Here is a 56,229-nt window from a genome sequence, read left to right as displayed (position 1 = left end):
GGCCTACCTGGCCGTCTGCCTGGAAGAGGGCCATGCGCCCGGCCTGCCGCCGGTCGGCCTGGAACTGGCCCCCGCCTTCGCGCAGCGCTGGGGCCTGACCGAAATGCCGCGCTCGGCCTGATGGCCGACGCCCACCCGGTCGCCGTCGTCGTCGGGACCGCCGCGGCCCTGCTCTCCATCGCCAGCTTCGCCCCGCAGATCGTCAAGATCCTGCACGACAAGGACGCCTCGTCGGTGTCGCTGCGGACCTATGTGGTGACCGTGGCCGGCTTTTCCTGCTGGCTGGCCTACGGCCTGATGATCAGGGCCTGGCCGGTCGCGCTGTCGAACCTGGCCTGCCTTGCGATGTCGGCCGCCGTGCTGGCGCTCAAATGGCGCTACGGGCGCGGACGATCCGGGGCCGACGCCAAAGGGTGAACCTAGTCAAAGGGTGACAGGGGGGGCGGGGTCCGCTATCGAGGCGCGCCTATTTTCGCGCACCAGGACCACCGCCTTTGACCAACGTCGCCGAGGAAGCTGGCTGGGCCACCGCCAAGACCCTGGCCGAGGCCCTGCCCTACATCCAAATCTACGATCGCGAGACGGTCGTGATCAAGTACGGCGGCCACGCCATGGGCCAGGAAGAGGTGGCCAAGCTGTTCGCCGCCGACGCCGTGCTGCTGAAGCTTCTGGGCGTGCATCCCGTGGTGGTCCACGGCGGCGGTCCGCAGATCAGCCGCATGCTCGACAAGGCCGGCGTCAAGTCGACCTTCATCGACGGCCTGCGCGTCACCGACGAAGCCACGATGGAAGTGGCCGAGATGGTCCTGTCGGGGGCCATCAACAAGGAAATCGCCAACTGGATCACGCTGGCCGGGGCTGAAGCCGACGTGCGCGGCGTGGGCCTGTCGGGCAAGGACGCCCGCCTGATCACCGCCGAGAAGGTGACCCGGACCAAGAAGGATCCGGACAGCAACATCGAGCAGGTCGTCGACCTGGGCTTCGTGGGCGAGCCGACCAAGGTCGACCCGCACCTGATCCAGGCGCTGCTGACCTCGGAAACCGACTACATCCCGGTGATCGCCCCGATCGGCGTCTCCGAGCAGGGCGAGACCTTCAACATCAACGCCGACACGGTGGCCGGCGCCCTGGCGGGCGCACTGAAGGCCAAGCGGATGCTGATGCTGACCGACATCAAGGGCGTGCTCGACGCCGACGGCGAGCTGATCCGCGAGATGACCATCGACCAGGCCCGGCAGCTGATCGCCGACGGCGTGGCCACCGGCGGCATGATCCCCAAGCTCGAGAACGCCATCCACGCCGTGGAGAGCGGCGTCGAAGCCGTGGTCATCCTCGACGGCCGCCGCCCGCACGCCATGCTGGTGGAACTGTTCAGCGAGCACGGCGCGGGCACGCTGATCTCGAAATGACCTCAGAGAACCTCCCCCTTTGGGGGAGGAGGCCCGCAGGGCCGGAGGGGGGCCGTTCTCAGCTTCCGCCGCGCCAAGGTCCCTCCCCCCTCCGTCGGCTTCGCCGCCACCTCCCCCAGAGGGGGAGGATCTGATGGTCGCCGACCTCACCCACGTCGACACCTGGCTGTTCGACCTCGACAACACCCTGTACCCGGCCGAGACCGAGTTCATGGGGCTGATCGAGGGCCGGATGACCGACTTCGTCGAGCGCTTCACGGGCCTGCCCCGGGAAGAGGCCCGGGCGCTGCAGAAGAAGTACTATCTGGAGCACGGCACCACCCTGGCCGGGCTGATGACCTATCACGGCATGGACCCCGCCCAGTTCCTGGAGGAGGTGCACGACGTGTCGATGGAGAACCTGGTCCCCGACCAGGCGCTGCACGACGCGATCGCGGCCCTGCCCGGCCGGCGGCTGGTGTTCACCAACGGCTCGCTGGGCCATGCCGAGCGGGTGCTGGGGCACCTGGGGCTGCGCGACCTGTTCGGCGACGTCTTCGCCATCGAGACCGCCGACTACATTCCCAAGCCGTCGCTGGCGACCTTCGACAAGATCACCAAGCTTCACGCCATCGATCCGCCGACCACGGCCTTCTTCGAGGACAGCGAGAAGAACCTCGTCCCGGCCGCGCGGCTGGGCATGACCACCATCCTGGTCGGCGCCCACGCGGCCGCCTCGACCTCCGAACACGTCCACCATCGCACCAACGACCTCGCCGGGTTCCTGAGCTCGGCGCGCCTGAAGGGAACCTCGTAAATGACCGGCCTTACCCTCGCCGACCTGCAGACCGAGATCGAAGCCGCCTGGGAAGCCCGCGACGGCGTTTCGACCGCCACCACCGGCCCGGTGCGCACCGCCGTGGAGGAAGCCCTGCTGCTGCTCGACAGCGGCAAGGCCCGCGTCTCGGAAAAGATCGACGGCGAATGGACCACCCACCAGTGGCTGAAGAAGGCCGTGCTGCTGTCGTTCCGCCTGAACCCCAACACCGTCATGCGCTCGGGCGCCCTGGGCGGCGGCGTGGGTCCGTGGTGGGACAAGGTGCCCAACAAGTTCGACGGCTGGGAAGCCCCGCAGTTCGAGGCCGGCGGCTTCCGCGCCGTGCCGGGCGCCATCGTCCGTCGCGGCTCGCACATCTCCAAGAACGTCATCCTGATGCCGTCGTTCGTGAACATCGGCGCCTTCGTCGATGAAGGCACCATGGTCGACACCTGGGTGACGGTCGGCTCGTGCGCCCAGATCGGCAAGCACGTCCACCTGTCGGGCGGCGTCGGCATCGGCGGCGTGCTGGAGCCGCTGCAGGCCAACCCGACCATCATCGAGGACAACTGCTTCATCGGCGCCCGCTCGGAAGTCGTGGAAGGCGTGGTCGTCGGCGAGGGCAGCGTGCTCTCGATGGGCGTCTACCTGTCGGCCTCGACCAAGATCGTCGACCGCAAGACCGGCGAGATCCACATCGGCAAGGTGCCGCCCTACAGCGTCGTGGTGCCGGGCAGCCTGCCCGACAAGAACGGCGGCCCGAGCCTGTACTGCGCCGTGATCGTCAAGACGGTCGACGCCCAGACCCGCTCGAAGACCTCGATCAACGACCTGCTGCGCGACTGATCGCACGAAGGGGGCGGCCGTGAATGAAACACTGGCCGCCCTGCGCGCCGGCGACCTGGCCGGCGCGACGAGGCTGGACCTGTCCGGCGCGGACCTGAACGCGCTGCCGCCGGAGGTCTTCGGCCTGGCCGACACGCTGGAGGTGCTGGACATCGGCCGCACCGCCATCTCGGCCCTGCCCCATGACTTTTCGCGCCTGAAACGGCTGAAGGTGCTGTTCGCCTCCGGCGCGCCGTTCGAGCGCCTGCCCGAGGCCATCGGCGACTGCGCCGCCCTGAGCCAGGTCGGCTTCCGCGGCTGCGGGATCGCGGAGGTTCCCGCCGAGGCGCTGCCGCCGGCCCTGCGCTGGCTGACCCTGACCGACAACCGCATCAAAGCCCTGCCGGCCGCCCTGGGCGAGCGCCCCCTGCTGCAGAAGCTGATGCTGGCCGGCAACGGGCTCTCGGCCCTGCCCGAGAGCCTGAGCCAGGCGTCGAACCTGGAACTGCTGCGCATCGCCGCCAACCGCTTCGAGGCGCCGCCGGCCTGGCTGGCGCGGCTGCCGGCGCTGGCCTGGCTGGCCTGGGCGGGAAATCCCTTCGACACGACGACCGGCGCGCTCGCCCCGCCGGTCGCCTGGAGCGACCTTTCCGTCGGCAAGGCCCTGGGGCGCGGCGCCTCGGGCGACGTGTTCGAGGCCGGATGGCGCGGCGGCCGCGCGGCGCTGAAGCTGTTCCGCGGCGCGATGACCAGCGACGGCCTGCCCGAGCGCGAGATGGCCGCCTGCCTGGCGGCGGGGCCGCATCCCAACCTGACCGGGGCGCTGGGCCGCATCGAGGGTCACCCGGACGGCGCCGAGGGCCTACTGATGCCGCTGCTGCCCGAAGGCTGGCGGGTGCTGGCCGGCCCGCCCAGCCTGGAGAGCTGCAGCCGCGACGTCTATGCGGCCGACCTGTCGCTGTCCCTCGACGTCGCCCGACGCATCGCCCACGACGTGGCCGCCGGCGCGGCCCACCTGCACGCTCGGGGCCTGCAGCATGGCGATCTCTACGCGCACAACGTGCTGTGGGACGGGCGCGACGGCGCCGCCGTGCTCAGCGACCTGGGCGCGGCGGCCTTCCTGCCGGCCGGCGAGGCGACGCGCTGGACGCCGCTGGACGTGCGGGCCTTCGGCCTGCTGCTGGGCGAGGTGCTGGATCGCGTCGACGGCGAGGTCCCCGCCGACCTGCGCGCCCTGGAGGCGGCCTGCATCCAGCTGGACGGCGCCGCCCGCCCGTCGATGGCCGACGCCCTGACGGCGCTTTCCTGACGGCGCGAGGCAGACTCTAGTAGCCGCATGCGCGCCCTCACCGACCGCCTGAAACCGATCTTCGCCTTTTCCGGCCGCACCTCGCGGCTGGGCTACTGGCGCACCCAGGCGGGCCTGGCGCTGGCCACCGCCGTGGTGCTGACCCTGACGGTGCTGGCCACCCAGGCCGGCGGCTGGCTGGGCGCGGTTCCCAGCCTGCTGTTCCTGCCGGTGCTGGTCGCGGGGCTCGCCGTCGCCGTGCGCCGCCTGCACGACCGGGGCAAGCCGGCTTGGTGGATAGCCGTCTTCGCCGCCGGCCCCTACGCGCTGAGCGGCCTGGCCAGCGGGCTCTACGCCGGCGACTCCGTGCTGATCCTGGCCGCCCCGCTGCTGGCCCTGGCGGCGCTGGGCCTGTCGATCTGGGCCTGGGTGGAGCTGGGCTTCCTGCGCGGCGCCCGCGGCGACAACCGCTACGGCGCCGAGCCCGCCCGGCGGTAAGGGGGAAGGGTCGGATCAACGCGCCAACTGTCACCGAGCTTCCCCGCGAAAGCGGGGATCCAAGCGGCGTGCCAGGAGAGGGCGCGGCCGTGCGCGACCCGCAGACTCCGCTTGGGTCCCCGCCTTCGCGGGGAAAGACGGGGTTGGAGATGGCGGTCGGTTGATGCTCCGCTCGCCCCCTAGCGGGTGGCCTCGTGGACTTCCTTCTTGGCGGCCTGGCCGGCTTCCTTGCTTTCGCGGGTGATGTCCTTGCCGGCTTCCTGGGCGGCGTCGCCGGCCTTGGCGCCGGCCACCTTGGCCGCGTCGACGGCGTCGCCCGCGGCGGCCTTGAGCTCGGCGGCGGTCTCCTTGCTGCTTTCCTTCAGCGCCGTGCCGGCTTCCTTGACGTCCGGGTCGTTCTTGATCTCGTTGGCGGCGTCCTTGATGTCCTGGCCGGCGGCGCTGGCGCCTTCCTTGATCTGCTGGGCGTGCTGGTCCGAACAGGCGGCGGCCGACAGGGCGAGAACCGAGGCGGCGATCAGGGCGAGGGTGCGCATCTGGTGTTCCTCCGACGATCTGGGTTGCGAAGAGTCGGGCAGAGAACGGCGCGGCCAAGGTCGAGGTTCCGACTCTGCTGCCCGCACGGCTTTCCCCCGGGGCTTCCGGCGGCTAAACCCCCGCCATGCGCATCGCCTTTCTCGGAACGCCCGATTTCGCCGTCGCCTGCCTGGCCGAACTGGTCGCCAGCGGCCACGAGATCGCCTGCGTCTATTCCCAACCCCCCGCCCCGCGCGGTCGCGGCCAGGAACTGAAGCCCTCGCCGGTCCACGCCTTCGCCGAAGGCCTGGGGTTGCCCGTGCGCACGCCGGTCTCGATGAAGACAGCCGAGGAGATCGAGGCCTTCAAGGCGCTGGACCTGGACGCCGCCGTCGTCGTCGCCTTCGGCCAGATCCTGGTCAGGGACGTGCTGGAGGCCCCGAAGCTGGGCTGCTTCAACCTGCACGCCAGCCTGCTGCCCCGCTGGCGCGGCGCGGCCCCGATCCAGCGGGCGATCATGGCCGGGGATCCCGTGACGGGCGTCCAGGTGATGCGGATGAGCGAGGGCCTCGACGAGGGCCCCGTCCTGCTGTCGGAGACCGTGCGCATCGACGCGCTGGACACGGTGGCCAGCCTGCACGACCGCCTGGCGGCCGTCGGCGCGCGCCTGCTGCCCGTGGCCCTGGCCGCCATCGAGCGCGGCGGCGCGGTCGAGACCCCGCAGGCCGAAGAGGGCGTCACCTACGCCAAGAAGATCAAGCCAGCCGAGGCCCGCATCGACTGGACGCGGACCGCCGCCGAGGTCGACCGCCACATCCGCGGCCTGTCGCCCTTCCCCGGCGCCTGGTTCGAGGCCCCGTCGGAAAAGGGCCCGGTGCGGGTGAAGGCCCTGCTGTCGAAGGTGGAGGACGCCGAGGGCGCGGCCGGAACCGTGCTGGACGACGCCTTGCTGATCGCCTGCGGCGAAGGCGCGGTGCGCCTGCTCAAGGCCCAGCGCGAGGGCAAGGGCGTGCAGGAGGCCGAGGTCTTCGTGCGCGGCTTCCCGCTGGCGGCCGGGACGGTCCTGGCCTGATGCCCCGCTACCGCCTCCTCGTCGAGTACGACGGCCGTCCCTATTCGGGCTTCCAGGCCCAGGCGACCATGCCCAGCGTGCAGGGGGCGATCGAGGCGGCGGTGAAGGCCTTCAGCGGCCAGGAGCTGCGCATCGCCGCGGCCGGACGCACCGACACCGGCGTGCATGCGACGGGCCAGGTGGTGCATGTCGATCTGGAGCGCGACTGGCCGGCCCAGACGGTGATGAACGCCCTGAACGCCCACCTGACCCGCGAGGCGGTGTCGATCCTCGACGCGACCATCGCGCCGGAAGGCTGGCACGCGAGGTTCTCGGCCAACGAGCGGCGCTACCTCTACCGCATCCTCAACCGCCGCGCCCCGCCGGCCCTCGACAAGGGCAAGGTCTGGCACATGAAGAAGGACCTCGACCACGAGGCCATGCATGCGGCGGCCCAGGCCCTCATCGGCCTGCACGACTTCACGACCTTCCGCGACATGCACTGCCAGGCCCAGAGCCCGATGAAGACCCTCGACGTCGCCCGCGTGCGGCGGGTGGGCGAGGAGATCCATCTCGACTTCGAGGCCCGCTCGTTCCTGCACCGCCAGGTGCGCTCGATGACCGGCACGCTGGTCGAGGTGGGCGCGGGCCGCTGGGCGGTGGACGACGTCAGGAAGGCCCTGGAGGCCAGGGACCGCCGCGCCTGCGGGCCCGTGGCGCCGGCCGACGGGCTGTACCTGGTGGGCGTGGGCTACGAGGCGTAAGGGCCCGCGGCCTCCGCCGGCTCGACATCCGGCGAAGGCCGCGAGGAACCGAAGGCCGACCGAAATCGGCCCTCGGGTGAAAGTCCCGTAGGTGGAGGGAACCGGGACTTTCGAAACGCTTAGTCCTTGGAGACCCGCTCGGCGATCCAGATCGATCCCAGCGCCAGCATGAACACGCCGAAGGCGGCGAGGACAAAACCGAGATAGGCGAGCTGGGCGATCGGCATGGCGGGCTCCATCGGGGAACGGATGGAGGTTGCGCCTGCCGGCGACGGGGCGCCTTGATCTGGGTCAAAGGCCGGGACCCCCAAAAAACACGCCCGTCATTCCCGCCCTTGTGGCGGGAACCCCTCTATCAGCCGCAAGGACGGCTGGGGCGGCGTGCTCAGCACGCCGCTTGCGTCTCACGTATCAGCGGCGCCAGGGCTTCCCGCCACAAGGGCGGGAATGACGGGAGAGAAAAGGAGGAGCCCCTACAGCACCGAACAGTTCGTCAGCTGGGCGAAGGCCTCCAGCGCGCTGGCGCCGACCACCGAAGTGCCGAAGCGGTCGAGTTCGGGCGACCAGACGGCCACCGTCGCCTTGCCGGGCACGACGGCGACGATCCCGCCGCCGACGCCGCTCTTGGCCGGCAGGCCGACGCGGTAGGCGAAGCTGCCGACGCTGTCATAGATGCCGCAGGTCAGCAGCAGCGCGTTGAGGCGCCGGGTCAGCCGCTCGGGGAAGATCGTCTCCTGCACCACCGGCGAGAAGCCGCCGGCCGCCAGCGGCAGGAAGGCGCGGGCCAGCTGGCGGCAGCTCATGGTCAGGGCGCACTGGCGGCAATAGGCGGCGACCACGGCTTCCGGGTCGTGGCGCACCGTGCCCTTGCCGCGCATCAGGTTGGCGATGGCCCGGTTCTGCCAGGCGTTATCGAGCTCGGAGGCGGCCACCGCCTCGTCGATCTCCACGGGACCATCCGCCAGGAAGCCGGCGAAGCCGCGCACCAGGGCGGCGGGATCCTTGACCTTGTCGAGCAGGATGTCGGTCACCGCCAGGGCGCCGGCGTTGATGAACGGATTGCGCGGAAAGCCGCCTTCGGCCTCCAGCAGCGAGAGGTGGTTGAACGGCGTGCCCGAGGGCTCCTTGCCCACCCGCGTCCAGACCTCGTCGCCGATGCGGTTGAGCGCCAGGCCCAGAGACAGCACCTTGGTGATGCTCTGGACCGAAAAACCCTCGTCGGCGTCGCCGATCACGTGCTCGCCGCCGTCGACCGTGCGCACGGCCATGCCGAACCTGGTCCCCGGCACGGTCGCCAGCTGGGGGATGTAGTCGGGCACGCGGCCCTTGCCGAAGTGCGGCTTCACCAGCACGGCGACCTCGGCCAGGACTTCGTCGATGGAGAGCTCGTTCATGTGGGCGCGCCTCCTCCCCTCAGTTCGTCATCCCGGCCGAAGCGCAGCGTAGAGCCGGGACCCAGGGGCCGCCGCATTGCGCTTGGCCCCTGGGTCCCGGATAAGCCCTTCGGGCTTTCCGGGATGACGGCCGCTCTGGGCTTGAACGGTCAGCCCGAAAACGCCTCGAAATAGCGCCGGATCAGCGCGGTGTAGGCGCCGGCCAGCTGGCGGACCTCTTCCACCGGCACGCGCTCGTCGACCTGGTGCATGGTCGAGCCGACCAGGCCGAACTCGACCACCGGGCAGAGACTGCGGATGAAGCGGGCGTCGCTGGTGCCGCCGGTGGTCGACAGTTCCGGCACGCGGCCGGTGGCGTCGCCCACGGCGCCGACGATCACGTCGGTGAAGGCGCCCGGCTCGGTCAGGAAGGCCTCGCCGCTGATCTTGCACAGCGCCTCGACCCGGCCCGAGAACCCCTCGGCGGCCTCGCGGCACTCGTGCTCGATCCAGGCGGCCAGGTCCTTGCCCTTGTGGGCCGGGTTGAAGCGGATGTTGACGCGGGCCTTGGCGCTGGCGGGGATGACGTTGGTGGCCGGGTTGCCGACGTCGACCGTGGTGACCTCCAGGTTCGACGGCTGGAAGCCGGTATAGCCCTCGTCCAGCACCCGGGCCTGCAGGCGCGAGAGGATGTCGACCATCACCGGGATCGGATTGGCGGCGCGATGCGGATAGGCCACGTGGCCCTGCTTGCCGTCCACCGCGATCCAGGCGTTGATGCTGCCGCGGCGGCCGATCTTGACCATGTCGCCCAGCAGGTTGGCCGAGGTGGGCTCGCCGACGATGCAGTGGTCGATGATCTCGCCTTCGGCGGCCAGGGCCTCGACGACCTTGACCGTGCCGTCCTCGGCCACGCCTTCCTCGTCGCCGGTGATCAGGAAGCTGATCGAACCGGGGACTTCCTCGGTGTGGGCCACCGCCGAGACGAAGGCGGCGATGGCCGACTTCATGTCGACCGCGCCGCGGCCGTAGAGCACCCCGTCCTTGATCTCGGCTTCGAACGGGCCGGCGGTCCAGGCCGCGTCGTCGCCCACCGGCACCACGTCGGTGTGGCCGGCGAAGCAGAGGTTGGGCCGCGCCGTCCCGCGCTTGGCGTAGAGGTTCTCGATCTCGCCGAACTTCATGCGACGGCACGCAAAGCCCAGGCCTTCCAGCTGTCGCTGCAGCACGTCCATCGCGCCCTCATCGGCGGGCGTGACGGAGGGGCGGCGGATCAGGGCCTGGGCGAGCTCGACGGGGTCGATGCTGACGGAAACGGGCGCGGGGCTGGTCATGCTGCAGGCTTTAGGCTTCCCATCGGCGGGACGCAAACCCAGCACGATCCTTTAAAGGCCGACCATGCCCAAGATCGACATCGACCAGGCGCCCACCCGTCACGGCACGGCCTATCCAGCGCCCTTCGACCAGCCCTGCCGGGCCCGCAAGCGCTGGAAGCTGGGCGACGCGGCGGGCCTCACGCAGTTCGGGGTCAACCTGATGCGGCTGGAGCCGGGAACCTGGTCCAGCCAGCGCCACTGGCACACCGCGGAGGACGAATTCGTCTGGGTGGTCGAGGGCGAGGTGGTGCTGGTCGAGGACCCCCAAGGAGAGAATGGGGGCGAGACGATCCTGCGGGCCGGCGACTGCGCGGGCTTCAAGGCCGGCGTTCCCAACGGCCACCAGATCCAGAACCGCTCGGACGCGCCCGCCGTGCTGCTGGAGATGGGCTCGCGGCGGCCGGAGGAAGACGGCTGCGACTATCCCGACCTGGACCTCGTCATCCATCCCGGCGAGGAGACCTATCGCCATCGGGACGGGACGCCGTACGTGACGGAGAGCGGGCGCAAGCGATAGGGGCGAAGTTATCCACAGGGCGCCGATCTCACCTTCTCCCAGAGGGAGAAGGAGGGGCCCGCGCCGCAGGCGTGGGAGGATGAGGGGTTAGGGACGGTCGACGGCGTGCCGGCACGCCGGCTGGCGGCGTAACCCCTCACCCTCCCGCCGCTATGCGGCGGGCCCCTCCCTCTCCCCTCCGGGAGAGGGTCTATCCCCGTCCGCTGGGCAGCTGACTTCAACGAATTCAACATCCTAAACGAAAACGCACGTTTCCTATCCGACGCCCTCGAACCGGCCTCATGCTTGTCCGCATGACCAGCGAAACCTCCCGCGCCTGGTGCGCGAAGATCCAGCAGCGGCTGATGGCGGCGATGGATGAGCTTTGGGCCGCGATGGAGGAAGGCCTCGACCGCGAGGCCTTGCGCAAGGCGTCCGAGAAGGTGCGGCTGCTGGGCCAGATGGCCGGCACGGTGCGCAAGATCGTCCAGGCGCTGCCGCCCGAACGCACGGCGAGGACGGCGGGCGATTGGCGGCTCCCGACGCTGGAGGCGGAAACCGCGTCGCCCCGGCCCGAGCGCAAGATCGACGCCCTGAAGGGCGGCGCGCGGGGGTGGCTGTGAGCACGGACGCCTCGTCCCGATACCGCCGTTCACCCGCGCTCTTGCAAGCTCCGCAGACGGAACCATATGTCGGGCACGGGCGCTGAATTTACAGACCCGAAACGGACCAGAAACACGCCATGGCGGCCAAGGCCCTCATCGCTCTCGCCATCGTCGCGGCCATCGCGGTCGGCCTGCTGCTGCCCATCCCGGGCCGCTCCCACAAGGCCGAGGCGACCCAGTCGCAGATCGAGACCATCGACATCAACGGCGGCTGAGGCGTCGGCAGGCGCTCCCCATCTTCGTCATCCCGGCCGGAGCGTAGCGAAGAGCCGGGACCCAGGGGCGGACGCATTGCGCCGGCCACAGCCTGTTCGGAACCGACGTCAGAGCCCAGCCCCCTGGGTCCCGGGTCTGCGGACCGCTTCGCGGTCCTTCGCCCGGGATGACGAGCGTGGGCGGACTGGGAGCCTAAGGCCGCCCCTGCCTGGCCAGGTCCTCGGTCCGTGCCGCGCAGCCCTTTAAGGTCGTCCCGTCCAGCCAGACCTCGGCCGCGTGGCTGAACACACGGTCGGACATGCCGTCCGAGCACGGCTGCGGCGTCAGGCGGAAGACCAGACGGTGGCCCTCCGCGCCCGCTTCGCCCGGCTGCTCGGCGTCCCAGACGCCTTGCTCGCCGTCGATGCGCACGCCGGGATTGGACAGGCTGACCGCCCCGCCCTCCATGCGGTCGAGCGTCAGCGCGCCCTCGCGCACCTTGCCGGCCCAGAACGGCTCGGTTCCCACCAGATCGAAGTCGCCGGCGTAGTCGGCCCCGGGCGCGGCCCCGGCCGGGGCATCGGCGGGCGCCGAGGTCGCCCCCTCGGCCGCGCCCAGGGGTCCGTCGCCGCATCCGGCCAGCAACAGGCAGGCGACGACGACGGCGGTGGATCGGATCATGCGGGCGCTATCCTCGAAGCGGCGGCTCAAGCTAATCTGCCCGGTACGATGAATCACAACGCCCGCCCCGTCTTCTATGAATTCTTCGCCGGCGGCGGCATGGCCCGCATCGGCCTCGGCGAAGGCTGGAATTGCGCCTTCGCCAACGATTTCGACCCGGTGAAGGCGCAGACCTATCGCGCCAACTTCGCCGACGCCGACGATCACTTCCACACCGGCGACGTCTTCAAGCTGGAGGCGGCCGACCTGCCGGGCCAGGCGGACCTGGCCTGGGCGTCCAGCCCCTGCCAGGACTTCAGCCTGGCCGGCGCGCGGGCGGGCCTGCACGGCGGACGCTCATCGGCCTTCTTCGGCTTCTGGCGGCTGATCGAGGCGCTGGAGGACGAGGGCCGCGCGCCGACCACCATCGTCATCGAGAACGTCGTGGGCCTTCTGACCTCGCACCGGGGCGAGGACTTCACCGCCCTTTGCCAAGCCCTGGCCGACCAGGGCTATCGCTTCGGCGCGCTGGAGATCGACGCGGCCTGCTTCACCCCGCAGTCGCGGCCCCGCGTCTTCGTGGTCGCCACCCGCGCCGACACGGATGGCCTGACCGGCCAGGGCCCGTTCCACAGCCGCGCCGTGCGCGAGGCCGCCGCGTGCCTGCCGCAGGCGCTGAAGGATCGCTGGCTGTGGTGGGCCCTGCCCGCCCCGCCGGCCCGCAACACCGATCTTTCGACCGTGCTCGAGCCCGACGACGCCGTCGAGTGGCGCAGCGACGAGGCCACCACCGCCCTGCTGGAGCTGATGGCCCCGGCCCACCGCGCCTCGGTGGACGCCCGCATCGCCTCGGGCGAACGCGCCGTCGGCGGCGTGTTCCGCCGCATGCGCGGCGGCGAGCAACGAGCCGAGGTACGCTTCGACGGCGTGGCCGGCTGCCTGCGCACCCCGCGCGGCGGCTCCTCGCGCCAGACGCTGCTGGTGATCGACAAGGGAACCGTGCGCTCGCGCCTGGTCAGCCCGCGCGAGGGCGCCCGCCTGATGGGCCTGCCCGACAGCTACGCCCTGCCCAAGAGCGCCACGGCCGGCCTGCACGTGATCGGCGACGGCGTGGCCGCCCCGGCCGTGCGCTGGCTGGCCGAGCATCTTTTGACTCCGCTGGCTGCCAGGAAAACTGCGGCCCTGGCGGCCGAATAGGTCGCTGACAGGCCAATCCCCACGGCCTAAGGTGGAGATCACCCAAGGGTCGAAATTCAAACGCTCCGAGAGATCACCATGGACGACGCTTCCAGCCTGTACGACGCCGCTCGCTTCAAGCGCGCCGGCCGGGGCAAGATCTACGACTCCATCATCGACACCGTCGGCGACACCCCGCTGATCCGCCTGCCGCGCCTGTCGGCCGAGCTGAAGCCCAAGGGCGAGGTCGTGGCCAAGCTCGAGTTCTTCAACCCGCTGTCGTCGGTCAAGGACCGCATCGGCGTGGCGATGATCGAATACCTCGAAGCCAAGGGCCTGCTGAAGCCGGGCGGTTCGATCGTCGAGCCGACCAGCGGCAACACCGGCATCGCGCTGGCCTTCGTGGCCGCCGCCAAGGGCTACAAGCTGACCCTGGTCATGCCGGAAAGCATGTCGATCGAGCGCCGCAAAATGCTGCTGCTGCTCGGGGCCAAGCTGGAGCTGACCCCGGCCGAGAAGGGCATGCGCGGCGCCGTGGCCCGCGCCCAGGAAATCGTCGACGCCACCCCCGGCGCGGTGATGCCCCAGCAGTTCGAGAACACCGCCAACCCGCTGATCCACCGCGTCTCGACCGCCGAGGAGATCTGGAACGACACCGCCGGCGCCGTCGACGCCGTGGTCTCGGGCGTGGGCACCGGCGGCACGATCACCGGCGTCGGCCAGGTGCTGAAGGCCCGCAAGCCGGGCCTGAAGATGGTGGCCGTCGAGCCGGAAGCCAGCGCCGTGCTGTCGGGCGGCCAGCCCGGTCCGCACAAGATCCAGGGCATCGGCGCGGGCTTCGTGCCGGGCATCCTGGACCGCGGCGTCATCGACGACATCGTCCAGGTCAGCAACGACGACGCCTTCGCCATGGCCCGCAAGGCCGCCTCGACCGAAGGCCTGACCGTCGGCATCAGCTCGGGCGCAGCCCTGACGGCCGCCTTCGACCTGGCCCTGCGCGACGAATATGCCGGCAAGCTGATCGTGGCGATCATCCCCAGCTTCGCCGAGCGCTACCTGTCGACGGCGCTGTTCGAGGGCCTGTAGGCGTTCGACGCCAATCCGCCCCTCCGGCCGTCATCCCGGCCGGAGCGAAGCGGAGAGCCGGGACCCAGGGGCCGCCGCTTCGTCGCTCGCCCCTGGGTCCCGGATAGCCGCTGCGCGGCTTCCGGGATGACGAAGGATGGGAACCTGACATGGCGACCGGATCGTCGATCGCGCGATTGAACGCGCCTCCCCTTCCATGACCAAGCTCAAGATCGGCATCGTCGGCTGCGGCGTCGGCGGCATGGCCGCGGCCCTGGCGCTGGCCCGCAAGGGCTGCGCCGTGACGCTGCTGGAGGCCTTCGAGCAGCCGCGCCCGGTGGGCTCGGGCCTGCTGCTGCAACCGACGGGCCTTGCGGCCCTGCGCGCGCTGCGGTTGGAGGACGCCGTCCGCGCCGCCGGCGCGCCGGTGCAGGAACTGATCGGCCACGACAGCCACGGCCGCCGGGTGATGGCCCTGGACTACGCCGACTGGCGGCCGGGCGCGCACGGCGTGGGCATCCACCGCGCGGCGCTGTTCGACGCCTTGCACGCGCCCCTGGCCCCGGCCGGGGTCGAGGTCGTCACCGGCGCGCGGATCACCCGGCTGGAGGACGCCGCAAGGCCGGTGCTGCACGACGAGGCCGGGCGATCCTTCGGCCCCTTCGACATCGTGCTGGTGGCCGACGGCTCGGCCTCGACCCTGCGCGGGGCGCTGAAGCCCCGGGCCCGCGCCCCGGTCTATCCGTGGGGCGCGGTGTGGACCAGCATCGCCGATCCCGACCAACGCTTCGCCGGCGCCCTGCGGCAGGTCTATCACCGGGCCGAGGTGATGTGCGGCGCCCTGCCGGTGGGCCTGGGGCCGGACGGCGAGGAGAACTGCACGGCGGTGTTCTGGTCGGTGCCCGTGGCCGACATGGACGCCTTCCTGGCCGGCGACTTCGCCCGCTGGCGCGACCAGCGCCTGGCGCCGCTGTGGCCGGGCCTGGCGCAGGCCCTGGCCGGCAGGAACGACTGGACCGGCTTCTCCCGGGCGGTCTATCGCGACGTGTCGGTGGGCCGCTGGGACGTCGGGGCCTGCGCCCTGATCGGCGACGCCGCCCACGGCACCAGCCCGCAGCTGGGCCAGGGCGCGAACCTGGCCCTGATGGACGCCGTCGAGCTGGCCGAGCGGCTGGCGGCGACGCCCTCGCCCGCCGCGCTCAAGGGCTGGCAGGCCGACCGGCGCCGGCATGTAGGCCTCTACCAGCTGGCTTCCAAGGCGCTGACGCCGCTGTTCCAGTCGCGCGGCTGGTTCTGGCCGGCCGTGCGCACGTTCGGGTTCACGCCGATGTCGCGCCTGCCGGGGATCAAGCAGCTGGGCGTGCTGCTGCTGACCGGCACGCTGCGCCTGGGCCGCTTTCCGCGCATCACGCGGCCCTGAGCGCGCCATGACCGACGTCTTCGACCCCGCCAAGCGCTCGGCCGTCATGGCCAGGGTCAGGAGCAAGGACACCACGCCGGAAAAGACCCTGCGACGCCTGCTGACGGGCCTGGGCGCGCGCTACCGCCTGCACCGCAAGGACCTGCCCGGTTCGCCCGACGTGGTGATGCCCGGCCGCAGGCTGGCGTTCTTCGTCCACGGCTGCTTCTGGCACGGCCACGACTGCAAGCGGGGCGCGCGCGTGCCCCAGGCCAATCGCGACTACTGGCTGGCCAAGGTGGCCCGGAACAAGGCCCGGGACGAGCGCAACGAGGCCGCCCTCGCGGCGGCCGGCTGGCGGGTCGAGACGATCTGGGAATGCCAGATGAAGGACGAGGCGGCGCTGGTGGAGCGCCTCAGATCAAACCTCTCCCTTGGGGAGAGGTGAATTTTTGGGCCTCTAGGCCGCCGCGGTGCGGGCCGGCGGATTGGACAGCACCTCGACCAGGGCCGCGTGCAGCTGGGCCGGGTCGATCGGCTTGGCGACATGGGCGTCCATGCCGGCGGCGCGGCAGGCGTCCCAGTCCTTGGGGGTCGAGGAGGCGGTGACGGCGATGACCGGCGCGTCGCGGTTGGGACCAGGCTCGCCGCGCAGGATGCGGGTGGTCTCGCGACCGCCCAGGCCCGGCATGTAGACGTCCATCAGCACCACGTCGAAGGCGCCGGCCCCAAGGAGCTCCAGCGCCCGCTCGCCGGACTCGGCCAGCACCGGCGTGACGCCGAAGGTCTGCAGAACCAGCTCGACGGCCCGGCGGTTGACCACGTGGTCGTCGACCACCAGCACCCGGGTTCCGGCGATCGAGGCGGCGCTGGCCGCGACCGGCGGCGTCTGGGCCTCGTCGACGCGGACCGTCAGGCGCAGGCTCGCGCCCCTGCCCAGGCCCTCGCTGGCCACGGTGATGTCGCCGCCCATCAGCCGGGCCAGCTCGCGGCTGATCACCAGGCCCAGGCCCGAACCGCCATGGCGGCGCACGACCTCGGCGGTCAGCTGGTCGAAGGGGGTGAACAGGCGCGGCAGGGCCTCGGGCTCGATGCCGCGGCCGGTGTCGACGACGCCGATCTCCAGCGTCCAGCCCTCGCCCTGGCGGTGGGCGGCCAGGGTCACGACGATCTCGCCGCGCTCGGTGAACTTGATGGCGTTGGACAGCAGGTTGTTGAGCACCTGGCGCAGCCGCAGGCTGTCGCCGGCCACCCAGCGCGGCAGGCCCGCCGCGCCCTCGATACGCAGGCGCAGGCCCTTCTTCTGCACCTCGGGCCGCCACAGGCGCAGGGTGTCGGCCAGGGCCTGGCGCAGGTCGTAGGGCGCGCGCTCGACGGCCATCCGGCCGGCCTCCAGGCGCGAGAAGTCCAGAAGGTCGTTGAGCAGGGTGCGCATCATGCCGCCGGCGTCGGCGATCAGCTGAGCGTGGACCTTGGCGCTGGCCTCGGGGACCTCGCTGTGCAGGCGCGCCGCGCCGGCCAGAATGGCGCTGATCGGGGTGCGCAGCTCGTGGCTGATCATGGCCACGAAGGCGCTCTTGGCGGCCACGGCTTCTTCGGCCTCGTGGCGGCGGCGCTCGGCCTCGGCCTTGGCGGCCTCCTCGGCCCGCAGCGCGGCCTCCAGCGTGCGGGCGGCCACGGCCACCGACAGGATCAGCAGCAACACGCCGAACCACAGGGCGTTGGCCAGCGGCGCCTCGGGATTGGCCGCCCGACCGATGAACGGCGCGATCAGCAGGTAGACGACATGCGGGATCGCCGCCGCCAGGGTGGCCGACCTCAGGCTGACATTGACGACGATGACGTTGAGCAGTGCCCCGGCCAGCAGCATGCCGCCCAGGGTGGGCGCGAAGCGCTGGTGCGAGGCGAACAGCGGCAGGGCCAGGGCCCCGAAGATGATCGAGGTGATCGCCGGCATGATCGCCAACGACCAGGCCCGCCAGCCGGTCAGGAACCGCTCGGGCGCGGCCTTCAGCTTCTGGAACAGCCAAAGCTCGAAGAGCTGGGCCACGGTATAGACCGCCGCCCAGGCCCAGACCCACTTCATGCCGATGAAGACGTGCAGGATGACGGCGATCGAGATCGTGGCGGTCAGGCGCAGATAGACGTTGCCGCGCCGCGCCGCGGCGGCGTGGATCATCGCCGCCTGGCGATCCTTCGCGTTGATGGCCCTTCCGCGCATAGCGCAGCCCCCGCTGGCCTCGAAACCGTGGAATTTCTCGCCCCGACTATGGGCGACAGACGCTAAGAGGGCGTGAAAGAACGCCATTCTCTCAATGGCACGCCGTCGGGGGGCTTGGCGAGGGCGGTAAGGGGCTGCCGGGCAATTGGCCGCACCCCGCCCGGGAAACGGTCAGCCGGGACGGCCCAGCAGGCGCTCGAGGTCTGCGGACGACAGGCCGTCGATCTCCAGCCGCTTGAGGCGCGCGGTCGCGCCGGCGGCCACGCGGACGACCGAGCGCGACAGCCCCAGGCGCTTGGCCAGGAAGGCGACGAGGGCGGCGTTGGCCTCGCCCTCGACCGGCGGGGCGCTGACCCGCACCTTCAGATAGGGCCGGCCGTCGGCGTCGGCCGCCCAGCCGTCGACGGCGTCGCGCCCGCCCCGCGGGGTCAGGCGCACGGCCAGGACGGCGCTGGTCACGGCTGGATCAGCCGAGGATGCCGAGCAGGGTGTTGCGCAGCGGGAACAGCAGGAAGCTCTGCACGCCGATGATCACCAGGATCAGGATGATCGGGCTGATGTCGACGCCGCCCAGCGGCGGGATAACCTTGCGCAGCGGGGCCAGCAGCGGCCGCGTCACCGCGTCGAGGAAGCGGCTGATCTGATAGACCGCGTTGTTGCGCAGGTTGATGACGTCAAAGGCCACCAGCCAGCTGATGATCGCGCTGATGATCACCGCCCACTTCAGCAGGCCGAGCAGGGCGTTGAGGATGAAGAAGACGAAGTAGATCAGCGGGGCCATGTGCGTTCCGTGCTGGAGYGTGGCCACCGAAGATATGTACGGTTTCGGGGCCTGCCACGCTCGGGATGTGCGATCGGGAACCCGCCTGCCAAGCCTCGACGTCGCCGTCGAAAGCCGGCGAGCCCCAGCGACCGACTTCTTGCCCGCCCCCGCCCGCCCTGGCAAGGCCGCGCTGTTTTCACCGCCCCCTGCAACTGCCGCTTGACGGACGCTCCAGGCCACCGTATCTCCGCGCTTCCTTGGGGCCGTAGCTCAGATGGTAGAGCGCCTCGTTCGCAATGAGGAGGTCAGGGGTTCGATTCCCCTCGGCTCCACCAAGGACCTTTCTGGACATCGGTGAAGCTTTCAGGCCGGCGCGGTTCAGTCGTGCGCCTGGGCTCGCGCGCTGCCGCTCCAGCATGATGGCGCGCACGAAAAAGGGCGGGGTCTCCCCCGCCCTTCGTTGTTGGTCCGCATGGCCCGTGTCGTCGGCGTCAGGCCGTCGGGCGGGGGCCGGCGAGGCTGGTGTAGAATTCCGGACGGCGGTCGCGGAAGAAGCCCCAGGCGGCGCGGTGGGTCGTGAGGAAGTCGAGGTCGAAGGTGGCGTTGACCAGTCCCTCGTCGGCGCGGCCCAGCTCGCTGACCAGGTCGCCGCGATGGTCGGCGATGAACGACGAGCCGTAGAAGGTCTGGCCGCCATTGGGATAGCCGTCCCAGGGCTCGAAGCCGATGCGGTTGGCGCCGATCACCGGGATCACGTTGCTGACCGCGTGGCCCTGCATGGCCCGGCGCCACGGCAGAGCCGTGTCGAGGCTGGCGTCATGCGGCTCGCTGCCGATGGCGGTGGGGTAGAACAGGGCCTCCGCGCCCATCAGGGCCATGGCGCGGGCGGCCTCGGGGTACCACTGGTCCCAGCAGATGCCGACGCCCAGGCGGCCGAAACGCGTGTCCCAGACCTTGAAGCCCGTGTCGCCCGGCCGGAAGTAGTACTTCTCCATGTAGCCGGGACCGTCGGGGATGTGGCTCTTGCGATAGACGCCCAGCAGCGAACCATCCGCATCGGCCATCACCAGGCTGTTGAAGTAGTGCGGGCCCTCGCGCTCGAAGATCGAGATCGGAATGACCACGCCCAGCTCGCCGGCCAGGGGCGCGATGGCTTTCACCACCGGGTGCTCGCGCCACGGATGGGCCTGCGCGAACCAGCGCTCTTCCTGCGCCACGCAGAAGTACGGCCCCTGGAACAGCTCCGACGGCAGGATGACCTGCGCGCCCTTGGCGGCGGCCTCGCGGATGAAGCCTTCGGTCTTCTTGATGTTGGCCGCCAGGTCCATGCCGTAGGAGGTCTGGATGGCGGCGACGCTGAGCGTGCGGGTCATTCGACTTACTCTCCGGGTTCTTGCTGGCTGATGCAGTGGAACGAACCGCCGCCGGTGAGGATCGCGGTCGAGGCCAGGCCGATGACCTGGCGCTCGGGGAACAGGCCCTTGATCACCTCGACGGCGAAGGCGCCCGACTCCTCGGCGTAGATCGGCACGATCACCGCCTCGTTGGCGATCAGGAAGTTCATGTGCGAGGCCGGGATCGGCTCGCCGTCCTCGTCCAGGATCTTGCCCGGCGAGGGGATGCGCACGACCTGCAGCGGCGAGCCGCGGCTGTCGGTCATGGCGCCCAGCAGGCGGGCGGTCTCGGCATAGACCTCGGCGTTGGGATCGTCGGCGCCGAAGGCCATGGGGCAGGCGACGACGCCGGGCGCGACGAAGCGGGCCAGGTTGTCGACGTGGCCGTCGGTGTGGTCATTGAGCAAACCATCGCCCAGCCACAGCACCTTCCTGGCGCCCAGGGCGGCGGCCAGGGCCGAGGTGGCCGAGGCTTCGTCCCAGCCGGCGTTGCGGTTGGCGTTCAGCAGGCACTGGCGGGTGGTCAGGATGGTGCCCAGGCCGTCGTGGTCGAGGGCGCCGCCTTCCAGGATGAAGTCGTTGCGGACCAGCGGCGCGCCCGAGGCCGCGGCGATCTGCTCGGCGACGATGTCGTCGCCCTCCAGGTCGTACTTGCCGCCCCAGCCGTTGAACTTGAAGCCGGCCGCCGAGGCGCCCTTGGCGGTCTCGGTGAAGATCGGGCCGGTGTCGCGCAGCCAGATGTCGCCGAACTGGCCGCGGACGATCTCGACGCTGGTGTCGGAGAGCAGGGCGCGGGCGGCGGCCTCGGCCTCGTCGCCGACCACCATCAGGCGCACGCGCTCGCCGCCCGGGCCGGCCAGGGCGCGGGCGAGGTCGGCGACCTCCTGTTGCGCCTGCTCGAGGTCTTCCTGCCAGAGCTCGCCATGGCTGGGGAAGCCCAGCCACATGGCGCGGTGCGGAGCCCACTCGGCGGGAACGGTGAGGGTCATTTTCGAAAGCCTGGTCAAACGGAGCGGCGCAGATGGCCCCTGGGGGACCGGGGGTCAAGCGCGGGTTCTAGCAAATTGGTGCGACAAAAGAAAAAGGGCGGCTCCGAAGAGCCGCCCTTCCGTCTTTCTGCGTCCAGGTTCGGATTAGAACTTGGCGTGCAGGGTGACCATGACGGTGCGCGGGTAGCCCGGCTGACCAAGGCCGGTGCCCGACGGGTTCACCGACAGGTCGCCGAGGTACTTCTCGTCGGTCAGGTTCTTGACGTTCAGCTGGACGTACGAGCCCTTGGCGCCGATGGCTTCCAGGGTGTAGCGCGCGTCCAGGTCCAGCAGAGCGTAGCTCGGCACCTTTTCGGTGTTGGTCAGGTTGGTCCAGCGCTCGCCGACGTACTTGGCTTGAACGCCGACGCTGAAGGCGTCGGTGACGTCCCAGTCGACGCGCAGGCCGCCCTGGTACTTCGGGGTCTCGTACAGTTCCTTGCCCTTGGTCGGCAGGGTGCTGCCCAGCGAGGTGCCCGGGATGTTCGACTGGATCTCGGAGTCGACGTACGAGAACGAAGCGTAGAAGCCGATGTAGCTGGCCGGACGAACGCCGAACTGGGCGTCGAAGCCCTTCAGCACCACGTCACCCACGTTGACCGAGAAGGCGATGTTGTCCTGCTCGTTGAACGCCCGCTCGATGCGGTTGGTGAAGTCGTTGTAGTACACCGAGGCCGCGAACAGGACGGTCGAGTTCTGGAAGCGGTAGCCGATGTCGTAGACGTTGGCGGTTTCCGGATCCGGGTCCGTCATCTTGCGGTCGTAGAGGTCGTCCGTACGCGGCGCCGACAGGGTCTGGGCGTAGCTGACGTAGATCGACTGGCTGTCGGTGAACTTATAGCTGGCGCCCACGTTCGGCAGGATGTCGTCGTACTTGCGCGTGAACTTGCGCGGACGGCCGTACTGGGTGGTGCCTTGACCCGGCAGGGTGACCAGGGTCTGGCCGTTGCCGTCGTCGGTGCCGGCGACCGCGGTAGGGGCCTGGTTGGTGCAGTACGCGTTGAAGGTGTCGACCTGGTAGCAGAAGTTGTTCAGGTCGCGCTTGAAGAACGGCGCGCGGATGCCGACGTTCACCAGCAGCTTGTCTTCGATGAACTTGCCGCGGTACTCGGCCGAGAACTGGTTCAGCGTGGCGACCGAGACGCGGTCACGACGGCGCAGGATCGAACCGTCCGACAGGCGGATCGGTTGGCCGTAGCCGTCCTTGCCGCCGAACACGTCGTTCGGGTTCATCTGCAGGTCGAAGGTCGTGTACTGACCGGTCTGACGGTGGTTGGCCGTGTCGTAGGTGTAGGCGGCGCGGATGCTCTGGCTGTCCGAGAACTTCCAGATGGCCGACGACGTGATGCCGTAACGACGGGTGTTGGTGATGTTCGGGCCGTACAGCAGGACGGTGTCGAGCGTGTCGCCGTCGCCGTTCAGGTCCAGGGCGCCGGTCAGCGACGAACCACGGATGAAGCCGTTGCCGGTGCCGGTGCCGTCTTCACGGAACAGGGCGCGACCGCCGCCGTTGGCCAGGGTGTACTGGAAGTACGGGTCGGCCGTGACGATCAGGTTCTCGCCGATGTGGAACAGCGACTGACCGCGGATGTTGCCCGTGTTCGACGGGTTGATGTTGTACTTGTAGCAGGTGCCGGTGTTCAGATCGACCTGAGCGGTGCCGGCGACCGGGGTGGCGCGGTTACAGGCGCCGGCCGCGCTCGTGCCCGAAACCGAGTCCGTGTAGCCGACGCCCGTGCCGGCCTGGAAGGCCGCCAGCGACATGCGGTTGATGAAGTTGTTGCGGTTTTCGTTGTAGTTGGCGATCAGGCTGACGAAGTCGCCGTTGTCGCCGATCGGCTGATAGATGCGGGCGTTGAACTGCTTCTTGTGGATCTTGCCCGGGCCGTTGAACACGTCGTTCTTGGCTTCCGCGTAGCTGATCCAGGCGCTGGTGCCGAGCGGGCCGACGGCGCCGGTGTCGATCACGCCGAAGAAGCGCTTGAAGTTCTGCTGGCCGCCCTGCAGCTCGATCGTAGCGCCGAAGTCTTCCGACGGCTTGCGGGTGACGTAGTTGATGGTGCCGCCGGCGGCCGCGGCCGTCGGGCTGTCGACGTCGGTCGTGCCCAGGTTCACGTCGACCTTGGAGATCAGTTCCGAGTCCAGCTGCTGGTTCGGGTAGATGGCGTAGTTACCGCTGTCGTTCAGCGGGATGCCGTCCTGCAGCAGGGCGACGCGCTGGCTGTCGAAGCCGCGGATGTTGATGTCGCCGCCGGCCGAGCCGAAGGCGTCGTTGTTGGTGAAGTTCACGCCCGGCATCAGGTTGAGCGAGTCCAGAACGGTCTGGCCCGGCACCTGGCGGGAGATGAATTCCTGCGTGATCGTCGAGCGCGCCTTCGGCACGGTCTGCGAAACGATCGCGCCGTTCTGGTTGCGGGTGGTGGTCGCCGTGACGACGATGGCCTCGACGGCGTCGGTGCCGGTCGACTGGGCGAAAGCGGCGGTCGACGCCAGCAGGCTGCCGACCAGCGCGGTCGACGCCAGGCAGGCGATTTTTTTCGTCTTCATATGCAAGGATCCCCTCATTCTTTGACGCGAGCCCGAAAAAGTGAGCATCAAACCGCATCGTTTGTGGGGTTTAGCGAAACATTTCGAAGGTTTGGTGACGGAAAGGCCACGATGGCCCAGAAACCGCCAGATTCCTCCGTCGCTTGCGGAAGAATTAGTCATATTTCACTTACTTCGGTAAGAAGCGCGCATGACCGCCAGCCCTTACGCCGCCAAAGATTCCCAAGCCCGCGCCTGGCGCTTGACCGCCATCGCGGCGGGCTTGCTGACAATCGTCCGGGTGCTGGCGATTTTTTCCACGCCGCTGGAACTGTACCCGGACGAAGCCCAGTACTGGCTTTGGTCGCGGACCCTGGACTTCGGCTACTATTCCAAGCCGCCGATGGTGGCCTGGGTGATCTGGCTGACCACCCAGATCGGCGGTGACGCCGAGGCCTGGCTGCGGGTCGGCGCGCCGCTGCTGCACGGCGCCACGGCGCTGGTGCTGTATCGCATCGCCAACCGCCTCTACGGCGGATGGACCGGCATGGCGGCCGCGGCCGTCTACGCCCTGATGCCGGGCGTGGCCCTGTCGTCGGCGGTGATCGGCACCGACGCCCCGCTGCTGTTCTTCCTGGCGCTGACGATCTGGGCTTACGTCTCGCTGCCGGCCGCCGAGCCTGGCCGCAAGCGCCTGCTGGTCGCCGCCGGCCTGGGCGCGGCGCTGGGCCTGGCCTTCCTGTCGAAGTACGCGGCCGTCTACCTGCTGGCCAGCATCGGCGCCCACGTGCTGCTGTCGCGCGAGGCCCGCAAGGTGTGGACCTGGCCGATGGCGCTGACCTTCTTCGGCGTGCTGATCGCCGTCTTCGCGCCCAACCTGATCTGGAACGCCGCCCACAAGTTCGCCACGGTCGAGCACACCGCCGCCAACGCCAACTGGGGCTCGCACTCGCTGTTCAATCCGCGCGAGCTGGTCGAGTTCATCGGCTCGCAGTTCGGGGTGTTCGGCCCCCTGCCCTTCGGCGTGCTGCTGGGCGGCGGCATCGTGCTGGCCCTCCGCCGCAAGCTGCAGCCGGCCGACGTGCTGCTGCTGTGCTTTGCTTTGCCGCCGCTGCTGACCGTGGCCGGCCAGGCCTTCGTCAGCCGCGCCAACGCCAACTGGGCGGCCGCGGCCTATGTCGCCGGCTCGGTGCTGGCGGCCGGCTGGATGATGCGCTGGGGCGCACGCAAGTGGCTGATCGCCGGCCTTGCGGTGCAGGGCGTGTTCGCCGGCCTGTTCCTGGCCTGCCTGACCAACCCGCGCCTGGCCGACGGCATCGGCCTGTCGAACGCCTTCAAGCGGGTGCGCGGCTGGGACCAGACGGTGCAGGCGATCATCGACCGGGCCCGCGAGGAGCAGGCCGGCGTCGGCGTGACCTCGGTGACCGTCGACGACCGCTTCCTGTTCAACGTGGCGGCCTATTACGGCCGCGACTACTGGGGCACGTTCGGCGCGCCGCCGCTGCGCATCTGGGTGCACGAGGCCCATCCGCAGAACCAGGCCGAGACCGAGGCCCCGCTGACGCCGGAGTACGGCCGCCGGGCGCTGGTGGCCAGCCTGGAAGGCGTCTACCGCGCCAAGATCGAGCAGGACTTCAGGGCCCATTCGGGCGACGAGATCGTCCGCGTGCGGCTGGACGCCAAGCGCAGCCGCCGCACCGACCTGTTCATCGCCGAGGGCTTCGCGCCCGTGCCGCGCGACCCGAAGACGGGCCTGCCGCCGGATCCGGAGAACGGCGGGTCGACGGCGCGGTAGGGGCTTCGCGAGCGAGGAACACCAAACCCGCAAAACCCCCGCGAAAGCGGGGGCCCAGGTGTTTTGTCGTCGGGCGCCAGGCGTTTCAGAAAAAGCCTGGGTCCCCGCTTTCGCGGGGATTTTACGGATAGGAAAAAGGCCCCCTCGTCGGAGGGGGCCTTTCTTGCGAGATCAGTCCTTCATGCGCCAGGTGGCGCCGGTCGGGCTGTCCATGACCACGACGCCCAGGGCGTCGAGTTCGCCGCGGATGGCGTCGGCGGCGGTCCAGTCCTTGGCCGTGCGGGCGGCGACCCGGCGGGCCAGCAGGTCTTCGACCTGGGCCTTCAGCTCGTCGGAGGCGTCACCTTCGAACCAGCTGTCGGGATCGGCCTGCAGGAAGCCCAGCAGGGCGCCGGCCTCGAGCAGGCGCGACTTGTGGATCGCCACCTCGGTCAGGTCGCCGGCGGTGACGGCCTTCTCGATGGCGCTGGAGACCTCGAACAGCTTGGCCGTGGCGGCCGGCGTGTTGAGGTCGTCGCACAGGGCGTCCATCACCTCCTGCGGGGCCTCGACGGCCTGGTCGGGGGTGACGTCCTTGGCGCGGCGCAGGGCGCCGTACAGGCGGTCCAGCGACTTGCGGCTCTGTTCCAGCAGCTCGGGCGTCCAGTCCAGCGGCTGGCGGTAGTGGGCGCTCAGCAGGGCCCAGCGCACCACCTCGCCCGGCACGGTCTTCACCAGCTCGTGCGGGATGATGACGTTGCCCAGGCTCTTGGACATCTTCTCGCCGGCCATGTCGAGGAAGCCGTTGTGCATCCAGTAGCGGGCGTAGGTCGGCAGGCCGTGGGCGCAGCGACCCTGGGCCACCTCGTTCTCATGGTGGGGGAACTGCAGGTCGATGCCGCCGGCGTGGATGTCGATCGGCAGGCCCAACTGCTTGTCGATCATCGCCGAGCACTCGATGTGCCAGCCCGGGCGGCCCGCGCCCCAGGGGCTTTCCCACTCCGGCTCGTTCTCCTTGGACGGCTTCCACAGCACGAAGTCGGCCGGGTGGCGCTTGTAGGGCGCGACCTCGACGCGGGCGCCGGCGATCATCTCGTCCAGCGGGCGGCCGGAAAGCTGGCCGTAGTCGGCGAAGCTCTGGGTGTCGAACAGCACGTGGCCGTCGGCGGCGTAGGCCGAGCCGTTGTCGACCAGCTTGCCGATCATCTCGACGATGGCGCCGATGTGGTCGGTGGCCTTGGGCTCCAGCGTCGGGCGCAGCGCCCCCAGGGCGTCGGCGTCCTGGTGGTAGGCCGCGAGATAGCGGTCGGTGATGACCTTGATCTCGACGCCCTCGTCGGCGGCCTTCTTGTTGATCTTGTCGTCGACGTCGGTGACGTTGCGCGCATAGACCACCGCCTCGTCACCGAACTCGTGGCGCAGCAGGCGGAACAGCACGTCGAAGGCCACCACCGGACGGAAGTTGCCGATGTGGGCGTAGCCGTAGACCGTCGGTCCACAGACATACATCGTCACCCGGTCGCGATCGGCGGGAACGAAGTCGCGCTTCTCGCGCGCCATGGTGTCGTAGAGCCTGATGGTCATGAAAACTCGGTCGCCTTGACGCAGCGGAAGGGTGTTGTCGGAACGAAAAACCGGACCCATATAGCGGGGAGCGCGTCTTGGAACCACGTCTTTGCGACGTGAAAGGCGCGCCCTTTAACGGGTGGCACGCGTAATTCCAGGACGACAGGCGTTCTGGCGCAACTCAGCCCGTGGAAAGAACCCCCGCCAAAACATGGACGCCCTGACCCGCGAGCGAACCCTGATCGGCTCTGATGACGCCGGTCTTGATCTTGAACCCGCCCAGCGCCCCACCCGCGACGAAGCCATGGCCGCCGTGCGCACGCTGCTGGCCTGGGCCGGCGACAACCCCGACCGCGAAGGCCTGCTCGACACGCCCCAGCGCGTGGTCGACGCCTATGGCGAGTGGTTCGCCGGCTATCACGGCGACCCGGCCAAGGAGCTTTCGCGCACCTTCGAGGACGTGCAGGGCTACGACGACATGGTCATGCTGCGCGGCATCGACGTGCAGAGCCACTGCGAGCACCACATGGCGCCGTTCCTGGGCAAGGCCTGGGTGGCCTACATGCCCACCGGCAAGGTCGTGGGCCTGTCGAAGCTGGCGCGCCTGGTGGAAATCTACGCCAAGCGCCTGCAGACCCAGGAAACCATGACCATGCAGGTCGCCGACGCCATCGAGGACCACCTCTCGGCCGCCGGCGTCGCCGTGCTGATCGACGCCGAGCACCAGTGCATGTCGACCCGCGGCGTGCACCACCACGACGTTTCGACCATCACCACCCAGTTCCGCGGCGTGTTCAAGACCGACAAGGTCCTGCAGCAGCGGTTCATGGACCTGGTTGCTCGCAAATAACGCGATCCCTCTCCCCTTGCGGGAGAGGGTGGCCCCGCGCAGCGGGGTCGGGTGAGGGGTCGCCCCCACGAAAAACGCCGCGACGGCCGATCGGCTGTCGCGGCGTCTTGCGTTTGAGAGACCCCTCATCCGTCGGCTTCGCCGACACCTTCTCCCACAAGGGGAGAAGGACACCTGCCCCCTACACCGCCCCGCGGATGCCCTCGCGCAGGCGTTCGACGCAGGCGTCGAGCGGGCGGTGGACCAGGCTGACCAGCACGAAGCTGATGGTCATCAAGAGGTACCAGGCGCCCAGCTTCTCGATCGGCACCATGTGCCAGCCCTCGCGCTGGCTGGGATAGATCCAGGCGCCGGCGGCCGTGCCCAGGTTCTCGGCCAGCCAGATGAACAGCGCCACCAGCATCAGGCCCAGCAGCATCGGCATGCGACGCTGGACGCGGTCGGGCGTGAACACGAACCAGGTGCGGCCGAACAAAAGGGCCGACAGCACGAACAGCCCCAGCCGCATGTCGGTGACATAGTGGTGCGTGAAGAAGTTCAGATAGATCAGCACCGCCAGGACGTGCGCGCTCCAGAACGGCGGATAGCGGATGAAGGTGATGTCGAAGAGCCGCCAGATGCGGGCGATGTAGCTGCCGACGCAGGCGTACATGAAGCCGGTGAACAGCGGCACGTCGCCGATCCGCAGGATGCTGTCCTCGGGATAGATCCACGAGCCGTGGGCGGTCTTGAAGATCTCCATGACCGTGCCGACCATGTGGAAGATCAGGATCACCGCCGCCTCGTCCCAGCGCTCCAGCTTGAGCAGCAGAAGCAGGGCCTGGATGGCCACCGAAGCGATGACGAGGAAGTCGTAGCGGGCCAGGGCCGCGTCGTGCGGCCAGAACAGGTAGGTGCCGACCAGCAGCACCAGCATCAGGCCGCCGAACAGGCACGCCCAGGCCTGCTTGAGGCCGAACAGCAGGAATTCGTAGGCCCAGCCGTTGGCCTGCGAGCGCTGAGCCCATGGACGCATCCGGCGATCCAACGTCGCCACGCCGTCCTTGATCCTGGACTTTAGGTCCATCGTCCCTGTCGTTCCCGTCCCCCGCCGGTGCGCGGAGGCTAGCCTGAACTGGGGGTCATGCGCCATATGTCTTTGATGACCAGCCAGATCTTCCCCTCCGCTCCCGACAAGCAGGCCCTGGAGCGGGGCGTCGTCATTGCTCCGCGCTTCGACGCAAGCGGCCTGGTGGCGGCGGTGGCGCAGCACGCCGACACCGGCGAGATCCTGATGCTGGCCTGGATGAACGACGAGGCCCTGAAGCTGACGCTCGACACGGGCGTGGCCCACTATTTCAGCCGCTCGCGAAACGGCCTGTGGAAGAAGGGCGAGACCAGCGGCCAGCTGCAGATCGTCACGCAGGTGCGCATCGACTGCGACCAGGACGCCGTGGTCATCAAGGTGCGCCCGCAGGGCGACGGCGGGGCCTGCCACGTGGGCTTCCGCTCGTGCTTCTACCGGGTCTGGGAAAACGGCCAGCTGGTCGAGCGGGAGGAAGAGCACGTCCATGACCACGCCTGAGGCCCTGCTGGCCTTCACCCTGGCCGCCAGCCTGCTGACCATCACCCCCGGGCTCGACACCGCGCTGGTCCTGCGCAGCGCCGCCACCGAGGGCCCGCGCCGGGCGGCGGCCGCGGCCATGGGCATCGGGGTGGGCTGCCTCGTCTGGGGCATGGCAGCGGCCTTCGGGGCCGGGGCGCTGCTGACCGCCTCGGAACTGGCCTACACGGCCCTGAAATGGGCCGGCGCGGCCTATCTGGTCTGGATGGGCGTCAAGATGTTGTGGAAGCCGCGCGACCGCTTCGAGCCCGGCGCGGTGTCGCCCACCGGCGGCGGGAGCGCGGACTCGTTCCGGCGCGGCCTGTTCACCAACCTGCTCAATCCCAAGGTCGGGGTGTTCTACATCTCGTTCCTGCCGCAGTTCGTACCGGCCGGGGCCAATCCCGGCGTGTTCGGGACCATGCTGGCGGGGATCCACGTCCTGCTGGGCCTGGCCTGGGCCGGTCTCCTGATCGCCGCCACCGCGCCGCTTGCCGGCCTGCTGCGCGAGGCCGCCGTGGTGAGGTGGCTCGACCGCATCAGCGGCGGCGTGTTCATCGCGTTCGGCCTGAGACTGGCGCTGGAGCGGCGATAGCCACCATACCTCCCGTCATTCCCGCCCTTGTGGCGGGAAACCCTCCATCAGCCGCAAGAGCGGATGAGGCGGACTGCCGAGCAGTCCGCTTGCGCCTCACCTGCGAGCGGAACCAGGGGTTCCCGCCACAAGGGCGGGAATGACGGGCGCTAAGCCTCCGCGAGCGCCTTGACCCCGCCGCCGTCCGCCGGGGTGACCACGAAGGTCTTCAGCACGCTGGTCGTGTATTCGGTCGACAGGATGGTCGACACCGCCACCAGCTGGCCCGTCGCGCGGCCCTTCTCCAGGGTCAGCAGGACGAAGCCCTTGGCGCTGGGGTGGGCGTACTTCACTTCGCGATTGCGCTGGACGAAGGCCTCGCCGATCGGCGCGCCCGGCATCAGGTCGCCATAGCCGGGCGAGGTGATCGAGGTGGCGCCGAACTCGGCCGCCACGCGGCTGGAGCCGGCGTCGTCCCACAGCTCGTTGGCCCAGAACATGTGGCTGTCGCCGGCCAGCACGATCGGGGCGGCCTTGCTGGTCTTGAAGATGTCGTAGACCCGCTGGCGGTCGGCCGGATAGCCGTCCCAGGCGTCGAGGTTGGAGGGGATGTCGTAGGCCGACATGGCGACGCCCTTCTCGACCCGGCCCCTGGCGTAGTCGGGCAGGGCCGCGACCAGGGCGTCGAACCTGGCGGCCCCCATTGTGGCCTTGAGGTTGGGGGCGGCGACGCGGGCCATCACCACCTGGTTGCCCAGCACCTGCCAGGCGGTGCCGGCCTTGACCGAGGCGTCGACCTCGCGGGCCAGCCACTGCTCCTGGCCCTCGCCCATCAGCCGGCGGGACGGATCCTTCCACTTGGCCACGAAGGCCTCGACCTGCGGCTTGCCGTCGGCCGAGAACGCCAGGTCCTTGGCGTAGTCCAGCTGCTCGGTGCGGGCCGACAGGCGGGTCTCGACCATCAAGAGGGTGGCGATGTCGCCGAACTGGAAGCGGCGCCAGGCGGCCTCGGGCAGGGCTCCGGCCGACGGTTCACGGATCGGCATCCACTCGTAATAGGCCTTCAGGGCGGCGGCCTTGCGCGCGGCCCAGTCGCCTTCTCCCTTGTCGGGATCGTGGTTCTCGGCCCCGCCGATCCAGCTGTCGTTGGCGGTCTCGTGGTCGTCCCAGACCACGATCCACGGCGCCCGGGCGTGGGCGGCCTGCAGCATCGGGTCGGTCTTGTAGAGGGCGTGGCGGCGGCGATAGTCGCTCAGCGAAACGATCTCGTGCGGCGGGTCGGGCCGGCGCTGGGGCGCGACCGGCGAGCTCATGCCGTAGTCCTTGGGACCGCCGCCGTACTCGTAGATGTAGTCGCCCAGGTGCAGCACGGCGTCGACGCGCGGCAACTTGGCGATCGCGTCGTAGGCCGTGAAGTAGCCGTTCGGATAGAGCGAGCACGAGGCCACGGCCAGGACCACGTCCTTGACGCCCGCCTCGGGTAGGGTGCGGGTGCGCCCGGCGATCCCCTCGCCGACCGGCTTGCCGGCCTTCAGCGGACGGAAGCGGAAGTGATAGTCGCTGCCCGGCTTCAGGCCCGTGGCGTCGACCTTGACCGTCCAGTCGCGGCCTGCGTCGGTGAGCGCCTGGCCCTGGGCGACGATGGTCTTGAAGCCTTCGTCGGTCGCCACCTCCCAGCGGACGGCCACCGGGGCGGTCGCGCCCTCGGCCGAAACGCGGGTCCACAGGATCACCCGGTCGGCCAGCGGATCGCCCGAGGCCAGGCCGTGGGCGAAGACGACCTCGCCGTCGAAGGTCTTGGGAGCGGCGGCGGCGACGGGCGCAGCCGCGCCGGAGCCGAGCAGGGCCAGAAGCCCGCGACGATCGATCTTCATGTGAACGCACTCCCCGACTGGACGCCCGCGACGTCTTGCGGTCGCGTTAGTCCCGCCCGGCGACAACCCTATGACACACGCGGTTATTCGACATGCTCATTCATCCGCCCACTTTTCAGCACGTCATTCCCGCCCTTGTGGCGGGAACCTCTCTATCAGCCGCACGGGCCAATAGGGGCGGACTGCCGAGCAGTCCGCTTGCGCCGCACGTGCGAACGGAACCAGGGGTTCCCGCCACAAGGGCGGGAATGACGGGAGTTTATGAACGCCCCAACCGCGTCGGGCCCCGATAGAGCCGCCGCCAGACCCATTCCAGCGGCCCCATGGAAAAGCGCGCGAGCCACCAGCGCGACCACAGCACCTGGGCGATCCAGACCGCGACGACGATCAGCGCCAGGGCCGGGCGGTCGAGGCGGGCGTAGAGGCCAGGGCCGCGGCCGCCATAGAAGATCGCCGTCATCACCAGCGACTGGGCGATGTAGTTGGTGAAGGCCATCTGGCCGACCGGGGCGAGGACGGCGGGGATCTTCCGCCAGACCCCCGCCGAGCGGATCGCCAGGACCATCAGCCCGACATAGGCCAGCGTGGTCAGGGGCGCGGTCGCCATCTGCAGGCCCTCGGCCAGGCGCAGGTCGCGCTCGCCCATGCCGTTCAGCACGAAGGCGAAATAGGGCCAGCCGACCAGGGCCAGAGCGCAAAGCCCGACGGCGATCAGCACGCCATAGGTCCGCCCCGAGGCCTGGCCGGTGAACACGCCCTTCTTGTAGGCCCCCAGGCCGATCATCATCAGGCCGGCCGTCTGCAGGAAGACCAGTATTTCGTAAGGCAGGATCTCGAGCCGGTCGGCGGCGTTGGCGGCCATGGACTGCAGGACGTCGCCCCGATAGGCGGCGATGGCGAGCCCGGCCCGGGCGGCCTCTCCGGCGGCATCGGAGCCGGCGTCGGCGGGCGGGACCAGCGCCAGCAGGGCCAGCGCCAGCCAGGTGACCAGCGAGAAGGCGACCCAGAGGCCGATGCCGCCCGCCAGCAGCCGACGGGCCGGCCACGACCGCGCCTGGGCCACGGCGAACCCGGCCAGGGCGTAGCTCAGCAGCACGTCGCCCCACCAGATCGCCAGGCCGTGGACGATCCCGAACACGGCCAGCCAGCCGAGGCGCCGATAGAGCAGCCCGCCCCTGCCCTCCGCCCCCTTCTCTCCGCCGACCAGGAACATCGAGATCCCGAACAGCATCGAGAACAGGGCGACGAACTTGCGCTGGAACAGCCACTGGGTGACCAGCCACACCGACATGGTCTCCGGCCCGGTCCCGAACGGCCAGGTGCGGACGCTGTCGCTGACCTCCATCGGAAAGGCGAAGCCGGGCGCGTTGCACAGAAGGATGCCCAGCACCCCCAGCCCCCGCAGGGCGTCGAGCAGGATGACGCGGTCTTTGCCTTCGGCCATGGATCCCCCGGGAAACGGCGGGATGGTGGCCTGCGTCGCGGGCGGCGTCAGCATCTCCTTCTCCCCTTGCGGGAGAAGGTGTCGACGCAGTCGACGGATGAGGGGTCGCACGAACGAAAAACGCCGCGACAGCGGATCGGCTGTCGCGGCGTCTGACTTCTGAGAGACCCCTCACCCGACCCCGCTCCGCGGGGCCACCCTCTCCCACAGGGGGAGAGGAGGATCAGCTCCTACCCCTGGACCGAAAGCTCGCGCAGCGCCGCGTTGGCGATGGTGAGCTTGGCGAAGGTCCAGCCGCCGCCGGCCTGCTCGATGTCTTCCACCGTGCGCTTGGCGGCCTTGACGCGGTCGGCGCGCAGGGCGGCCCAGGAGGCCACCGCGGCCTTGGCCGAGCCTTCGTCGTCGCCGGCCTGGGCGTTGGCGGCGAACTTCAGCACCGCCTGGGTGATGGCGGCCTGTTCGAACAGCAGGTCCTCGATCAGGCGACGGACGGCCAGGCGCTCGAAGCTGTCGCCGCCGACGAACTGGCCGGCCGCCCAGCGCAGGCGGTCGAAGCCCAGGGCCGCGCCGACCTGATGGTACAGGCGGGCGACGTTCTCGACCGACCAGCTGGACGCGTTGCCCAGGTCGACGAGGTCGGCGGCCGTGGTCACCGGCTGCAGGGCGGCGACCGCTTCGGCGAGTTGCTGCGGGGCGCCGTCGGCGACGTAGAGCTTGGCGCGCTTGGCCGTGGTCTTCTGCTCGAAGCTCGACAGGATGGCCGGGGTGAGGCCCTTCAGCGCCGCCACCGACGGGCCGTAGGCCTCGACCAGATGCTGGACGCTGGACTTGTCGCGGAAGGCCCGGCGGGCCAGCCAGAAGGTCAGGCTGCGCAGCGCATAGGCCAAAGCCTTGTAGAGGGCGGTCTGGCCCTCGGCCTCGGCCTTGTTGTCCAGCGCCGAGACCTGATCCCACAGGGCGTCGACGCCCAGGATCTCGCGGGCGGCGGCGAAGCCGACCACCAGGGCCTCGACGTCGCAGCCGGCGGCGGCCTTCAGGCGACCCGGGAAGGTGGGGCCGCACATGTTGACCATCTGGTTGCCGACCACCGTGGCGATGATCTCGCGCTTGAGGCGGTGCTTCTGCATGGCGTCGGCGTACTTGCCGAGCGCCCCCGGGAAGTAGCCGCGCAGGGTGGTCTCGAACCACGGATCATCCGGCGCGCGCGAGGCGATGATCTCGTCGAACAGGTCAAGCTTGCCGTAGGCCAGCAGCACGGCCAGTTCCGGACGGGTCAAGCCCTTCTTGGCCTGGGCCCGGTCGGCCAGCACGGTGGCGTCGGGCAGGCCCTCGACCTTGCGGTCCAGGCGGCCGCGGGCCTCCAGCTCGCTCATGAAACGGGCGTGGGCCTCCAGTTCCTCGGCGCTGTCGCTTTCGAGCAGGGTCAGCGCCAGGGTCTGGTCGTAGTTGTGCTCCAGCACGTGATGGGCGACGTCGTCGGTCATCGAGGCCAGCAGCGTGTTGCGGTCCGGACGGGTCAGTTCGCCCGAGCGCTCCAGGAGGCCCGTGAGGATCTTGATGTTGACCTCGTGGTCGGAGCTGTCGACGCCGGCGCTGTTGTCGATGGCGTCGGTGTTGGAGTGGCCGCCCGCTTGCGCGAACTCGATGCGGCCGGCCTGGGTGAGGCCGAGATTGGCGCCCTCGCCCACGACCTTGACCCGCAGGTCCGAACCGTTGACGCGGATGGCGTCGTTGGCCTTGTCGCCGGCCTCGGCGTTGGTCTCGCCCTTGGCCTTCACATAGGTGCCGATGCCGCCGAGATAGAGCAGCTCGGCGCGCGACTTGAGGATCGCGGTCATCAGCTCGGCCGGCGAGACGCTGGCGGCCTTGAGGTCGAGCATCGCCTGGACTTCGGGCGACAGCGGGATCTCCTTCTGGTTCCGCGGCACGATGGCGCCGCCCTTGGAGAGCTTGCTGGCGTCATAGTCGGCCCACGAGGAACGCGGCAGCTTGAACATGCGGTCGCGCTCGGCCCACGAGACGGCCGGATCCGGATCGGGATCGAGGAAGATGTGACGGTGGTCGAAGGCGGCCAGAAGCTTGGTCTGCTTGGACAGCAACATGCCGTTGCCGAACACGTCGCCCGACATGTCGCCGACGCCGACCACGGTGAAGGGCTCGGCCTGGATGTCCTTGCCCAGCTCGCGGAAGTGGCGCTTGACCGCTTCCCAGGCGCCGCGGGCGGTGATGCCCATGACCTTGTGGTCGTAGCCGACCGAGCCGCCCGACGCGAAGGCGTCGCCCAGCCAGAAGCCGTAGGATTCCGCCAGGCCGTTGGCGATGTCGGAGAAGGTGGCCGTGCCCTTGTCGGCGGCGACGACCAGGTAGGGATCCTCGCCGTCGTGGGCGACCACGGCCGGCGGGGCGATCACCTGGTTGTCGGCGTCGATGTTGTCGGTGATGTCCAGGAGGCCCGACAGGAAGGTCTTGTAGGCGCGGATGGCCTCGGCCTGGACGGCGTCGCGGTCGCCGCCGCGCGGCAGCTGCTTGGGATAGAAGCCGCCCTTCGAGCCGACCGGCACGATGACCGCGTTCTTGACCTGCTGGGCCTTAACGAGGCCCAGCACTTCGGTGCGGAAGTCGTCGCGGCGGTCGGACCAGCGCAGGCCGCCGCGGGCGACAGGGCCGAAGCGCAGGTGCACGCCCTCGACGTGCGGGGCCGAGACGAAGATCTCGCGATAGGGCTTGGGCGCGGGCAGGTCGGCCAGTTCGCGCGAGGCGATCTTGAAGCTGATGTGCGGCTTGTGACCGCCGTCCTCGCCGGCCTGGTAGAAGTTGGTGCGCTGGATCGCGCCGACCAGGGCGGCGATGCGGCGCAGGACGCGGTCGGCGTCCAGGCTTTCCACCGCCTGCAGGGCCTCGGTGATCTTCTCCGCCACGGCCTGCGCCTGCACCTTGCGGGCGGCCAGGTCGGCGGCGATGGCCGGGTCGAACTTGATGCGGAAGAGATCCAGGATCAGGCGCGCGACGCCCGGATTGTCGGCCAGGGCCGCCTCTTGCACGGCCTGCGACGGGTCGAGGCCCGTCTGCTGGCGATAGCGGGCCAGGGCGCGCACCAGGGCGGCCTCGCGCCAGTCGACGCCGAGCTCCAGCACCAGGCGGTTGAAGCCGTCGCTCTCGGCCTTGCCGGTCCAGATGGCGACGAAGGCGGCCTCGAAGGCGCCCTTCACGTCGGCGAACGACAGGTGCTCGCCTTCCTCGTCGCGCAGCACGAACTCGTGCACCCAGGTCGGGGCCTTGAGGCCGTCGACGGTGGGCTTCAGCTTGAAGCCGTCCTCGATCAGGGCCTTCAGGCCCATGTGCTCGAGGATCGGCAGCACGTCGGCCAGCGGCGCGGCCGCGCCCGGACGATACAGCTTGAAGCGGAAGGTCATGGCGTCGTCGCCGTCGCGGCGGAAGGCCCGCACGCGCACGGCCTCGCCGGCCTTCAGGTCGTCGACGACGGCGATGTCGGCCAGGGCCTCGGGCGCGTCGTACTGGTCGCGGTAGCCGGGCGGGAAGGCGCCGGCCCAGCGGCCCAGGGTGTCGACCACCGGGCGGGTGGCGCCGCGCTCGCGGACGATGGCCTCGAAGCGGTCGTCCCAGGTGCGGGTGGTCTCGGCGATGGCCGCTTCCAGCGCGGCCAGGTCGGGATCGGGATGCACGCCCGGCTTGACGCCGAGGATGTAGTGCACCCGGGCCAGCGGGGCGTCGGAGAAGCTCGGATAGTAGGCCGAGACGCGGCCGTCGAAGGCCTGGCTGAGCAGGTCGCCGGCGCGCTGGCGCACGCCGGAGTCATAGCGCTCGCGCGGGACGAACAGCAGGGCCGAGATGAAGCGGTCGAACGGGTCGCGGCGGGTGAACAGGCGCACGCGCGGACGGTCGTAGAGGTGCAGCACGCCCAGCGCCATCGCGAGCAGGTCGCTCTCTTCGATCTGGAACAGCTCGTCGCGCGGCCAGGTCTCGAGGATGTTGCGCAGGCGCTTGCCGTTGTGGCTGTCGGGATCCTTGCCGGCTTGCCCGAGCACGTGCTCGACCTTGCGGCGGATCAGCGGCACCTCGTGGGCCGGGGTCTCGTAGGCCTCGGCGGTGAACAGGCCAACGAAGCGGACCTCGCCCGAGGGCTTGCCGTCGGCGCCGTAGCGGCGCACGCCGACGTAATCCATGTAGCCGCGGCGGTGGACCCTGGAACGCAGGTTCGACTTGGCCACGACCAGCGGGGCGCCCAGCAGCAGGTGGTCGCGCACCTGCGGCGACAGGATCGCCGGCTCGCTTTCGCGGCGCAGGACCGTGCGGGCCTGGTCGCGCAGGACGCCCAGGCTGCCTTCGGGCTGATAGAGCGGCTCTTCGGCGGCGTAGCCGCCGTCGGCGGTGCGGGGATATTCGTAGACCCGCGCGCCCAGGAACACGAAGTGGTCGCCTTCCAGCCAGTCGAGGAAGTCCAGGCCCTCGGCGCGCTCTTCGGCCGGGATCTCGACCTGGGCGCCGCGCAGCTCGTCGATCGTGCGGCGCATCAGGGCGCGCATGGCGTCGAAATCGTCGACGGCGCGGTGGACGTCGGCCAGGGCGTCGCGGACGGCGGTCAGCAGGGCCTCTTCACGGTCCTGGCCGACGGGCTCCAGCCACACCTGGATCAGCGAGCGGCGCTGGCCGGCCAGCTCGACCATCGGGTGGAACATGGCGCGGACCGAGAAGCCGGTCTCGGCGATGGCGCCCATGATGGAATCGACGAGGAAGGGACGGTCGGGCTGGACGATCTCGAGGACGTCGCCGCCCTTGGCGGTGCGCACGCGCAGGGCCAGGGCTTCGTTGGCCGAGGTCTCGGCGAAACGGTAGAGGGCGGCCAGTTCGGCGGCCACGTCGCCGGCCTGAACGCCGGGCAGTTCCTCGGCCGACCAGTCTTCCGCGGCCAGGGCCGCGAACTGGGCCTGGGCAGGGGTGAGCGCACCGCCGAAAGCCGTTTCCAGAGCCGCGCTCAGGGCCGTTCCCTGGGCGCTGGACGTCTGTTGGTTCGCCTTGCGGTCACTATCGCCGACCATGGGATTTCCTCGCGAATTTTTGGCGACAACCTAGCCCTTTCCCGTGCGCGTTCAACCGACACGCCCGAGAACCGAACAATATTTTGCCTAAACTGCTGAATTCCGAAGGAAGCGCCACCCACATTTCTATCCGGGCGCCCTGACCGTGGATTGTTCGGAAACGCTGCTCCGAACACGGAAGCGCCGCCGGTGGGGGGAGACCGGCGGCGCAGGCCCGCCTTGGGGGGGCGGCGGGCGTTTTCCGCGTCCGACGCGCCAGGTAAAGCAGGCTGGCGTCGCGCGGGACCGGGATTGGGGGGCTCCCGGTACCAGACCTAGATAGGAGCGCTCCCAAGAAATTTAAGCCCCTTTTTTCAAACTCGGCCTTTTTCTCGCAGATCCCTGTTTGGCGACGCCCGCCGGGCCGTGTCCGGTGGCCCGTTCGCTGGTCGGATCCCCGTCCTCCGACAGCAGGATGGCGATCCAGCGGGTGCCGTCGAACTGGGCCAGGATCAGCATCAGGGCCACGGTCAGGGGCGTGGACAGGAACATGCCGATGCCGCCCCACAGCGCGCCCCAGACGGCCAGCGACAGCAGGACGACGGTCGGGTCCATGTTCAGGCTGTCGCCCTGCATGCGCGGCAGGACGACATTGCCCACGACGAAGAAGATCACCTGCAGCGAGCCGGCCAGGATCAGCGCCGGCAGCAGGCTGTGGGGGAACTGCACCAGGGCGAACAGCGGCGGCAGGATGCAGCCGATGGCCCCGCCGATGATCGGGATGTAGGCGGCGATGAAGATCAGGAAGGCCCAGAAGAAGGCGTTGTCGAGCCCGACCAGGGCCATCACCGCCCAGGCGGCCACGGCGATCATCAGGCCGGTGACGGTCTGGATCCACAGGTACTGCTCGACCCCGTTGCGGATGCGCTGGAACAGGGCCACCGACTGATCGCGCTCGGCGTGGTGCGGGAACAGCGCGACGATCTTGCGCGAGAAGCCCCGGCGCGAGGCGATGATGAAGCCCAGATAGATCAGCACCAGGACGGCGTTGGAGGCGAAGTTCTGCAGGCTGCCGGCGATGGCGCCGACATATTGCTGCGGATTGAGCTGGGCGATCAGGTCGTCCAGCGTGGGGGCGACGCGGATCCCGAAGAGGCCGGCGATCTTGGCGATCACCTCGTTGAGGCGCGGCGCATAGGCCTTGGCCTGGCCGACGAACCCGGCGCCGTTCTCGACGACGATCCACACCGAGCCGCCGAACAGCAGCAGCGACAGCACGATGGCCGTCGGCAGAGCCAGCTTCTCGGGGAACTTGGGCACCCGCACCGTCAGCACGCGGGCGAAACTGTCGATCATCACCGCCAGGAAGATGGCCAGGACCAGCGGGGTGAGAATGCCGCGCATGAAATAGAGGGCCGCGCCGGCCGCGACCACCGCCAGGAAGACGACGGCGTTGCGGCTGGTGATCGAGGGCGTGAAGGTCGTCATCGACGGGAATCTCTGCTGGCGTAGATCTTGGGCGCCATTGTTCAGGCCGATTGGCGAGAGACAAGGCGCCAGCTAGGCTTAAGCCTCAATCATGTAGGGAAGTTGCGCATGACCCTGGCGATCGGCGAAGGCGAGATCCTGATCGGGCTCGGCGAAGGACCTGTCACTCAGCGGCTGGACCGCTCCAATCGCCACGGCGTGGTGGCCGGCGCCACCGGCACCGGCAAGACCGTGACGCTGCAGGTCATGGCCCAGGCCTTCGCCGACGCGGGCGTGCCGGTGTTCGCCGCCGACGTGAAGGGCGACCTTTCCGGCGTCGCCGCGCTGGGGACGCCGAACGAGAAGATGCAGGCCCGCGCCGCGTCGATGGACATCACCCTGACCCCGGCCGCCCCGCCGACCATCTTCTGGGACCTGTTCGGCGAGAAGGGCCACCCGATCCGCACGACCATCTCGGAGATGGGGCCGCTGCTGCTCTCGCGCCTGCTGGAGCTCAACGACGTGCAGGAAGGCGTGCTGACCATCACCTTCCACGTCGCCGACCAGGACGGCCTGCTGCTGCTGGACCTTAAGGACCTGCAGGCAGCGCTGAAGTATGTGGCCGACAATGCCGCCGAGATCGGCACCCAGTACGGCAACGTCTCGGCCGCCACCGTCGGCGCGATCCAGCGCAAGCTCCTGACCCTGCAGACCCAGGGGGCCGAGCACTTCTTCGGCGAGCCGGCCCTGAACCTCTCCGACATCATGCGCACCGACGTGGCCGGTCGCGGCTACGTCAACGTGCTGGCCGCCGACAAGCTGATCCAGTCGCCCAAGCTCTATTCGACCTTCCTGCTGTGGCTGCTGTCGGAGCTGTTCGAAGAGCTGCCCGAGGTGGGCGATCCGGAAAAGCCCAAGCTCGTCTTCTTCTTCGACGAGGCGCACCTGCTGTTCAACGACGCGCCCAAGCCCCTGCTGGAGAAGATCGAGCAGGTGGTGCGCCTGATCCGCTCGAAGGGCGTGGGCATCTATTTCGTCACCCAGAACCCAGCCGACATTCCCGACGCGGTGCTGGGCCAGCTGGGCGCGCGCGTGCAGCACGCGCTGCGCGCCTACACCCCGGCCGACCAGAAGGGCCTGAAGGCGGCGGCCCAGTCGTTCCGGGTCAATCCGGCCTTCGACACCGCCGAGACCATCCAGGCCCTGGGCGTGGGCGAGGCCCTGGTCTCGGTGCTCGACGCCAAGGGCGCGCCCTGCGTGGTGCAGAAGACCCTGATCCGCCCGCCGGCTTCGCGCCTGGGCCCGCTGACGCCCGAAGAGCGCGCCGCCGCCATCGCCAAGAGCCCGGTGGCCGGCCTCTACGACACCGCCCAGGACCGCGCCTCGGCCTACGAGACCCTGCAGGGCCGCGCCGCCCAGGCCCAGAAGGACGCGGCCGCCGCGGCCAGCGCCGCCGAGGCCGAACGCCAGCGCGCGGCCGAAGAGAAGGTGCGCGAGCGCGAACGCGCCCGGGAAGAGCGCGAAGAGGCCCGCGCCTCGCGGCCTCGCGCGTCGTCCAGCCGCCAGGGCATGGCCGAGACCTTCGCCAAGTCGCTGCTGCGCACGGTGGCCAGCCAGGCCGGCCGCGAGATCATGCGCGGGCTGCTGGGGGGATTGAGCCGCAGGCGGTAGTTTCCTTCTCCCCTTGCGGGAGAAGGTGGCGGCCGAAGGCCGACGGATGAGGGGTCTCTCAAACCTGAGCCGTCGCGCCCGGTCGATCAGCCTGGCGAGGTCGACAGCCCTGTCGACCCCTCACCCGACCTGCTTCGCAGGCCACCCTCTCCCGCAAGGGGAGAGGGATCATTTCTGACTGACCGCCTCCGCCAGCGCCCGGTGCAGCTGCTCGATCCGGAACGGCTTGCGCAGCACCGGCCAGGGCAGGTCTTCCAGGGCGGCGGCCAGGCGGTCGCCGGCGTAGCCGGTGGTCAGGAGGACGGCGGTGCGGGGCGAGCGCTCGGCGACGATGCGGCCCAGTTCCACGCCGCTGACGCCGCCGGGCATGACCAGGTCCGACAGCAGCACGTCGAAGGCGGCCTCGGCGTCGAGGCGGGCCAGGGCCGCCCGGCCGTGCTCGGCGGTGACGACGATGCAGCCGAGTTCCGACAGCGCGCCCTCGGTGATCGCCCGGACGCTGGGATCGTCCTCGACCAGCAGCACCCGAACGCCGGAAAGATCTGCGGCCGGGGCGTCCTCGGCCCGCTCCACGGCCACGCCCTCGTCGTCGGCGGCGGGCAGGTGCAGCGAGACGGTCGTGCCCCCGCCCTGCTGGCTGTCGATGGTCACGGCCCCGCCGCACTGGCGCACGAAGCCGTAGACCTGGGCCAGGCCAAGGCCCGTGCCCTTGCCGACCTCCTTGGTGGTGAAGAACGGCTCGAACACCCGGGCGAGCACCTCGGGCGACATGCCGTGGCCGGTGTCCGACACCGAAACGCGCACATAGTCGCCGGCAGGGGCCTGACCCGCCTGGCCGTCCTCCAGGCGCTCGGCCGAGACCTCGACGGTGATGGTTCCGTGATCGGGCGTGGCGTCGACGGCGTTGACGACGAGATTGAGCAGGGCCGCCTCGAACTGGGCGGCGTCGACGCGGCTGGATCCCGCCTCGCCGTCGGCGCGGACCACCAGGCTCTTGGCGTCACCGACGGCGCGGCGGACCAGGGGCTCGACCTGCAGGATCAGGCCGGCGATGTCGACGACCTCCAGCTTCAGTTCCTGGCTGCGCGAGAAGGCCAGCAGCTGGCGGGTCAGGCGCTCGCCGCGCTGGCCGGCGGCCAGGGCCGCCTCGCCCAGGCGCCGCACCCGGGCCACGTCGTCGGGACGCTTGAGGATCATGTCGAGCCCGCCGACCATCACCGTCAGCAGGTTGTTGAAGTCGTGGGCGACGCCGCCGGTCAGCCGGCCGACGGTTTCCAGCCGCTGCGACTGGGCAAGCGCCGCCTCGGTCTTGGCGCGCTCGGCGATGCTGGCCTCCAGGGCCGCGGTGCGCTCGGCCACGCGGTCCTCGAGCTCCAGCGTGGTCTCGACCACCTCGGTGTTGTCGAAGCAGCTGCCGATATAGCCCTGGTACTGGCCGTAGGCGTCGTGGCGCGGCGCGCCGGCGCTGCTGATCCAGCGCCAGGCGCCGTCGGCGCGGCGCAGGCGGAAGGCGGCCCGGAACGCGCGGCGCTCGGCCATGGCAGCCGCCGCCTCGGCCTCGGCCGCCTCCAGGTCGTCGGGATACACGCCCGCCGCCCAGCCGCGCCCCAGCTCCTCGTCCATCGCCCGGCCGGTGAACTTCAGCCAGGCGTCGTTGAACCAGATGCAGGCCCCATCGGCGCCGGAGATCCAGATCATCACCGGCGCGGCGTTGGCCACGCCCCGGAACTGCTCCTCGCTGGTGCGCAGGGCGGCCTGGGCGCGGCGCTCGCGGGTCACGTCGCGAAAGGTCACCGCCAGGCCCTCGGTGATGCGCACGCCGCTGGAGCGCACCCAGTACTCCTCGCCGTCGATCACCCGCCGAACCTCCAGGTCGTCGGGGCCGCCCTCGTCGAGCAGCCGCGACAGGCGCTCGATCATCTGCTGGCCGGTCTCGTCGGGAAAGACGTCGCGCACCCGGCGGCCGATCAGGCTGGAGACGCCGCGCGGCCGCAGCGCCTGGGCGGCGGGGTTGGCGTAGGTCCAGCGGAAGTCGGCGATCTGGCCGCCGCGCCGCAGCGGCTCCAGGATCACGAAGGCGTCGAGCGAGGCGTCCTGGGCGATGCGGAAGCGCTCCTCGGCGGCCAGGCCGCTGCGCACGGCCAGCCGCAGGGCGGCGACGAACAGCACGATGAGGCCGCCGCTGAGCGCGAAGGTGGCCAGTTGCGCGGCCTGGGCCGTGTCGAGGGGGCCGCCCATCCACAGCAGGCGCACGATCAGCGCGCTGGCCAGCATCGCGGCCAGGCCCGCCCAGAGCCCGCCGACCAGGGCGGCCAGCATGACGGCGACGAAGAACGGCGGGAAGTTGCTGGGGTGGTCGGTCAGGCTGGCCGCGCCGACGCGGGCGGCCACGGCCAGGCCCACGGCCACGCCGGCCAGGCAGAACCTGAGGATCGGGCGGTCGACCGACGATGCGAACCGGATCGTCGCCCGACTGAGAAACTGGCCCATTACGCTAGCCCCGCGTCACCAGGCGCACCCCCGCCGGCGACGCTTTGCAAACGCCGCCGCACGGCAGAGGTTCCCCGAGGCGGCCCGCAAAAAGGGCGGGCGATCAGGCCGCGCCGCGGGCCTTGGTCTCGACCTCGTTGGCGGCCGCCGCGGCGGCGCGCGCCAGGGTCCAGGCCGACAGGCTGTCGATCGGGCCCGGACGGCCGATGGCGTAGCCCTGCAGTTCGGCGCAGGACTCGCCGCGCAGGAAGTCGATCTGCTCCTGGGTCTCGACGCCCTCGGCCACGACCGGGATCTCCAGGCTGCGGCCCAAGCCCAGCACGGCGCGCACGATGACGGTGGCGCGGTCGTGGCGGTGGATGTTCTCGACGAAGCTCTTGTCGATCTTGATCTTGTCGAACGGGAACGACTGCAGGGTCGACAGCGACGAGAAGCCGGTGCCGAAGTCGTCCATGGCGATGCGCACGCCCAGGGCCTTCAGGCGGCGCAGGTTGTCGAGCGCGCGCTGGTAGTCCTTGAAGAGCGCGCTTTCGGTGATCTCCAGCTCCAGGCGCGAGGGCGACAGGCCGGTGGCGATCAGCACCTCGTGCACCAGGGTGGGAAGGTTGGGCTGGTTCAGCTGCAGCGGCGACAGGTTGACGGCGATGCGCAGCGGGCGGTCCCAGCTGGCGGCGTCGGCGCAGGCGCGGCGCAGGACCCATTCGCCCAGCTGGGTGATCAGGCCGTTCTCCTCGGCCACCGGAATGAACTCCAGCGGCGGGACCATGCCGCGCACCGGATGCTTCCAGCGGACCAGGGCCTCGAAGCCGCAGACCTCGCCGTCGGCGGCGCGGGCCAGCGGCTGGTAGAACACCACCAGCTCTTCGTCGGTGATCGCCTGGCGCAGCTCGCGCGCCAGGGTGCGGCGTTCACGGATGGTCTCGTCCATCTCGCGCTTGAAGAAGCGGTAGACGCCGCGGCCGCTTTCCTTGGCGCGGTAGAGGGCCATGTCGGCGTTGGCCAGCAGGGCCTCGGCCGTGCGGCCGTCGTCGGGGAACAGCGAGACGCCCAGGCTGGCGCCCATGGCCAGGTCCTGGCCCTCGTAGACGGCCGGGGTCGACAGTTGCTCGAGCACACGGCCGGCCAGTTCGGCGGCGGCGGCCGGCTGGTCGCCGGCGGCGATCTGCACAAGGATGAATTCGTCGCCGCCCAGGCGCGCGGCGAAGGACGGGGCGCTGACCGAGTCCTGCAGGCGGCGCGCGGCCTCGACCAGCAGGGCGTCGCCCGCCAGGTGGCCGTGCAGGTCGTTGGCTTCCTTGAAGTGGTCCAGGTCGATGCAGACCAGCGACAGGGTCTCGCCCGAGGCCTCGACGCGCTCCAGGGCCGCGGCCAGGCGCGCCTGCAGGGAGTTGCGGTTGGGCAGGCCGGTGAGGCCGTCGTGCTCGGCCAGATAGCGGATCTTCTCCTCGGCCGAGCGGCGCTCACGCAGGTCGCGGATGGCCAGCACGGTCAGGCCCGAGGTCTCGGTGCGGGCGCCGTCGTCCATCAGGCGCGAGAACACCTCGACCGGGATCGCGCGGCCGCCTTCCAGCGGCTGCAGCAGGCCCTCGCGGCGCACGCCTTCGCGGGCGGCTTCCTTGCCGTCGAAGGTCAGCATGGCGGTGTAGAGCGGCTTGCCGACCAGGTCGCCCAGCTGGGCGCCGGCCAGTTCGCAGAAGGCGGCGTTGGCGTCGTTGATGCGGCCGTCCTGGACAACGACGATGCCTTCGTAGGCGGCGTTGGCCAGGCGGCGGATGCGGTCGAGCGCCGAACGGCTGGTCGAGGACTCGATGGTCACCGCGCCCAGGCCGCCCAGGATGATCAGGCCGGTGATGGCGGTCACCGCCAGGGTCAGCATCGCGCCCGACAGCAGTTGCTCGGGCACCACGACGTTGACGTCGGGCATGATTGTCACCGCGCCCATGCCGGTGAAGTGCAGGCCGCAGACGCCCAGGGTCAGCACCGTGCCGCCGATCAGCTGCTTGGTCAGCGAGCGGGCGCGACCGGCGATGACCAGGGCGATGGCCGAGAAGGAGACGCCGATGACGACCGAGGCGGCGACGGTGGCCTGCTCCCACAGCACGTAGCCCTGGGTCACGAAGGCCGACATGCCGGTGTAGTGCATCGCGCCGATGCCCAGGCCCAGCAGCAGGCCGCCGGCGCAGTCGTTGGTGCGGGTGCGCTCGGCCGAGGCCACGGCGAAGCCGGCGGCCATGAACAGCACGGCGATCATCAGCGACAGCAGGGTGCCGGCGGGGCTGTAGCCCGTCTTCAGCCCGGGGTCGTAGGCGACCATGGCGATGAAGTGGGTGGCCCACACGCCCGAGCCGGCGACCAGGCCGGTCAACAGCAGCCAGGCGCCGCGGACCAGGCCGCGCGCCCCGCGCAGGCGGGAAAAGAGCCGGAAGGCCGTGAAGCAGGCGGCGAAGCAGACGAGGCCGGCGACAAGCACGAGCCTGAAGTCATGCTGCCCCGTCAGGCAGGTCAGAACCTTCAGCAAAGGCGTTCCCCCAGAGTGGTACGGCGCCACTCTGTGCGGAAAGATACAAAAAAAGAGTTTCTATTACGCGGCCAGGTAGTCGCAGACGCGGCCTATCGCCACACGTCGTGGTGAATCAAACCCTAACCGGGCAAGAGCCACGAACAATACCGCGCCTGCTCTGGAGTCCTTAAAAGAAGCGCTCGCCGATACGCACCGTGTCGCCCGGCGCGACCTGGGTCGACGGCGTCAGCTCCATCTTGGTCTCTTTCTCTTCGCCGAGACGCTTGATGTAGACCTTGTTCTTGTCGGCCCGGTAGGTGTAGCCGCCGGCGGTGGCCACCGCGTTCTGCACGGTCAGGCCCGAGGTGTAGGGATAGGTGCCCGGCTTGCTGACCTCGCCCAGGATGTAGAACGGGCGGAAGTTCAGGACCTCGGCGCTGACGCGCGGCTGCTTGAGATAGCCGTTGCGCAGGGCGGTCTCGACCGTCTCCTGGAACTGGCGGACGCTGAGGCCGGCGGCCTTGACCTCGCCGACCAGCGGCAGCGAGACCTGGCCCGAACCGGTGACGTAGAACTCGCCCGACAGGGTGGGTTCGCCGAAGACCGTGACCCGGACCTTGTCGCCCGAACCCAGCTGATAATCAGGGTCGACCGGGGCCGCGGCGGGCATGGCCTGCTGCATTGCAGCAGCGTCCTGCGACGGCGGAAGCGTGGCGTCCTGGGCGTGGGCGAGCGGCGCTGCGGCGCCGAGGGCCAGGCAGAGCGCAGCCGCCCGAATAAAGCGTCGAACGGTAATCATTCTGGTCACGTCTCTCGGCTGCATCCCTCGCAGGTCTCATCGCATGGAGACTCCGGCGCCACAAGCTTCACGCCGGGACGGGGCGCCGTTTTCGCGCTTGCAGCATGGTCGGCGCGCCCTCGCCCACGCGGACGGCGGTCAGAACGCCCGTCGCATAGGCTCCGGTGTCGACATTGATCCGGTCACGGCCCAGGAACGGCTCCTCGTCGGGCGTGTGGCCGTGCACCACGACGCAGCCCAGGCCGTGCGGCTGATGCAGGAAATCGCCGCGGATCCACAGCAGGTCCTGCGGATCCTGCTCGGCCAGCGACCGGCCCGGCCGCACGCCGGCGTGGACGAACAGGTAGTCGCCATAGGCGGCGGTCAGCTCCAGCTGCCGCAGGAAATTCAGGTGGCGCAGGGGCAGGTTGCGCTGGAACTGCTCCTGCGCCGCGCGCCAGGCCTCGGGGTCGCGACCGACCGGCCGCGCCACGCCATAGGAGGCCAGCGTCTCGCCGCCGCCGAACTCGGCCCAGACCGGCCCGCCCTCGGGCGTGTCGAGGAACTGCAGCAGGGTCTGCTCGTGATTGCCCATCAGGGCCCGCACCTCGAAGCCCGAGGATCCGCCGGCGGCGGCCTTGAGGGCGGCGATGCGGTCGATGACCCCCGCCGAGTCCGGACCACGATCGACATAGTCGCCGACGAACACGATGACCGGCCGGTCCTGCCGGCCAAGGGCGGCGAAGTCGGCCGCCACCGTGTCGAGCAGCTGGTCGAGCAGGTCGAGACGGCCGTGGATGTCGCCCACGCCGTAAACCACTCGGCCGCCGGCGGAGGGCGCCTCGGGCTTGGATCGGGACTTGGGACGCAGGAAGCCGAAGACCATGGACCAGGGAGCGATCGGTGAAGGAGGAAGGAAGCCGATCTCCAAAATGCCTTAGGCGCAAGCCCCCTTCAACCGCTGCCTTTGATATTTACGATAAATAAACCGAGATTTTCGAGATGAATTTAACCGTGAATATTCATCTCCAGTTACCAATAACGCCAAATAAACCAGATTGATTATACGTTAAAACACCAAGCATTTTGACCTCGAATTCAATGGATATCCCGATGATGGGCTCACGAACTTCGCGARCCAGTCATGAAGATCACCGCCTTTCTCGGAACCGCCGCCGCCAGCCTGGGGCTGATGGCCGCCGCCGGCCCGGCCCTCGCCGCGCCGGCGCCGGCGTTCATGCCGCTGGGCGCGCCCGCCGCCGCCCCGCCCGGGTTCACCGACCTGTGCCAGCGCGACCTGGACAGCTGCGGCGCGGCCCCCCACGAGATCGCCGCCCTGACCGGCCAGGCGCCCCAGCCGGGCCTGGCCACCTCGTCGACCTCGAGCACGTGGACGAGCAGCCGCCGGCTGGTGTTCGCCTCGCAGGTCCAGGCCGCCGAGCCGCAAGCCGCCGACGAGGACGAGAGCCCCGCCCTGGCGGTCGAGACCCTGGCTCCGCTGCGCCTGGAAACCGATTTCGCCGTGATCTCGCCGGACCAGGCCCTGGCCGCCGCCCTGTCGCCCAGCCCCGTCGCGCCGGCCCGCCCCGCGATCAACCTGGCCTCGGCCCCGGGCGAGGCGCCGCGCCTGTCGCGTGACCAGATGAAGCTGCTCAACGACATCAATCGCCGCGTTAATCGCGAAGTGCAGAAGGCCGACGACTTCGATCTCTACGGCATGATCGAGTACTGGAGCCTGCCGCGCGTCATCAACGGCAAGATGTACGGCGACTGCGAGGACTACGCCCTGGAAAAGCGCCGCCGCCTGATCGAGGCCGGCGTGCCGGCCGCGGCCCTGTCGATGGCCGTGGCGGTGACCGCCCGCGGCGAAAGCCACGCCGTGCTGGTGGTGGCCATGGAACAGGGCGACTGGGTGCTCGACAACCTGACCCCCTGGGCCACGCCCTGGAGCGAGCTCAACTATCGCTGGGTCGAGCGCCAGGCCCCCGGCTCGGCCGCCTGGGTGACGATCGGCTGATCCCGGACAGTGCAGGCAAAGAAAAAGGCCTCGCTTCCAGGAGAAGCGAGGCCTTTTCCATAATCAACGGCGTCGCGCGCCTAGTAGGCGTTTTCGGCCATCAGCAGGTGCGGAACCGTCAGCAGCAGGATGCGGATGTCGCTCATCAGCGACCAGCCGTCGATATAGGCGATGTCGGCCTTGATGCGGGCCGCCATGTCCTCGACGTCGGTGGTGCCGCCGCGCAGGCCGCGGATCTGGGCCAGGCCCGTGAGGCCGGGCTTGGCCTGGAAGCGCATGTTGTAGGTCGAGATCAGCGCGCCGTAGTAGGCGTCGTGCGCCATGGCGTGCGGACGCGGCCCGACCAGCGACATGTCGCCCTTGAGCACGTTGAGCAGCTGGGGCAGCTCGTCGATGCTGGTGGTGCGCAAAAGCTTGCCGGACTTGGTGATGCGGTCGTCGTCGCGACGGGCCTGGGTGACCTTGTCGCCGTTCTCCTCGCACCGCATCGAGCGCAGCTTGTAGATGGTGAAGGTTCGTCCGTTCAGGCCGCCCCGCGTCTGGCGAAACAGCACCGGACCGGGCGACTCCAGCTTGATCCAGAGCGCCGCGAGCAGAAGCACGGGCGCGAAGAAGACCAGGGCAAGGCCAGCGACGACGACATCGATGAAGCGCTTGCCGGGATCCACGGCGACACGAGCAAAAATCTCGCCCGCGACGGCGTTCATGGTTTCGGTGTTCGAGCTTCCGCTCACAGCGTAACCCCCTATCCCACGACACACAAAAAGGAACGAAGCCACCCCACTTCGTCTCTAACTACCTAATGCAACTCTCCGACGACGTCGCGCGGAAACTGATACTTAACCATAAAATACAGTCATTTTGCGTAAACCTTGTTCCTTCATTGGGGCTTAGGGCTGAGAAGCTAAGCTTAAATTCGCGCAGTTGACGAACCTGCGCTGAAGGGGCCTTGAGTTTCATGCCGCACGCCGACATTTCGATGAACAGCATCGCCGAAGCTGTTCCGACCACTACGCGCCGTCTGCCGCGCGCCCTGGGCCTGGGCCTGGCGGCCGTGGTCTCGATCGGCCTGTGGCTGGCCGCGCTGGAACTGGTGCGCGCCGTCTTCTAGGTTTCGCCCCCTCGGGGGCGACCGCTTCAGGGCAGCTGCAGGCGCAGCGCCGTCAATTGCAGGGCCATGCCCACCCGCCCGGCCGGGTTGTGCAGCGCATTGGCCATTTCCACGAAAGACTTGCTGTAGCGTCGGCGCCTGTATTCGGCGCTGAGGTGATAGATGGTCTGCGTCCGCGCATCGGGCGTCAGCCGATCCCAGCGCTCGTAGGCGAACATCGTGCGCGCCCGGAACAGGCTCGATTGCAGCGGAGCCACGGCGTAGGAGCGCTCCAGCGCCTGGGCCGCCGGCCCGTCCAGCCCCGCCGCCGCGTCGATCGCCGCCCGTCGCAGCCAGGCCGAGCCCGAGCCCGGCCGCAGGGCCAGCTCCCGCCGGCTCAGGCGATCCAGCCGCGCCAGATCTTCCGCTCCCGGATTGCGCACGGCCAGGCCGCGCTCGATGCTGCCGGCCAGGGCGTCGGCGGGGGCGGTCGGCCAGGCCGAAAGGTCGCCGCCCAGCTTGGCGGCCAGCATGGGGCCGGCCAGCAGCACCGCCGCCAAGGCGCAGGCGGCGCCGCCGGCCAGGGCCAGGCGGGCGGGGGCAGGATCAGGCTTTGCGCCGCGCGCCTCGCGCCGGGGTGCGACCAGCCCGCCGACCACGCCCAGACCCAGCACCGCCAGCGCCTGGATGGCCGGCACCTGCAGGGCGAAGTCGCTGAGGCCGTGGATCAGGAACACCGCCGCCGCGCAGACCGCGCCGCGCGCCCAGACGCCGGCTCCGCCCGGACCGAAGGCGGCGCGCGCGGTCGGGACCAGACGCTCGACGAACAGGGCCGCCATCAGCCCGGCGCCGACGATCCCGGCCTCCTCCAGCCACTGGACGTAGAGATTGTGCACGGCGCGCACATTGTGCAGCTCGCGCAGGCCGGCCTCGGTCATCAGCATCTGGTTGACGGTGGTGAACGAGCCCAGGCCGTAGCCGAACCACGGCGACGACAGGAAGGCCCGCCAGTGGGGCGCGATGATCTGACGACGGATGTCGAGGTCGTGCTGGGCCAGGTCGAAGCGTTCGGACACCAGGCCCGCGCCGTTCAGGCCCAGGGCCGCGACCAGCAGCAGCGCGGCGCAGCCCAGGACGACGGCGCCGCCGCGCGACATCCGGCGGCCGGAGAACACCTGCCACAGCGTGAACAGGCCCGCGCCGGCGGCGCCGGCGATCAGCCCCCCGCGCGAGGCGGTCATCAGCAGGCAGACGACCAGCAGGGCCACGAGGCCAGCCAGGGCCACCGCGCGCGGGTCGCCCTTGCGCAGCATCCCCGCCCCGCCCCGGCGCAGGCGCTGCGCCAGGCCGGCGGCGGCCATCACCACCCCGGCGGCGAACACCGTGGCGGCGCTGTTGGGGCCCAGCAGGGTCGCGCTCATCCGCCCCTCGGCGCGCACGCCGACGTGCTGCACCAGGGCCCCGGCGGCATAGATCCCCAGCGCCCAGAGCATGAACGCCAGCAGGCGGCGACCGCGCGTCTGCGAGGCGCCCACCACGCGGGCGGCGACATAGAGGCAGAACAGTCCCAGCAGGTTGAGCCCGTTGAGCAGCACCGCCGAGCGGTCGGGGGTCGCGCCGCCGAGGCTGTCGGGCAGGTAGGCCCAGACCGGATGGCGGCCGTCGGGCGTCCAGGGCGTCAACGGGGCCAGCACGGCCGCCAGCAGCAGCCCGGCCAGCACGGTCGGAACCGTCCAGCCGCCCAGCCGCGCCAGGTCGCGACGGGCCCAGCCGCAGGCGGCCAGCAGGATGACGAGGAACAGGGCGTAGAGCCCGGCGAAGACGGCCGCCACGGCCGTGTCGCTGGCCCCGAACGCCAGAACGGCGCTGGAGACCAGCGCCGTCAGGCCGATGCAGGCGGCGGTTTCGGACCCCGCTAGCCGCCGGGTCCGAACCCCGTCAGTCCGCATAGTACTTGCGGTAGCTCTTGTAGTAGTAGCCCGCGTCGCCGTAGCCGTAGCGGGACTGGGCCTTCAGGTCGACCTGGGTCAGGGCCACGCCCGCCAGGAAGATGCCGCGCCCTTGCAGCAGCGACAGGGCCGTGGTGATGGCCTTGACCGGCGTGCGCTTCCAGCGGGCCAGCATGACCACGGCGTCGGCGTGCGGCGCCAGGATGCGGGTGTCGGCGATGGCCAGCAGCGGGGCGGTGTCGAGCAGCACCACGTCGAAGCGCTGGCGCAGTTCGGCCAGCAGGCGCTGGAAGGCGGCCGAGCCGAAGACGTCGCGCGGCGTGTAGGCCGACTTGGTCAGCGGCAGGACCTTGGCCCCGCTCTCGTCGGCGTAAAGCGCCTCGTCCAGCGTCGCCGCGCCGTTCAGCACCTCAACGAGGCCGACGGTCGGCGCGGTGGGCAGGAAGCGGTTGATGGCGCCCTGGCGCAGGTCGCAGTCGACGACCACGACATTGGCGCCCGAGGCGGCCAGGGTGCGGCCCAGCGAGAAGGTGGTGGTGGTCTTGCCCTCGCCCGGCAGCGACGAGGTCACCGCGATGACCTTCACCGACTCGCCGACCTTGGAGAACAGGATCGCCGCGCGCAGCTTGCGCAGGCTCTCGGCGAAGCTGGAGAGCGGCTTGTTCAGCAGGTAGTCGGGCGGCGCCAGGCCACGGGCCGCGCGCGCGTCGTCCAGCGTCGAGCTGAGCAGCGGCACCGAGCCCAGATAGGGCACGCCCAGGCGGCGCTCGACCTCGTCCTCGGTGAACAGGCCGGCCATCATGACCTCGGCCAGGACCACCGCGGCGCCGCCGGCGCCGAGAGCGGCCACCAGGCCGATCAGGAGGTTCAGCGAAGGCTTGGGCGCGCTGGGCTTGGTCGGGATCGTCGCCCGGGAGATCACCCGCGCGTCGGGCTGTTCGATGCCCTGCTGGGTGGTGGTCTGCTTGAAGCGGGCCAGCAGGGATTCATACAGGGTGCGGACGGACTCGGCCTTGCGCTCCAGCTCGGCCAGGCGGATGCCGGCGCGGTTGTTGCCGGCCAGGGTGCCGCGGGCGGCGCCGACGCTGCCGGCGACCGAACCGGTGCGCTGGCGCGAGATCTGGGCCTGGGCCTCGAGGTTGGAGATGATGCGCTTGATCTCGGCCTGGATCTGCGTGTCGATGTCCGACAACTCGCGACGGGCCTTGATCAGGTCGGGCCAGCGCTCGTCGTAGCGCTCGGCCATGGCGTTGACCTGGGCGCTCTTCTCGGCGCGCTGCTTGCGCAGCTGCTGCACGACCGGCGAGTTCAGGGACTCGCCCAGGTCGTCGCCGTTGCTGCCGCGGGCCAGCTGGTTGCGGGCGATGCTGAGACGGGCGTCGGTCTCGGCCTGCTCGGCGCGGGCGGTGGCCAGCTGCTGGTTCAGGCCCGAGATCTCCTGCTCGGTCAGGGTCGCGCCCTGGGCGCTGAGCAGGTTGTTGGCGATCTTGTACTGCTGGACCTCGGCTTCGGCCTGCTGCAGTTGGCCGCGCAGGTCGGCCACGCGGGTGTCGAGCCAGGCGTTGGCCTGCTTGGTGGCCTCGAACTTCGCTTCCAGCTGTTMGGTCAGGTAGAGGTCGGCGAAGGTGTTGGCCAGGCGCGCGGCCTCGGCCGGATCGGGATGGGTGTACTGGACGGTGATCAGGTAGGTGACGCCCGCGCGACGGACGGTCAGGCCGCTCAGCACGCGATCGACGATGCGCTCGCGCAGGCGCTGGGCCGCGGCCGGATCGTTGGCGGCGGTCGGCGCGACCGTGCTCTTGAGGAACGGCAGCCAGGCCTTGACGCCCTTCGCGCCGGCCAGGTTGGGATTGTAGTACGGGTCCTGGTCGAGCTTGAGCTGGTCGACCACGCGGCCGGCCAGCGAACGCGAGCGCAGCACCTCGACCTCGGTGTCGACCACGGCGCTGTCGGCGGGCAGGCCCGACAGCACGGCGTTCATGTCGGTCACCTGCTCCTGGCGCACGTCGATCATGACCTGGGCCTGGGTCGAGTAGAGCGGCGTCTGCTGCAGGGTGAACAGCACCACGGCCACGAACACCGCCAGGGCCACGGCCGCGAACAGCCGCAACCGTCGCCGGAAGATCGCGATGATGACGTTGAGGTCAAACGCGGGCGCTCCGGCGTCGGACGCCGGAGCGATCGGGTTCTCGAAGGTCGAGCCGTCCATCATGCGCACTCTCAGTGGTCGATGACCCTCCGCTAGAGGAGGGTCGCGACCTTTTTTGGACTAGAACTGCAGGGCGACCGAAGCGGCCAGCTTGTTGTCGGTGAAGCTTTTGGAGGCCTGGGCGCCGTCCGACTTCTGCTTCAGGTAGGTATAGGTCAGGAAGACCCCGACGCGACGGTTCATCAGATAGGCCACCGAAGCCTTGGCGCCCGTGCGCTTATCTTCGCGGTCGATGCCGTCATAGTCGTCCTTGCCGTAATTGGCCTGACCCGACAGCAGCACGTTGCGCAGCAGCTCGTGGTCGACGGCGACAGAGCCGCCGCTCGAGATGAAGCCGCCCGAACCGGAAGCCACAGATTCCTCGATGCTGCGCGCGGCGTTGAAGGTCACCGTCGTCAGTTCGGTGGGGAACCACTCGACCTGGGTCTTGGTGCTGAAGCCGTCGAGGTTCTTCGAGGTCAGGCTGCCGATGTTCTTGTAGTCGTCGTAGCTCTGCCGCATGTAGCCGGCGTCCACCTGGCCGCGCAGGGCCTGGGCCAGCTCGAAGTCGGCGCCGAACAGCAGCACGAAGCCGTCGGAGTCGCGGCTGTAGGCCGGCTGGGCGGGCGTCGTGCCCGAGGCCGGCACCGCCGGGTTCAGGATGTCGTAGTTCTTGGTGTTGCCGGTCAGCGAGACGTACAGCGCCGTGTCCGGGCTGATCGCGTAGTCGGCCTTCACGCCATAGAAGAACTCGTCGCGGTCGCGGGTGTCCTGCTCGACCACGCCGCCGCCCCCGTTCACGCCGTCCTCGTAGTCGAACAGCTTGCTCTCGAACTTGCCGGTCAGGCGCAGGCGGTTGAACTCCTTGACGCCGGTCAGCGAGGCCGTGGTCAGGTCGTACTGGATCGGCTTGGCGGCCGACAGCGGCGAGGTCGGGGCCGAGCGCGGCTCGGTCAGCTTCTGGGTCTGCAGGCCGGCCGACACGTTGGCGCCGCGGACGATGTCGACGCGACCGTTGACGCCGAAGGTGTATTCCTCGGTGTTCTCGGTGTCGAAGTCCGAATAGCGGTTGATCGTCGACGAGGCGAAGAAGCCCAGCGAGTGGCGCGACCAGTCCGAACGCACGGCCAGCTGGGGCTTCACGCGCCAGATGGTGTCGTCGGTCTCGCCCGTGGCCACGGCGTAGATGTTGTCGTCACGTTCGACGTCCACGGTCAGGCGGGGGTAGGCCATGAAGCCGCCCAGGCGCACGCCGGCCGCTTCATAGTCGGGGCGCGGGCGCTGGCGCACGCTGGTGTGCTTGTCGCGCTTGAAGCTGGACGCTTCGCTCTGGGCCGAAGCCACCTGCGGCGCAGCCGCGACGAGAACAGCCGCGATGGCGGCCGAGGCAAGTATCTTCATGGTCTATCCCCACTTCGACGACTTCCGCCGTCTTTCGGAAACCCGACACAAACAAAAAAGGTGTCCGTCGCCGGACCAGGCCGGCGTTGATCTCAGATAAAGGTCTTAGGTGCCGCAGTAGTCGGCGGTCACGCCGGCGCACGGATCATAGGCCGCCGGCGGAGCCGCCGCGCCGCCGTCGCCGCCGCCGCCCGCCGCGCCCTGCAGGCTGACGAGGACGCTGACCGAACCGCCGCTGGTCGAGGAGGTGACCGTGGCGGTCTGGCCGGTGGCGTTCAGCTGGGCGACGACGGCCGGCGCGTTGGCGACGGTCGAGGCCATGCCCGGAGCGACCGAGGCGGCGACCGAGACGGCCACGCCGGCGCTGATGACGTTGGAGGCCACGGCCTGGATCAGCGCGGCGGCGATCGCTTCGGGCGCGGCGCCGCTGGCGGCCAGGGCCGCGGCGACGGCGGCCTGGATGGCGGCCAGCTTCTGTTCGGGCGTCTTGGCCG

The 56,229-nt window shown here is 69.9% G+C and carries 48 protein-coding genes, 1 tRNA gene and 1 pseudogene (1 of these 50 only partly in view); 25 read left to right on the top strand and 25 right to left on the bottom strand.

The features are described 5' to 3' along the window. The 7 genes from AC1DCG_RS05080 to AC1DCG_RS05050 form a co-directional block, all read left to right on the top strand. Positions 1-121, top strand: the 3' portion of a protein-coding gene (locus tag AC1DCG_RS05080) for a response regulator (protein WP_165261273.1). The gene continues 344 nt to the left of window position 1, outside the view; the window shows 121 of its 465 coding nt (coding positions 345-465); its start codon lies beyond the left edge, outside the window; the stop codon is at positions 119-121. Beyond that, positions 121-417, top strand: coding sequence for a SemiSWEET family sugar transporter (locus AC1DCG_RS05075; protein WP_165261275.1), 297 nt, complete (start codon positions 121-123; stop codon positions 415-417). Before AC1DCG_RS05080 ends, AC1DCG_RS05075 begins: the two co-directional genes overlap by 1 nt. Before the next feature lie 77 nt (positions 418-494). Next, on the top strand, positions 495-1,409 hold the full coding sequence (argB, locus tag AC1DCG_RS05070; RefSeq protein WP_477029250.1) for an acetylglutamate kinase: 915 nt from the start codon (positions 495-497) through the stop codon (positions 1,407-1,409). A 133-nt stretch (positions 1,410-1,542) separates the two neighbouring features. After that, positions 1,543-2,205: a pyrimidine 5'-nucleotidase gene (locus tag AC1DCG_RS05065; RefSeq protein WP_477029249.1), complete on the top strand. Its 663-nt coding sequence runs from the start codon at positions 1,543-1,545 to the stop codon at positions 2,203-2,205. Then, a complete protein-coding gene (dapD, locus tag AC1DCG_RS05060) occupies positions 2,206-3,051 on the top strand; it encodes a 2,3,4,5-tetrahydropyridine-2,6-dicarboxylate N-succinyltransferase (protein WP_165261279.1) in 846 nt (281 codons plus the stop codon). 19 nt (positions 3,052-3,070) lie between these two features. Next, a complete protein-coding gene (locus tag AC1DCG_RS05055; RefSeq protein WP_477036772.1) occupies positions 3,071-4,339 on the top strand; it encodes a leucine-rich repeat-containing protein kinase family protein in 1,269 nt (422 codons plus the stop codon). 27 nt (positions 4,340-4,366) lie between these two features. After that, positions 4,367-4,816 (top strand): DUF805 domain-containing protein, encoded by a 450-nt coding sequence (locus tag AC1DCG_RS05050; protein ID WP_477029247.1) that lies wholly within the window; start codon positions 4,367-4,369, stop codon positions 4,814-4,816. A 179-nt stretch (positions 4,817-4,995) separates the two neighbouring features. Here the strand turns inward: AC1DCG_RS05050 and AC1DCG_RS05045 are convergent, their stop codons facing one another. Beyond that, positions 4,996-5,352 carry a cell surface protein gene (locus AC1DCG_RS05045; RefSeq protein ID WP_477029246.1) on the bottom strand — a complete coding sequence of 119 codons (357 nt, stop codon included), beginning with the start codon at positions 5,350-5,352 and terminating at the stop codon, positions 4,996-4,998. A gap of 125 nt (positions 5,353-5,477) precedes the next feature. Between AC1DCG_RS05045 and fmt the strand changes: the two genes are divergently transcribed. Both fmt and truA read left to right on the top strand, forming a co-directional pair. Beyond that, positions 5,478-6,404, top strand: coding sequence for a methionyl-tRNA formyltransferase (fmt, locus tag AC1DCG_RS05040; protein WP_165261287.1), 927 nt, complete (start codon positions 5,478-5,480; stop codon positions 6,402-6,404). Beyond that, positions 6,404-7,147, top strand: a complete 744-nt coding sequence (gene truA, locus AC1DCG_RS05035) for a tRNA pseudouridine(38-40) synthase TruA (protein WP_477029245.1) — start codon at positions 6,404-6,406, stop codon at positions 7,145-7,147. The genes fmt and truA overlap by 1 nt, the downstream gene beginning before the upstream one ends. A 473-nt stretch (positions 7,148-7,620) precedes the next feature. On the opposite strand, the gene AC1DCG_RS05030 is transcribed toward truA, so the two are convergent. Beyond that, the gene (locus AC1DCG_RS05030; protein ID WP_477029244.1) at positions 7,621-8,541 is read right to left on the bottom strand and encodes a glutaminase; all 921 of its coding nucleotides are present in this window, start codon (positions 8,539-8,541) and stop codon (positions 7,621-7,623) included. On the opposite strand from AC1DCG_RS05030, the pseudogene AC1DCG_RS05025 reads away from it, so the two are divergent. Next, positions 8,540-8,642, top strand: a pseudogene (locus AC1DCG_RS05025) (hypothetical protein); the annotation flags it as partial. The gene AC1DCG_RS05030 and the pseudogene AC1DCG_RS05025 sit on opposite strands and share 2 nt — an antisense overlap. 48 nt (positions 8,643-8,690) lie before the next feature. Here AC1DCG_RS05025 and dapE read toward each other — a convergent pair. Then, on the bottom strand, positions 8,691-9,854 hold the full coding sequence (gene dapE, locus AC1DCG_RS05020; protein ID WP_477029243.1) for a succinyl-diaminopimelate desuccinylase: 1,164 nt from the start codon (positions 9,852-9,854) through the stop codon (positions 8,691-8,693). Positions 9,855-9,918: 64 nt separating this feature from the next. Here dapE and AC1DCG_RS05015 point away from each other — a divergent pair, with 64 nt between their 5' ends. From AC1DCG_RS05015 to AC1DCG_RS05005, 3 genes are all read left to right on the top strand, one after another. Beyond that, the gene (locus tag AC1DCG_RS05015; RefSeq protein WP_477029242.1) at positions 9,919-10,413 is read left to right on the top strand and encodes a cupin domain-containing protein; all 495 of its coding nucleotides are present in this window, start codon (positions 9,919-9,921) and stop codon (positions 10,411-10,413) included. A gap of 293 nt (positions 10,414-10,706) precedes the next feature. Beyond that, positions 10,707-11,015, top strand: a complete 309-nt coding sequence (locus AC1DCG_RS05010) for a hypothetical protein (RefSeq protein ID WP_477029241.1) — start codon at positions 10,707-10,709, stop codon at positions 11,013-11,015. A gap of 119 nt (positions 11,016-11,134) precedes the next feature. Continuing rightward, positions 11,135-11,272, top strand: a complete 138-nt coding sequence (locus tag AC1DCG_RS05005) for a hypothetical protein (RefSeq protein ID WP_165261299.1) — start codon at positions 11,135-11,137, stop codon at positions 11,270-11,272. 193 nt (positions 11,273-11,465) lie between these two features. On the opposite strand, the gene AC1DCG_RS05000 is transcribed toward AC1DCG_RS05005, so the two are convergent. Next, positions 11,466-11,933: a COG3650 family protein gene (locus tag AC1DCG_RS05000; protein WP_477029240.1), complete on the bottom strand. Its 468-nt coding sequence runs from the start codon at positions 11,931-11,933 to the stop codon at positions 11,466-11,468. A gap of 48 nt (positions 11,934-11,981) precedes the next feature. Between AC1DCG_RS05000 and AC1DCG_RS04995 the strand changes: the two genes are divergently transcribed. The 4 genes from AC1DCG_RS04995 (at position 11,982) to AC1DCG_RS04980 (ending at position 16,000) form a co-directional block, all read left to right on the top strand. Further along, positions 11,982-13,109, top strand: a complete 1,128-nt coding sequence (locus AC1DCG_RS04995) for a DNA cytosine methyltransferase (protein ID WP_477029239.1) — start codon at positions 11,982-11,984, stop codon at positions 13,107-13,109. 78 nt (positions 13,110-13,187) lie between these two features. After that, positions 13,188-14,174 carry a cysteine synthase A gene (gene cysK, locus AC1DCG_RS04990; RefSeq protein WP_109102378.1) on the top strand — a complete coding sequence of 329 codons (987 nt, stop codon included), beginning with the start codon at positions 13,188-13,190 and terminating at the stop codon, positions 14,172-14,174. 196 nt (positions 14,175-14,370) lie between these two features. Continuing rightward, entirely contained in the window at positions 14,371-15,573 is a 1,203-nt protein-coding gene (locus AC1DCG_RS04985; RefSeq protein ID WP_477036769.1) for an FAD-dependent oxidoreductase, read from the top strand. Between the two features lie 7 nt (positions 15,574-15,580). Next, positions 15,581-16,000, top strand: a complete 420-nt coding sequence (locus tag AC1DCG_RS04980) for a very short patch repair endonuclease (protein ID WP_477029237.1) — start codon at positions 15,581-15,583, stop codon at positions 15,998-16,000. A 12-nt stretch (positions 16,001-16,012) separates the two neighbouring features. Here the strand turns inward: AC1DCG_RS04980 and AC1DCG_RS04975 are convergent, their stop codons facing one another. From AC1DCG_RS04975 to AC1DCG_RS04965, 3 genes are all read right to left on the bottom strand, one after another. Beyond that, positions 16,013-17,731, bottom strand: coding sequence for an ATP-binding protein (locus AC1DCG_RS04975; protein WP_477029236.1), 1,719 nt, complete (start codon positions 17,729-17,731; stop codon positions 16,013-16,015). A 213-nt stretch (positions 17,732-17,944) separates the two neighbouring features. Further along, positions 17,945-18,232 carry a DUF167 family protein gene (locus AC1DCG_RS04970; RefSeq protein ID WP_477029235.1) on the bottom strand — a complete coding sequence of 96 codons (288 nt, stop codon included), beginning with the start codon at positions 18,230-18,232 and terminating at the stop codon, positions 17,945-17,947. A 7-nt stretch (positions 18,233-18,239) separates the two neighbouring features. Continuing rightward, positions 18,240-18,554, bottom strand: a complete 315-nt coding sequence (locus AC1DCG_RS04965) for a YggT family protein (protein WP_477029234.1) — start codon at positions 18,552-18,554, stop codon at positions 18,240-18,242. Between the two features lie 241 nt (positions 18,555-18,795). On the opposite strand from AC1DCG_RS04965, the gene AC1DCG_RS04960 reads away from it, so the two are divergent. Continuing rightward, positions 18,796-18,871, top strand: a tRNA-Ala gene (locus AC1DCG_RS04960). A gap of 156 nt (positions 18,872-19,027) precedes the next feature. On the opposite strand, the gene aguB is transcribed toward AC1DCG_RS04960, so the two are convergent. The 3 genes from aguB to AC1DCG_RS04945 form a co-directional block, all read right to left on the bottom strand. After that, positions 19,028-19,909 carry an N-carbamoylputrescine amidase gene (gene aguB, locus AC1DCG_RS04955; RefSeq protein WP_165261315.1) on the bottom strand — a complete coding sequence of 294 codons (882 nt, stop codon included), beginning with the start codon at positions 19,907-19,909 and terminating at the stop codon, positions 19,028-19,030. A gap of 5 nt (positions 19,910-19,914) precedes the next feature. After that, complete coding sequence (locus tag AC1DCG_RS04950) at positions 19,915-20,919, bottom strand: agmatine deiminase family protein (RefSeq protein WP_477041401.1); 1,005 nt, start codon at positions 20,917-20,919, stop codon at positions 19,915-19,917. A gap of 144 nt (positions 20,920-21,063) precedes the next feature. Beyond that, positions 21,064-23,505 carry a TonB-dependent receptor gene (locus AC1DCG_RS04945; RefSeq protein WP_477029232.1) on the bottom strand — a complete coding sequence of 814 codons (2,442 nt, stop codon included), beginning with the start codon at positions 23,503-23,505 and terminating at the stop codon, positions 21,064-21,066. A 190-nt stretch (positions 23,506-23,695) separates the two neighbouring features. On the opposite strand from AC1DCG_RS04945, the gene AC1DCG_RS04940 reads away from it, so the two are divergent. Beyond that, entirely contained in the window at positions 23,696-25,279 is a 1,584-nt protein-coding gene (locus AC1DCG_RS04940) for an ArnT family glycosyltransferase (RefSeq protein WP_477029231.1), read from the top strand. Positions 25,280-25,450: 171 nt separating this feature from the next. Here AC1DCG_RS04940 and cysS read toward each other — a convergent pair whose 3' ends face one another. Beyond that, complete coding sequence (cysS, locus tag AC1DCG_RS04935; RefSeq protein WP_165261323.1) at positions 25,451-26,842, bottom strand: cysteine--tRNA ligase; 1,392 nt, start codon at positions 26,840-26,842, stop codon at positions 25,451-25,453. A 193-nt stretch (positions 26,843-27,035) separates the two neighbouring features. Here cysS and folE point away from each other — a divergent pair, with 193 nt between their 5' ends. After that, the gene (gene folE, locus AC1DCG_RS04930; protein WP_165261325.1) at positions 27,036-27,674 is read left to right on the top strand and encodes a GTP cyclohydrolase I FolE; all 639 of its coding nucleotides are present in this window, start codon (positions 27,036-27,038) and stop codon (positions 27,672-27,674) included. A 181-nt stretch (positions 27,675-27,855) separates the two neighbouring features. Here the strand turns inward: folE and AC1DCG_RS04925 are convergent, their stop codons facing one another. Continuing rightward, positions 27,856-28,740, bottom strand: a complete 885-nt coding sequence (locus tag AC1DCG_RS04925; RefSeq protein ID WP_477036766.1) for a DUF817 domain-containing protein — start codon at positions 28,738-28,740, stop codon at positions 27,856-27,858. Between the two features lie 75 nt (positions 28,741-28,815). Here AC1DCG_RS04925 and hisI point away from each other — a divergent pair, with 75 nt between their 5' ends. Together hisI and AC1DCG_RS04915 are read left to right on the top strand one after the other, a co-directional pair. Then, a complete protein-coding gene (gene hisI / locus AC1DCG_RS04920; protein ID WP_477029228.1) occupies positions 28,816-29,238 on the top strand; it encodes a phosphoribosyl-AMP cyclohydrolase in 423 nt (140 codons plus the stop codon). Then, the gene (locus AC1DCG_RS04915) at positions 29,225-29,851 is read left to right on the top strand and encodes a LysE family translocator (RefSeq protein ID WP_477029227.1); all 627 of its coding nucleotides are present in this window, start codon (positions 29,225-29,227) and stop codon (positions 29,849-29,851) included. Before hisI ends, AC1DCG_RS04915 begins: the two co-directional genes overlap by 14 nt. Positions 29,852-30,000: 149 nt before the next feature. On the opposite strand, the gene AC1DCG_RS04910 is transcribed toward AC1DCG_RS04915, so the two are convergent. The 4 genes from AC1DCG_RS04910 to AC1DCG_RS04895 all read right to left on the bottom strand — a co-directional run bounded on the left by AC1DCG_RS04910 (position 30,001) and on the right by AC1DCG_RS04895 (position 39,672). After that, the gene (locus AC1DCG_RS04910) at positions 30,001-31,704 is read right to left on the bottom strand and encodes an alkaline phosphatase D family protein (protein ID WP_477029226.1); all 1,704 of its coding nucleotides are present in this window, start codon (positions 31,702-31,704) and stop codon (positions 30,001-30,003) included. A gap of 259 nt (positions 31,705-31,963) precedes the next feature. Further along, positions 31,964-33,202 carry a DUF418 domain-containing protein gene (locus AC1DCG_RS04905; RefSeq protein WP_477029225.1) on the bottom strand — a complete coding sequence of 413 codons (1,239 nt, stop codon included), beginning with the start codon at positions 33,200-33,202 and terminating at the stop codon, positions 31,964-31,966. Between the two features lie 176 nt (positions 33,203-33,378). After that, positions 33,379-38,205 (bottom strand): NAD-glutamate dehydrogenase, encoded by a 4,827-nt coding sequence (locus AC1DCG_RS04900; RefSeq protein ID WP_477029224.1) that lies wholly within the window; start codon positions 38,203-38,205, stop codon positions 33,379-33,381. A gap of 339 nt (positions 38,206-38,544) precedes the next feature. Continuing rightward, entirely contained in the window at positions 38,545-39,672 is a 1,128-nt protein-coding gene (locus AC1DCG_RS04895; RefSeq protein WP_477029223.1) for an AI-2E family transporter, read from the bottom strand. Positions 39,673-39,780: 108 nt separating this feature from the next. Between AC1DCG_RS04895 and AC1DCG_RS04890 the strand changes: the two genes are divergently transcribed. After that, a complete protein-coding gene (locus tag AC1DCG_RS04890; RefSeq protein WP_477029222.1) occupies positions 39,781-41,322 on the top strand; it encodes a helicase HerA-like domain-containing protein in 1,542 nt (513 codons plus the stop codon). Positions 41,323-41,490: 168 nt separating this feature from the next. On the opposite strand, the gene AC1DCG_RS04885 is transcribed toward AC1DCG_RS04890, so the two are convergent. From AC1DCG_RS04885 to AC1DCG_RS04870, 4 genes are all read right to left on the bottom strand, one after another. Then, on the bottom strand, positions 41,491-43,812 hold the full coding sequence (locus tag AC1DCG_RS04885; RefSeq protein ID WP_477029221.1) for an ATP-binding protein: 2,322 nt from the start codon (positions 43,810-43,812) through the stop codon (positions 41,491-41,493). 103 nt (positions 43,813-43,915) lie between these two features. Continuing rightward, the gene (locus tag AC1DCG_RS04880; protein WP_477029220.1) at positions 43,916-46,330 is read right to left on the bottom strand and encodes an EAL domain-containing protein; all 2,415 of its coding nucleotides are present in this window, start codon (positions 46,328-46,330) and stop codon (positions 43,916-43,918) included. A 169-nt stretch (positions 46,331-46,499) separates the two neighbouring features. Then, positions 46,500-47,111 carry a polysaccharide biosynthesis/export family protein gene (locus AC1DCG_RS04875; protein WP_477029219.1) on the bottom strand — a complete coding sequence of 204 codons (612 nt, stop codon included), beginning with the start codon at positions 47,109-47,111 and terminating at the stop codon, positions 46,500-46,502. Positions 47,112-47,178: 67 nt separating this feature from the next. Then, positions 47,179-47,976 (bottom strand): metallophosphoesterase family protein, encoded by a 798-nt coding sequence (locus tag AC1DCG_RS04870; protein ID WP_477029218.1) that lies wholly within the window; start codon positions 47,974-47,976, stop codon positions 47,179-47,181. 258 nt (positions 47,977-48,234) lie between these two features. Between AC1DCG_RS04870 and AC1DCG_RS04865 the strand changes: the two genes are divergently transcribed. Then, positions 48,235-49,107: a transglutaminase-like cysteine peptidase gene (locus AC1DCG_RS04865; RefSeq protein ID WP_477029217.1), complete on the top strand. Its 873-nt coding sequence runs from the start codon at positions 48,235-48,237 to the stop codon at positions 49,105-49,107. 80 nt (positions 49,108-49,187) lie between these two features. Here AC1DCG_RS04865 and pssZ read toward each other — a convergent pair whose 3' ends face one another. Further along, positions 49,188-49,814: an exopolysaccharide biosynthesis protein PssZ gene (gene pssZ, locus AC1DCG_RS04860; protein WP_165261379.1), complete on the bottom strand. Its 627-nt coding sequence runs from the start codon at positions 49,812-49,814 to the stop codon at positions 49,188-49,190. Between the two features lie 251 nt (positions 49,815-50,065). Between pssZ and AC1DCG_RS04855 the strand changes: the two genes are divergently transcribed. Continuing rightward, positions 50,066-50,218 carry a hypothetical protein gene (locus tag AC1DCG_RS04855; RefSeq protein ID WP_477037174.1) on the top strand — a complete coding sequence of 51 codons (153 nt, stop codon included), beginning with the start codon at positions 50,066-50,068 and terminating at the stop codon, positions 50,216-50,218. Between the two features lie 26 nt (positions 50,219-50,244). Here AC1DCG_RS04855 and AC1DCG_RS04850 read toward each other — a convergent pair whose 3' ends face one another. From AC1DCG_RS04850 to AC1DCG_RS04835, 4 genes are all read right to left on the bottom strand, one after another. After that, on the bottom strand, positions 50,245-52,146 hold the full coding sequence (locus AC1DCG_RS04850) for an O-antigen ligase family protein (protein WP_477029215.1): 1,902 nt from the start codon (positions 52,144-52,146) through the stop codon (positions 50,245-50,247). Next, on the bottom strand, positions 52,136-54,355 hold the full coding sequence (locus AC1DCG_RS04845) for a GumC family protein (protein WP_477041400.1): 2,220 nt from the start codon (positions 54,353-54,355) through the stop codon (positions 52,136-52,138). Before AC1DCG_RS04845 ends, AC1DCG_RS04850 begins: the two co-directional genes overlap by 11 nt. A 60-nt stretch (positions 54,356-54,415) precedes the next feature. Beyond that, complete coding sequence (locus AC1DCG_RS04840) at positions 54,416-55,735, bottom strand: outer membrane beta-barrel protein (protein ID WP_477029214.1); 1,320 nt, start codon at positions 55,733-55,735, stop codon at positions 54,416-54,418. A 105-nt stretch (positions 55,736-55,840) separates the two neighbouring features. Then, positions 55,841-56,229 (bottom strand): hypothetical protein (locus AC1DCG_RS04835; protein WP_477041399.1); only part of this gene is annotated, 389 nt, incomplete at its 5' end.

Source organism: Caulobacter sp. 10L414 (genome assembly GCF_056395525.1).
Note: the sequence above shows the minus strand (reverse complement) of the source record. Positions and strands in the feature narration are given on the sequence as shown.

Excerpts from the sequence above, each read along its gene's own strand:
- AC1DCG_RS05075 (WP_165261275.1), top strand. The coding sequence starts at position 121 with ATGGCCGACGCCCACCCGGTCGCCGTCGTCGTCGGGACCGCCGCGGCC.
- AC1DCG_RS05065 (WP_477029249.1), top strand. The coding sequence starts at position 1,543 with ATGGTCGCCGACCTCACCCACGTCGACACCTGGCTGTTCGACCTCGAC.
- dapD (WP_165261279.1), top strand. The coding sequence starts at position 2,206 with ATGACCGGCCTTACCCTCGCCGACCTGCAGACCGAGATCGAAGCCGCC.
- AC1DCG_RS05050 (WP_477029247.1), top strand. The coding sequence starts at position 4,367 with ATGCGCGCCCTCACCGACCGCCTGAAACCGATCTTCGCCTTTTCCGGC.
- AC1DCG_RS05045 (WP_477029246.1), bottom strand. The coding sequence starts at position 5,352 with ATGCGCACCCTCGCCCTGATCGCCGCCTCGGTTCTCGCCCTGTCGGCC.
- fmt (WP_165261287.1), top strand. The coding sequence starts at position 5,478 with ATGCGCATCGCCTTTCTCGGAACGCCCGATTTCGCCGTCGCCTGCCTG.
- truA (WP_477029245.1), top strand. The coding sequence starts at position 6,404 with ATGCCCCGCTACCGCCTCCTCGTCGAGTACGACGGCCGTCCCTATTCG.
- AC1DCG_RS05030 (WP_477029244.1), bottom strand. The coding sequence starts at position 8,541 with ATGAACGAGCTCTCCATCGACGAAGTCCTGGCCGAGGTCGCCGTGCTG.
- dapE (WP_477029243.1), bottom strand. The coding sequence starts at position 9,854 with ATGACCAGCCCCGCGCCCGTTTCCGTCAGCATCGACCCCGTCGAGCTC.
- AC1DCG_RS05015 (WP_477029242.1), top strand. The coding sequence starts at position 9,919 with ATGCCCAAGATCGACATCGACCAGGCGCCCACCCGTCACGGCACGGCC.
- AC1DCG_RS05010 (WP_477029241.1), top strand. The coding sequence starts at position 10,707 with ATGACCAGCGAAACCTCCCGCGCCTGGTGCGCGAAGATCCAGCAGCGG.
- AC1DCG_RS05005 (WP_165261299.1), top strand. The coding sequence starts at position 11,135 with ATGGCGGCCAAGGCCCTCATCGCTCTCGCCATCGTCGCGGCCATCGCG.
- AC1DCG_RS05000 (WP_477029240.1), bottom strand. The coding sequence starts at position 11,933 with ATGATCCGATCCACCGCCGTCGTCGTCGCCTGCCTGTTGCTGGCCGGA.
- AC1DCG_RS04995 (WP_477029239.1), top strand. The coding sequence starts at position 11,982 with ATGAATCACAACGCCCGCCCCGTCTTCTATGAATTCTTCGCCGGCGGC.
- cysK (WP_109102378.1), top strand. The coding sequence starts at position 13,188 with ATGGACGACGCTTCCAGCCTGTACGACGCCGCTCGCTTCAAGCGCGCC.
- AC1DCG_RS04985 (WP_477036769.1), top strand. The coding sequence starts at position 14,371 with ATGACCAAGCTCAAGATCGGCATCGTCGGCTGCGGCGTCGGCGGCATG.
- AC1DCG_RS04980 (WP_477029237.1), top strand. The coding sequence starts at position 15,581 with ATGACCGACGTCTTCGACCCCGCCAAGCGCTCGGCCGTCATGGCCAGG.
- AC1DCG_RS04975 (WP_477029236.1), bottom strand. The coding sequence starts at position 17,731 with ATGATCCACGCCGCCGCGGCGCGGCGCGGCAACGTCTATCTGCGCCTG.
- AC1DCG_RS04965 (WP_477029234.1), bottom strand. The coding sequence starts at position 18,554 with ATGGCCCCGCTGATCTACTTCGTCTTCTTCATCCTCAACGCCCTGCTC.
- aguB (WP_165261315.1), bottom strand. The coding sequence starts at position 19,909 with ATGACCCGCACGCTCAGCGTCGCCGCCATCCAGACCTCCTACGGCATG.
- AC1DCG_RS04950 (WP_477041401.1), bottom strand. The coding sequence starts at position 20,919 with ATGACCCTCACCGTTCCCGCCGAGTGGGCTCCGCACCGCGCCATGTGG.
- AC1DCG_RS04945 (WP_477029232.1), bottom strand. The coding sequence starts at position 23,505 with ATGAAGACGAAAAAAATCGCCTGCCTGGCGTCGACCGCGCTGGTCGGC.
- AC1DCG_RS04940 (WP_477029231.1), top strand. The coding sequence starts at position 23,696 with ATGACCGCCAGCCCTTACGCCGCCAAAGATTCCCAAGCCCGCGCCTGG.
- cysS (WP_165261323.1), bottom strand. The coding sequence starts at position 26,842 with ATGACCATCAGGCTCTACGACACCATGGCGCGCGAGAAGCGCGACTTC.
- folE (WP_165261325.1), top strand. The coding sequence starts at position 27,036 with ATGGACGCCCTGACCCGCGAGCGAACCCTGATCGGCTCTGATGACGCC.
- AC1DCG_RS04925 (WP_477036766.1), bottom strand. The coding sequence starts at position 28,740 with ATGGACCTAAAGTCCAGGATCAAGGACGGCGTGGCGACGTTGGATCGC.
- hisI (WP_477029228.1), top strand. The coding sequence starts at position 28,816 with ATGACCAGCCAGATCTTCCCCTCCGCTCCCGACAAGCAGGCCCTGGAG.
- AC1DCG_RS04915 (WP_477029227.1), top strand. The coding sequence starts at position 29,225 with ATGACCACGCCTGAGGCCCTGCTGGCCTTCACCCTGGCCGCCAGCCTG.
- AC1DCG_RS04910 (WP_477029226.1), bottom strand. The coding sequence starts at position 31,704 with ATGAAGATCGATCGTCGCGGGCTTCTGGCCCTGCTCGGCTCCGGCGCG.
- AC1DCG_RS04905 (WP_477029225.1), bottom strand. The coding sequence starts at position 33,202 with ATGCTGACGCCGCCCGCGACGCAGGCCACCATCCCGCCGTTTCCCGGG.
- AC1DCG_RS04900 (WP_477029224.1), bottom strand. The coding sequence starts at position 38,205 with ATGGTCGGCGATAGTGACCGCAAGGCGAACCAACAGACGTCCAGCGCC.
- AC1DCG_RS04895 (WP_477029223.1), bottom strand. The coding sequence starts at position 39,672 with ATGACGACCTTCACGCCCTCGATCACCAGCCGCAACGCCGTCGTCTTC.
- AC1DCG_RS04890 (WP_477029222.1), top strand. The coding sequence starts at position 39,781 with ATGACCCTGGCGATCGGCGAAGGCGAGATCCTGATCGGGCTCGGCGAA.
- AC1DCG_RS04885 (WP_477029221.1), bottom strand. The coding sequence starts at position 43,812 with ATGGGCCAGTTTCTCAGTCGGGCGACGATCCGGTTCGCATCGTCGGTC.
- AC1DCG_RS04875 (WP_477029219.1), bottom strand. The coding sequence starts at position 47,111 with ATGATTACCGTTCGACGCTTTATTCGGGCGGCTGCGCTCTGCCTGGCC.
- AC1DCG_RS04870 (WP_477029218.1), bottom strand. The coding sequence starts at position 47,976 with ATGGTCTTCGGCTTCCTGCGTCCCAAGTCCCGATCCAAGCCCGAGGCG.
- AC1DCG_RS04865 (WP_477029217.1), top strand. The coding sequence starts at position 48,235 with ATGAAGATCACCGCCTTTCTCGGAACCGCCGCCGCCAGCCTGGGGCTG.
- pssZ (WP_165261379.1), bottom strand. The coding sequence starts at position 49,814 with ATGAACGCCGTCGCGGGCGAGATTTTTGCTCGTGTCGCCGTGGATCCC.
- AC1DCG_RS04855 (WP_477037174.1), top strand. The coding sequence starts at position 50,066 with ATGCCGCACGCCGACATTTCGATGAACAGCATCGCCGAAGCTGTTCCG.
- AC1DCG_RS04850 (WP_477029215.1), bottom strand. The coding sequence starts at position 52,146 with ATGCGGACTGACGGGGTTCGGACCCGGCGGCTAGCGGGGTCCGAAACC.
- AC1DCG_RS04840 (WP_477029214.1), bottom strand. The coding sequence starts at position 55,735 with ATGAAGATACTTGCCTCGGCCGCCATCGCGGCTGTTCTCGTCGCGGCT.